This is a genomic window from Streptomyces sp. NPDC021080, assembly GCF_044333225.1.
GTDB lineage: Bacteria > Actinomycetota > Actinomycetes > Streptomycetales > Streptomycetaceae > Streptomyces.
Genome location: NZ_JBIRQM010000011.1, coordinates 274,841 through 332,511 on the forward strand (window position 1 = coordinate 274,841; position 57,671 = coordinate 332,511).

Sequence of the window (57,671 nt, forward strand, 5' to 3'; positions counted from 1 at the left end):
GTACAGGGCCGCCCGCGCGCTCTCGCCCGGGTGGAGGGTGAAGGGCTCGGGACCCGGGTCGGCGGGCGCCATGGGCACCTCACCCGTCCCGGCCATGCCGTGCACACCCGTGATCGGGGCACCGTCCCGGTCGAGCACGTGGAGGACGGCGGGGTAGCCGTTCACCTTGTACGGCCGCTCGCCGCAGTCGGTGAGGGTCAGCGTCATACCGCGCAGGCCCATCGCCGCGTCGACGGGACCGGTGTCCAGGCGCAGGCCGGACGGCGGGCAGTCACGGCCCCGCCGCGTCGGCGCGGTCCTCGACGGCACGGGCACCTCGATGACGAGTGAACCGTCGTCGGAGGTCCTGGACGGGTCCGGCAGGTGAGCGGCGTCGGTCCCGACGACACTCGGGACGGGGTCCGGGACGGAGGTCCGCCCGGGGTCGCGCTCACGGTCGATCTCCGCGGACAGCCCGCACCCGCCGGTGGCCGTCGCGACCAGGCACAGGATCAGGACCGGGCGCACCCACGCACCCCGGCGGACGGCGGCACGGGAAGGAGCCCCGCGCCCGGGTAAGGAGACGGTGGGGACTTCGCGCCGGGCCGAAGGTCCGGCGGGGGCCGCTGCGCCGGCCCGTCGCCGGTTCGTCGCGATCATGCGCCGATCATGGCACGGAAGCTCCGCGGAGGGCATCGCCCCGTCCGGCCTCCGCTCTCGCCGCGGGCGCCGACTCCCTTGCCTGCAGGGCCGGTTGGGGACGACCGGGGACGGTCCCGGCCGGCCGGGCGGCACCGTCGCGCGACCGGGGGCACACCGCCCGACACCCCACGATCCCGGTACGGATCGAGCGCGATGCGACGCGATCCGAAGAAAGCGGTGATCATCAGGGCGAACAAAGCCGACATCCTGCCGCACGTTCAGTCAATCGACGCCAAGGTGAGTCACTGTCATCACACGGGCATGCCGCCCGTCGGCCCTTCCGCGCCATCGCGTCTCATGTGACACTGGCGTCCCGTCCGCAGTGCGGACTTCCTCCGCACCATCCCCCACGAGAAGTGCGCTTTGGGTTCTCTTCCTCTGCCGCTCGCGCTCGCCGCGCGCCTTTTGCCGGTCGCTCTGCTCGCCTCCGCGGGCTGGGCCCTGGCGACGGGCCCGTCCGAAGCGACCCCCAACGCCGAGGATAAATCGACACAAAAACAGACATCCGACTCACCGTCGGCCCCCTCGGCCTCCGCTGCCGTGAAGACGTTCGCCGCGTCGCCCGCCCCGTGCGGCGGCATCCAGGTCGCGACGATCAAGTCCCTGGTGCCCGGCGCCAAGACGGCCGGCCAGGAGATCGCGTCGACCGACAAGGCGGTGCGCCGCACCTGCTCGTGGAACGCCCTGAAGGGCTTCGACTACCGCTGGCTCGACGTCTCGTACGAGATCAAGGACTCGAACGCCGCGGCGGAGAAGGCCTACAAGGAGCGTGTCGCCGACAAGAGCGGCGGCGGAGCCGTGCCGGGTGTCGGCGACGAGGCCTACTCCGTGGTCAATCTCAGCACGGAGGACAAGCAGGAGACCCGTGAGGGCGTGGTGATCGTCCGGGCGTCCAACGCGCTGGTGGTCGTCACCTACAACGGCAGCGACTTCGAGACCAAGAAGGCGCCCGGCACCGACGAGATCAACAAGGGCGCCATCAAGGCGGCCAAGGACGCGACGGCGGCGCTGAAGGGCGGCCAGAAGAGCTGACCGCCCTCCGCCCACCGCGGTCAGGCCGCGGCCGCGGCCTTCCCGCGTGACAGCATCAGGGCCACGTACAGCAGCATCGACGTGCCGAGGCCGACCGCCCACCCGTAGTCGGCGAGCGATTGCAGCGCCGGGATCGGCCGTCCGTCGACCAGGGGATGGAAGTCCGCGCCGCCGACGGCCAGGACGCCGCCGGTGGCGAAGGCGACCACGGCCCGCCAGTTCCAGCCGCCGTCGTACCAGTACCGGCCGCCCGTACGGTAGAGATCGGCGAGGTCGAGTCTGGTGCGGCGCAGGATCCAGTAGTCGGCGATGAGGATGCCGGCGACCGTCCCCAGCAGACCGCCGACCAGGCCCAGCCAGGTGAAGATGTAGCCCTGGGGGTCGGAGTACAGCTTCCACGGGAAGATCAGCACGCCGAGGACACAGGTGGCGAGCGCGCCGGTCCGGAAGTTGATCTTCCGTGGGGCGATGTTGGAGAAGTCGAAGGCCGGGGAGACCAGGTTGGCCGCGATGTTCACGGACAGCGTCGCGACCAGCACGGTGACCAGTGCGAAGACGATGCCGACGACGCTGTCGGTCTTCGCGGCCAGCTGGACCGGGTCCCAGATCGCCTTGCCGTAGACGGCCTGCGAACCCGAGGTGACCATGACGGACAGGAAGGCGAAGAGCGTCATGGTGGTGGGCAGCCCCAGGGCCTGCCCGACCGTCTGCGCCTTCTGGCTCCTGCCGTAGCGGGTGAAGTCCGGGATGTTCAGCGACAGGGTGGACCAGAAGCCGATCATGCCCATGAGCGAGGGCCAGAACAGCTTCCAGAAGTCTCCGCCCCAGCCGAGCTTCGACGGCTGGTCGAGCAGCGGTCCGAAGCCGCCGGCCTTGCTGCTCATCCACCACAGCATCACGCCGGCTCCCACGAGCACGAACGGGGCGGCCCAGTTCTCGAACCGGCGGATCGTCTCCATCCCCCGGTAGATGATGGCGACCTGGAGCACCCAGAAGACCGCGAACGACAGCCACATCGTCCACGCGTGGCCGCCGATCTCGGAGGCGTCGGCCCAGCCGTCGCCGAAGAGCTTGCCCGCGAGGAAGTAGATCGCCTCGCCGCCGATCCAGGTCTGGATGCCGAACCAGCCGCAGGCCACCAACGCCCGTACGACAGCGGGGAGATTGGCCCCGCGGACCCCGAAGGAGGCTCGGGCGAAGACCGGGAAGGGGATGCCGTACTTCGGGCCCGCGTGCCCGGTGAGCAGCATGGGGACCAGCACGATCAGGTTGGCCAGCGCGATGGTGAGGACGGCCTGCTTCCAGTCCATGCCGACGGCTATCAGACCCGAAGCCAGCGTCCAGGACGCCGTGTTGTGGGCCATGCCGACCCACAGGGCCGAGAAGTTGTACGTGGTCCAGGTGCGCTTCTCGACCGGGACCGGCAGCAGGTCGTCGTTGGCGTAGGGGCCGGTGGGCGCGGGGGCGTCGGGCGCGATCTCCACCCGGCCGTCGGGGAGGGTGACTTGTCCGGCAGGCGGGCCGCCTGGAGAGACGATTTCTGTCATGAGCAGGCCAATCAATGAGGAGTGACGGGAAAGGCCGTGCGGGGACGACTCGGGGGGTGCGCACAGTGCGCCCTGATCCCCTTCCCGGGACGGCGGGAAGGGGAGGCTGAGGGATCGGCCTTCGGTTACCGCCCGTTGACGCCGGGGATGACCTGCGCCCCGTACGCGTCGATGGTGGCCTCCTGGGCGTCGTGCATGTCGTAGACCGCGAACTGGTCGACGCCCAGCTCACGCAGCGCGTTCAGCTTCTCGATGTGCCGCTCGGCGGGGCCGATCAGACAGAACCGGTCGACGATCTCGTCGGGCACGAACGCGGTGTCGGGGTTGTCGGTGCGTCCGTGATGGGAGTAGTCGTACCCCTCACGGGCCTTGATGTAGTCGGTGAGTTCGTCGGGTACGGCGGCCGAGTGCTCGCCGTACTTGGACACGAGGTCGGCCACGTGGTTGCCCACCATGCCGCCGAACCAGCGGCACTGCTCGCGGGCGTGGGCGAGCGCCTCGGGCGAGTCGTCCTCGGTGATGTACGCGGGCGCCGCCACGCAGATCTTCACCGCGGCCGGGTCGCGCCCGGCCGCGGCCGCCGCGTCCTTGACCGCCTTGACCATGTATTCGGTGAGGTAGAGGTCGGCGAGCTGGAGGATGAAGCCGTCGGCCTCCTCGCCGGTCATCTTCAGCGCCTTCGGGCCGTACGCGGCCATCCAGACCGGCAGTTCGGCGCCCGGCCGGACCCACGGGAACTTGACGACCGTGCCGCCGAGGTCGGCCTCGTCGCCCCGGGCGAGGGCGCGGATGACCTTCATCGCGCCGCTGATCCGGGCCAGCGTGTTGGGCTTGCGCCCGGCGACGCGCATCGCCGAGTCGCCCCGCCCGATGCCGCACACCGTGCGGTTGCCGTACATGTCGTTGAGCGTCGCGAAGGTGGAGGCGGTGACCTCCCAGGTGCGGGTGCCCGGGTTGGTGACCATCGGGCCGACCGTCAACTTCTCGGTGTTGGCGAGGATCTGACTGTAGATCACGAAAGGTTCCTGCCACAGCACGGCCGAGTCGAAGGTCCAGCCGTACGTGAAGCCGTTGGCCTCGGCCCGCTTCATCAGGTCGATGACACGGGAGGCCGGGGGGTCTGTCTGCAGGACGAGTCCGAAGTCCATGGCGCCACTCCTGGTCGCTCAGAGAAGGTACTGACAGGTGGAACGGGGGGTGTAGACGCCGTGGCCCGCGCGTCCGGTGAACTCCCGGTCGGTGATGACCGTTTCGCCACGCGAGAGCACCGTCTCGACCCGTCCGGTGACGCGCCTGCCCTCGTACGCCGAGTAGTCGACGTTCATGTGGTGGGTCTCGGCCGACAGCACCTGCTCGGCGTGCGGGTCGTAGATGACGACGTCGGCGTCGGCGCCGGGGGCGATGGTTCCCTTCTTCGGGTACAGGCCGAACATCCGGGCCGGTGTGGCACAGGCGATCTCGATCCAGCGCCGGCGGGAGATGTGCCCGTCGACGACGGCCTGGTGGAGCAGGTCCATACGGTTCTCGACGCCGGGAAGGCCGTTGGGGATCTTCGAGAAGTCGCCCCGGCCCAGTTCCTTCTGGCCCACGAAGCAGAACGGGCAGTGGTCCGTCGAGACGACCTGGAGGTCGTTGGTGCGCAGGCCGCGCCACAGGGCCGCCTGGTGCTCCTTGGGACGGAGCGGCGTGCTGCACACGTACTTCGCCCCCTCGAAGTCCGGTTCCGCGAGGTTGTCGGTCGACAGGAACAGGTACTGGGGGCAGGTCTCGCCGAAGACGTTCAGGCCCTCGTCACGGGCGCGGGTGAGTTCGGCGACGGCCTCGGTCGCCGAGACGTGCACGACGTAGAGCGGGGCGCCCGCGACCTGGGCGAGCTTGATCGCGCGGTGAGTGGCCTCGGCCTCGAGGAGCGCCTTGCGCACCTCCCCGTGGAAACGCGGGTCGGTCTCGCCCCGGGCCAGCGCCTGTTCGACGAGGACGTCGATCGCGATGCCGTTCTCGGCGTGCATCATGATGAGCCCGCCGTTGTCGGCGGAGCGCTGCATGGCGCGCAGGATCTGGCCGTCGTCGCTGTAGAAGACGCCCGGGTAGGCCATGAACTGCTTGAAGGAGGTGACCCCTTCCTCGACCAGCAGGTCCATCTCCTTGAGCGTCTCCTGGTTCACATCGGAGACGATCATGTGGAAGCCGTAGTCGATGGCGCAGTTGCCGTCGGCCTTGGCGTTCCAGGCGTCGAGTCCCTCGCGCAGGGAGTGGCCGACGCTCTGGACGGCGAAGTCGATGATGGTGGTGGTGCCGCCCCAGGCGGCGGCCCGGGTGCCGGTCTCGAAGGTGTCGGAGGCGAAGGTGCCGCCGAAGGGCAGTTCCATGTGGGTGTGGGCGTCGACGCCGCCCGGGATCACGTACTTGCCGGTGGCGTCTATGGCGCGCTCGGCCGTCCACGACTGGGCCGCGGGTGTGCCCGTCGCGGCGAGGGCGGCGATCCGGCCGTCCTCGATCAGGACGTCGGCGTGGATCTCGTCGGACGCGGTGATGACGAGACCACCCCGGATGACGGTACGGCTCATGCTCCCTCTCCTTCCGGTCGTGCGTGCGCTGAGGGCGTTGTGGGGCTGTCGGGGGCCGGGGCCGGCACGGTGTCCCGGCGAGGAGGCCCGTGGGGCGGTTCGCGGGACGGCGCGTGCCGGGTGCCGTGCCGCGGGTCCGGTGCTCGGATCACCGGACCCGCGGCACGGACGGCCGGCGCGTGCCCCGCTCGGACGGTCAGGGCGCGGTCAGTGGCCCGTACGCGCCCGGGGCGCGGTCGCGGTAGAACTGCCAGCGGTCGCGGACCTCGCGGAGCCGTGCCATGTCCAGGTCGCGGACGACGAGTTCGCTCTCCTTGTCGCTCGCCACCTCGCCGACGAACTGCGCTTCGGGGTCCACGAAGTACGAGGTCCCGTAGAAGTCGTTGTCGCCGTACTCCTCCTGGCCGACCCGGTTGATCGCCCCCACGAAGTACTCGTTGGCGACGGCCGCGGCCGGCTGCTCCAGCTGCCAGAGGTAGCCGGACAGACCGCGTGAGGTGGCCGACGGGTTGAAGACGATCTCGGCACCCGCGAGACCGAGCGCCCGCCAGCCCTCCGGGAAGTGCCGGTCGTAGCAGATGTAGACGCCGATCCGGCCCACGGCCGTGTCGAAGACGGGCCAGCCGGAGTTGCCGGGGCGGAAGTAGAACTTCTCCCAGAATCCCGGAACCTGGGGAATGTGGGTCTTGCGGTACTTGCCCAGGTAGGAGCCGTCGGCGTCGATCACGGCCGCCGTGTTGTACAGGACGCCGGGCTGTTCCTCCTCGTACATCGGCAGTACGAGGACGAGGCCCAGTTCCTTCGCCAGCGCCTGGAAACGCCGGACGACGGGACCCTCGGGGATCTGCTCGGCGTACGCGTAGAACTCTTTGTCCTGGACCTGGCAGAAGTACGGTCCGTAGAACAGCTCCTGGAAGCACAGGACCTGGGCACCCTGCGCGGCCGCGTCGCGGGCCGCCTGCTCGTGGACCTGGATCATCGATTCCTTGTCGCCGGTCCATGCGGTCTGGAAGACGGCGGCGCGGATCACTCTGCTCATCGGGACCTCCGGTCGCTCGGTGTGCGAGGAGACTAGAAAGTCCTGGCAGGTTCTTTGAGTTGCACCGTGTCACGTCCGAAGTGCCGTGCCGTTCCACGGTGTCACCTCCGCGTTCTCCCGTGTTGCGCCTGAGTGGTTCTGTGTTTCACCGCTGTTGCGCGTCGTGCGCGAGCAGGGCGATGTGGACGGAGGCGGCCTGTTCGAAGTCGTCGAGGTCGACGCCGAGGCGCGCCTGTATGACCTCCAGACGGCGGTAGAGCGCGGGCCGGCTGACGTGATGGAGCTGGGCGGTGCGCGACTTGTTGCGGCCGGTGGCGAGATAGGTCCGCAGGACGGGCAGCAGCCGCGGGTCCGCCCGGGGCCCGCAGAGCAGCCCGTCGAGTTCGCGTTCCGCGAAGGACTGGACGTGCGGGTCGTCCCGGAGCAGCCGGACGAGGCCGCGCAGATGGACGTCCCGCAGCCGGACCAGCGCGGGCCGGTCCTCGTCCGCGGGGGTGTCGGCGGCGGCCTCGGCGACATGGAGGGCCTCACGCAGTCCGAAGGGCACGTCGTCCCAGGCGGTACGGGGTGCGGCGGCGGCCACGGTGGCGGGGACCCCGGTCTCGTGCCGCAGCCGCAGGGCGAAGTGTTCGGCCAGTGCCTCCGCGTCCTGGTCGCGCGGGACGCTGAGCAGCAGGGCGGTGGCCCCCTCGGACAGTTCGGCGACAAGCCCTGGCAGCCCCAGCAGCCGCAGCACCCGGTCGAGTCGGGCGGGGTCGCCGCCCCGTACGACGAGCGGCACGAACGTGCGGCGGTTCACCGGGAGTCCGGCGGCCCGCGCCCGGGGCAGGAGCTGGCGGGCCGGTACGACACCGCTCACCAGGTCGGTCAGCAGGCCCTGCGCGGACTCCTCCTCCCAGGAACGGCCGGGGCCGCCGAGCATGCGGTGCAGCACCAGGGCCTCGGCGGCACGGTCGGCGAGCAGCCGTCCGGTCGCCGCGTCGCCCCGGTGACCGCAGAGCACGATGCGGCCCCATCGCTCGCCCCGTCCGCCCAGTTCGGCGCGGATCCATCCGTCGCCCTCGCTGCCTCCCGCCTGCCGGGCGATGCGGTCCCAGTCGCGCAGGACGTCGTCGACGGCGGAGCGCTCTCCGGCGGTGGCGAGGACCCGGTGGGCGAGGTTGGTGACGACGACCGGGCAGGCGGCGTGCACGGCGATCTCGTCGAGCAGGCGCTGGAGCGGGGCGCCGGTGGTGATCAGCCCGGTGAGCGCGGTGCGCACGGCCTCCGAGAGGCTCACGGCCGCGAACTTGTGCCGCACCAGCCGGGACTGGACCTCCTCCGTCAACTCGGCGAAGGGGAAGGGTCGGTGGAGCACCACCATCGGCAGTCCGCAGCGTTCGGCGGCCCGGCGCATCACGTCCGGGGGCGCCGGGAAGGCCCGGCCCAGACCGAGGACGACGGCCGCGGCCTCGGCGCGGTGCAGCGAACGGATGTACTCGGCCTGGGCATCGGGGTCGCCCGCGAGCAACACCCCGGTGGTGAGAACCATTTCGCCGCCGCTGAGCATGACGCCCACGTCGGCGGCCTCGGCGACGTGCACCCAGCGGACGGACCGGTCGAGGTGGCCGGCGCCGGCCACCACCTCGGGCTCTCCGGCGAGCACCCGGTCCAGGGCGAGGACCTGGCGTACCGAGAGGGCGGGTTCCGAGGCGGTGGTCATGGCGGCGTTCCCCTTCGTCCGTGGCTCGGTTCGCCTCCGGAGCGCTGCGGGCGGTCCCGGGGACCCGGCGCGTACCCAGGTCTCCGGGTCTTCGCGCGCCGGCTCTTCGGCACCGCCGCCCCTTCGGCCCACCCGCCCTTGTTCATCTGTTACTGGGCCCGCCTCAGAGCGCGTTCCAGGATCGACGCGCCCTCCTCCGCCTCCGCGACGGTGAGCGAGAGCGGCGGGGCGATGCGCAGCACGCTGGTGTCGTGGCCGCCGCCCTTGCCGATCAGCAGGCCCTCCTCGCGGGCCGCTTCGAGTACCGCCGCGGCTCCTTCGGGGTTCGCCCGGTCGGTGCCGGGCCGGACCAGCTCGATACCGATCATCAGTCCGCGGCCGCGCACCTCGCGTACACCGTCGAACTGCGCGGCGACCGCGCGGAGCCGCTCGATGAGCAGGCCGCCGACGCGCCGGGCGTTGCCCTGGAGGTCGTGTTCGAGGAGATAGCCGAGGTTCGCGAGCCCGGCCGCCATCGTGACCGGTGAACCGCCGAAGGTCGAGATGGAGTTGGAGTCCAGGCAGTTCATGATCTCGGCGCGGGCCACGACCCCGCCGATGGACATGCCGTTGCCGATGCCCTTGGCGAAGGTGAGCATGTCGGGCGGACCGGAGGCGGCGTGGGCCTGCCAGCCCCAGAAGTGCTCGCCGGTGCGGCCCCAGCCGGTCTGCACCTCGTCGGAGATCCACAGGATGCCGTGCTCCGCGAGGACCTCGCGGAAGGCCGCGTACAGACCGTCCGGTGGTGCGGTGAAGCCGCCGACGCCCTGGACCGGTTCGGCGATCAGCGCGGCGGGCGGCCGGACGTGGCCGAGCAGATCCCTGAGGTCCTCGACACAGGCGTCGATGAACGCGGCGTCGTCGAGGCCGGCGTAGGGGCCCCGGGTGCGGACGCCGCCGTGCACGTACAGCGTCTGCAGCGGGGACAGGGAGGTGGGTGACCAGCCCTTGTTGCCGGTGATCCCGACCGCGCTGAACGACCGGCCGTGATAGCTGTTGCGCATGGCGAGGATCTGGTTGCTGCGCCGGTGGGCGGTGGCGAGCAGCAGGGCCGTGTCGTTGGCCTCGGTCCCGGAGGTGGTGAAGAAGACACGGGCGTCGGGGATGCCGGACAACTGGGCGACGCGTTCGGCGAGTTCGACCATCGGCCGGTTGAGGTAGAGCGTCGAGGAGTGGATGATCCGGCCCGCCTGCTCGCTGACGGCCTTCGTCACCTCGGGCAGGGCGTGCGCGGTCATCGTGGTGAGGATGCCGCCGAAGAAGTCGAGGTACTTGTTGCCCTTGGCGTCCCAGACATGGCGGCCCTCGCCATGGGTGATCTCGATCGGGTCCTCGTAGTAGAGGGCGAGCCAGTCCGGCAGGACGGCCTGGTGGCGGGTGTACAGGTCGGTCATGGCTGCACCAGCCCTTCGTAGGCGTCGGGGCGCCGGTCGCGGTAGAACGCCCACTGCTGCCGTACTTCCTCGATGAGGCCGAAGTCCAGGTCGCGGACGATGAGTTCCTCGGCCTTGTCGCTCGCCCGCTCGCCGACGAACCGGCCCCGCGGGTCGACGAAGTACGAGGTTCCGTAGAAGTCGTTGTCGCCGTACTCCTCCTGCCCGACCCGGTTGATCGCGGCGATGAAGTACTCGTTGGCGACGGCCGCCGCGGGCTGCTCCAGCTGCCAGAGGTAGGCGGACAGGCCGCGGGAGGTGGCGGAGGGGTTGTACACGAGCTGGGCGCCGTTCAGGCCGAGCTGGCGCCAGCCCTCGGGGAAGTGCCGGTCGTAGCAGATGTAGACGCCGATCCGGCCGACGGCCGTGTCGAAGACGGGCCAGCCGAGGTTGCCGGGCTTGAAGTAGTACTTCTCCCAGAAGCCCTTCACCTGCGGGATGTGGTGCTTGCGGTACTTGCCGAGGTAGGTGCCGTCGGCGTCGATCACGGCCGCGGTGTTGTAGTAGAAGCCGGACTGCTCGACCTCGAAGACGGGCACGACGATCACCATGCCGGTCTCGCGCGCGAGCTCACACATACGGGTGACGGTCGGCCCCTCGGGGACCGGCTCCGCCCAGGCGTAGTGCTCCGGCTCCTGGACCTGGCAGAAGTAGGGGGCGTTGAAGACTTCCTGGAACCCGATGACCTTGGCACCCTGCCGGGCCGCCTCACGGGCGTGTTCCTCGTGCTTGGCGACCATGGATGCGGTGTCGCCGGTCCAGGTGGCCTGGACCAGGGCGGCACGTACGACGTTGCCCATGAGCTGCTCCTTCGACGGGACGCCAGAGAGCCTCTACGCCCGTAGACAAAGCTGTAGAGGCTCGAAAGTAAGCCCCCCGGACAGCCTTGCCAAGACCATCGTCGTTAACCCGCTGAGTCGATCACGTTTCTGACCCTCCCGGGTGAGTGACGTGGCCGGTGGAGCGGGAGGTGCGGCCGATCGGGGGACCGCGCGGTCGCCGTACGGCGCGGTCTCCGGCGTCCGCGAGCGGGGACGGGTGCGGGGCCGGGGCCCCGGACGGGGTGGGTGCGCCCGGGCGTACGGCCCTTGCCGGGCGAGGTCACGCCGTGAACCCGCCCGGGCAGGAGCGGGCACGGCCGGGTCGTACGGCCCGTTGCCGGGCGAGGGGCGCACGGCCCCCTGCCCGGCGAGGTCACGCCGTGAACCCGGCGACGTGCAACGCGTGGACCAGGTCCCATTGGCAGGTGTCGGACACGCCCTGGGCCGCCCGCAGGAGGAGCGGCACGAGGCGCTCCGGGTCCGCCTCGGCACTGCGTGCGGCTTCCTCCGGGCTGCGGACACGGACGTACGCGTCGAGGAGAGCGGTGATCTCGCGCCCGCGGCCCTCCTCGGCGAGGTCGAGCACGACGGCCCCGATCTCCGGCGCGGGCCGGGTGACGCCCTGGCGCAGCATCCGCCGGGCGTCGGTGCTGCGGCCTGCGGCGGCGAGCACGTCGGCGACGGAGACCACCCGGTCGACGGGCAGCGAGGCCGCCTCCCAGAGCAGGGTGGCCCAGTCCGCGTCGAGGCCGGCCCGGTGCAGTTCGGCGGCGAGCAGGGGGAAGCGTGCCGGGGGCCAGTACGCGGCTTCGGCGAGCAGGACGTGCGCCTCGCCGCTGCGGCCCTCGCTCCGCAGCCGGGTGAGCGTCGCGACGGTGTCCGCCGTGAGCTGTCGCGCCTGCTCGTCCGGCGACTCCGGCTCCGCCGCCGCGTGCGGGAGCGCGGGTTCCTCGGCGGCACCCGCGAACCGTGCGCCGCGGGGCGTGCGCCGGCCCTGCGCCGACGGGGCGGGCAGCACGGGCCCCGTCTGCGGTACGGCCACGGGCACCACGTCCGGCTCCGCCATCCCGGCGAAACGGGCACCGCCCCTGCGGCGCCGCTTGGACCGTTTGGCCGGGTCCTGGCCGGCGCCGGGCGGGGTCCTGTCGTGTGTCGGGGCGGGTGCGGCGGCCCGGTCGTGGGCTCGCCCGCCGCCCGACGTGTGGTCCGTCGGCGGGGACGCGGGGCGGGCGTCCTGGGCCGGGGTGTGGACGGGGCGGGACCGGGGCTCCGCGTGCCGGTCCGGCGTACGGTTCGCCGGTGGGGACCCGGGGTCCCCACCGGTGCCCGGCGCGAGGCCCGTGGGCCGGGCCCCGGGCTCGGCGTGCCCGCCGGGAAAGGGGCCCGCCGCCGAAGCCCGGGACCCGGTCTGCCCGGCGGCCGCCGGACGAGAACCGGGACCTGGTCCGAAGCCGGGAGCCGGCCCACCGCCGGGAGCCGGTCCGAAGCCGGGGGCCGATCCGCCAGAAGCCGATCCGCCACCAGGAGCAGGCCCGAAGCCGGGAGCCGGTCCGCCGCCGGAAGCCGGTCCGAAGCCGGGAGCCGACCCGCCGCCGGAAGCCGGTCCGAAGCCGGGGGCCGGTCCGGTGTCGGGAGCCGGTCCGAAGCCGGGGCCGGCCGCCGGGGGCGGAAAGCCCGGGGCGCCCTGCGCGCGGATGCGCGGGGCGTGGCGGTCGACGTTGTCCATGCGGTGGCGCAGTTCGGCACAGCGGGCGGTGGCTCGTTCGTGATCGTCCTCGGCCCAGGCGAGGTCCAGGCGGATCGCCTCGGCCTCTTCCCGGGTGGCGGCCGAGGGGAGCAGTCCGCCCAGCTCGGCCCGGCGTTCGGCGGCATAGCGCTGTTCGCGGAGCATGACGTCCAGGCGGTCGCCGAGGGCGTCCCTGCCGCCCGGACGAACGTCGTACGCGGCCAGCGAGGCCCCGTGCAGCGCGCGGGCCCGTACCGTCTCCTGGGCGGCGGCGCGCTCCCCGTACTGCGCGAAGACGTCCTGGAGGAGCGCCTCCACGACGTCCCAGGGCGGCACCTCCCGGCCTTCGAGGCACGCGCGCATGCCGGCGGGGTCGCGCTGCCAGAAGATCTCGTACCAGCCGCCGCTCCGGTCGAGCCGCCCCACCAGCCCGTTCAGGTACCGCGCGAACTCCAGTACCTGTTCCGGGAGTTGTCCTACAGTCATCAACGAACTCCCTGCCCGACGTGAGCACTTCGACCCGACAGGTAACACCAGTCGTGTTACGTATCGACTACGGGGAGTTTTCGGTGCGGACGCGGAGGGCTCGCCGAGGGGCGCACCGGCGCAGCCCGCCCGGGCGCATGCTCGGACGTGCGCCCGGCGCGCACCCGGCCGGGCGACTCCGACCCATGAGGCCGCCAGGCCGTCCGACAGGCAGGCCGTCGGGCAGGCCGTCCGTCAGGCCATCGGCATCAGCGCGCACCGCAGGACGAGTTCGTCCATCGAGAGCCCGAGGACCCGCGCCAGCGCTGCGACCGTGAAGAAGGCCGGCGTGGGCGCGCGCCCGGTCTCGATCTTGCGCAGGGTCTCCGCGGAGATCCCCGCCACCCCCGCGACGTCCGCCATGCTGCGGCCGCCGCGGGCCTCGCGCAGCAGCCGACCGAGCCGCTCGCCGCGGTCGCGTTCTTCGGGGGTCAGAGGGGTTCGCACCATGACACCATTCTAATACCGGTATAGTAATTGGCATGGTGGAACTGAAAACCGACAGATCGATCGACGAGATGTACGCGGCCGGCCAGGTCGTGGGCAGGGCACTCACGGCCGCGCGGGAGGCCGCCGACGTGGGCGTCTCACTGCTGGAGCTGGACGAGGTGGCGCACCAGGTCCTGCGCGACGCGGGAGCGACGTCACCCTTCCTCGGCTATCACCCCTCCTTCGCGCCCACACCCTTCCCCGCGGTCATCTGCGCCTCCGTGAACGAGGCGATCGTGCACGGCATCCCGACCGGCTACCGGCTGCGCGACGGCGACCTGGTCTCCATCGACTTCGGCGCCGAACTCGGCGGCTGGGTGGGCGACTCGGCGATCAGCTTCGTCGTGGGCGAGCCGCGCCCCGCCGACGTGCGGCTCGTGGAGACCGCGGAGCGGGCGCTGGCCGCGGGCATCGAGGCGGCCGTCGTCGGCAACCGCATCGGGGACATCGCGCACGCCATCGGCTCGGTGTGCCGGGCGGCGGGGTACGGGATCCCGGACGGGTTCGGCGGCCACGGCATCGGGCGCCGGATGCACGAGGACCCGGGCGTCCCGAACGAGGGCCGCCCCGGGCGCGGGCTGCCGCTGCGGCACGGCATGGTCCTCGCCATCGAGCCGATGCTCATCGGCGGCGGGACGGACGGTTACCACGCGGCCCCCGACGGCTGGACCCTGCGCACGAACGACGGCTCCCGGGCGGCGCACGCGGAGCACACGGTGGCCATCACGGACTCGGGCCCGCGCATCCTGACCGCGCGCTGACCGCCCCGGCACCGACGTGGCGCGGGGGGGGGGGGGGCGCCCCCCCCCCGGCCCCGCGGGGGCGGGGGGGGGGGCCGCCCCCCCCCCCCCGCCCCACGTCGGTGCCGGGTGCGGCCGGCCGCTAGGGCCGCACGACCATGGCCGAGCCTCCGCCTCGGCGGACCTTCTCCGCCGCGGCCAGCCACCTGCCGTCCCCGAGGCGCTGGACGCCCGTGGCCGCCCCGATCTCCGGGTTGAGCTTGAAGGAGTGGCCGATGGCTTCGAGCCGGGCCCTCGACGGGCTGTCGTACAGGCCCGGTTCGAGCTCGGTCTGGGCGGCGTTGCGCTGGCTGGCGCGCGGCGCGGCGATCGCGTCCACCAGCGGGAGCCCGCGGTCGACGAACTCGGTCAGGGTCTGCAGCACGGTCGTGATGATGCTCGCGCCACCCGGCGAACCGAGCGCCACGACGGGCCTGCCGTGCCGGTCGAGGACGATGGTCGGCGAGATCGAGGAGCGCGGGCGTTTGCCGGGACCCGGCAGATTGGGGTCGTGCACGGCCGGGTTGGCCGGCGCGAAGGAGAAGTCGGTCAGTTCGTTGTTGAGGAGGAAGCCGCGCCCGGGGACGGTGATCCCGCTGCCGCCGGTCTGTTCGATGGTCAGTGTGTAGGCGACGACGTCGCCCCACTTGTCGGCGACCGTCAGGTGGGTCGTGTTCTCGCCCTCGTACGTCGTCGGGGCGGCCGTCCCGGTGGCGCCGCAGGCGGTGGGACTGTTCGGGTCACCCGGCGCGAGCGGGCTCGTCAGCACCGCGTCGTCCTTGACGAGGCAGGCCCGGCCGTCCGCGTACCGCTGCGAGAGCAGGCCCTTGGTCGGCACGTCCTCGAAGGCCGGGTCGCCCACCCAGCGGCCCCGGTCCGCGAAGGCGATCCGGCTCGCCTCGATGTAGTGGTGCAGGTACTGCGTCTCGCTCGCCTTCGAAAGGTCCGTCTTCTCCAGGATGTTGAGCGCCTCGCCGACGGTGGTGCCGCCGGAGGAGGAGGGCGCGATCGAGTAGACGTTCAGACCGCGGTACGAAGTCCTGGTGGGCGCCTGGCGCTTGGCCCGGTACGCCGCGAGGTCCCGCAGGGACAGCTTGCCGGGCCGGGCGTTGTAGCCGGACGCCGGGTCCACGGGCGGCTTGTCGGCGGTGGCGACGATCTCCCGGCCGAGATCACCGGTATAGAGGGCGCGTGTGCCCTTCCTGCCCAACTCCTCGTAGGTGCGCGCCAGATCGGGGTTCTTGAAGGTCGACCCGACGACCGGCAGCGAGCCGCCGGGCAGGAACAGCCCGGCGGTGTCGGGGAAGTTCGCGAAGCGGGCCTGGTTCAGCTCGGTCTGCGCGCGGAAGGTCGCGTCGACCGTGAACCCGGAACGGGCGATGCGCTCGGCCGGTTTCAGGACGGTGCCGAGGCCCCTGCTGCCCCACGAGTCCAGGGCCGTCTGCCAGGTGGCGGGTGTGCCCGGTGTGCCCACGCTCAGCCCGCTGGTGACGGCGTCCGCGAAGGCGAGCGGCTTGCCGTTCTCCAGGAACAGCCCGGAGTCGGCGGTCAGGGGCGCCGTCTCCCGTCCGTCGATCGTGTGCACCGTACGGGACTTGGCGTCGTAGTAGACGAAGTAGCCGCCCCCGCCGATGCCGGACGAGTAGGGCTCGGTGACGCCGAGGGCCGCCGCCGTGGCGACGGCCGCGTCGACGGCGTTGCCGCCCTTCCTCAGCACCTCGATGCCCGCGGCCGAGGCGTCCGCGTCGACGCTCGCCACGGCGCCTCCGTACCCGACCGCGACGGGCACCTTCGCCACGGGCGTTCTCGCGGCCGTGGCCGCCGCCGGTGCCCCGGGCGGCGCCGCCGCGCCCACTAATGCCGTCGCGGCCGAAACCGCCAGGACCGTCAGATTCCGCGCAAGAGGACGTCGCATCAATACCTCCAGTCAACAGCCGTCCGCGCAGCGTAACTTCACCGTCGTCACCCCGTCAGGCCCCCTCGAACACGATTTCGCGGGCCCGCTAGCATGCGCGCACATGAATGACGACGTGCGCAACATCGTCCTCGGCGTCCTGGCCGCCGGCCTCAGTGCCGCGCTCGGCTGGCTCGCCCGCACCTACCTGTGGAGACGCAAGCTCCGCCGCAAGCAGGCGTTCTTCGGGCTGCCCGACAACTCCGAGTCACTCCTCGTGGTGAACCGCGAGGCGGGCGGACCCGAGCTCACGGTGACGCGCCACGACGTGTTCGCGCTCCTCGAACTGTCCGCGCTGATCAAGGACTGCGGCGCGCACGCCCAGGTCATCGCGCACGACGCGACCCAGCAGGGCTTCGGCGAACGCACGGAGTTCTGCGTCGGCGGACCGGCGTCGAACCGGCGCATGGCCGCGCACCTGCAGTCCCTGCTGCCCGGTGTGCAGGTCAACACCGACTCCGGACGGGGGCCCGACCGGGGCGCCTTCCAGATAGGCGGCGAGCGCTACCGCCTCGAGTCGGGCCAGACCGAGTACGTGATCCTGGCCCGGCTCACCGCGGGCCAGAGCCGTGACGCGCGGCCGGTGTTCCTCTTCTGCGGCCAGCGCGCGATCACCAATCAGGCGGCGACCCGCTATCTCGCCCGCAACCACGCGCGCCTCGCCCGCAAGCACGGCGGCAACAGCTTCGTCCTGCTGCTGAAGGTCGTGAACTCCCAGGCGTACGGCCCCGATGTCGTCGAGCTCGTCGCGGACGTCACCCGCGCCGCCCACGCCCCGCTGCCGACACCGCCCGCGCTGGACCCGGCACCGGAGGCGGCGTCCGACCCCGGCCAGGACGGGGAGGCCGCGGCGAAGTCGGCCTCGCCCCGGGTGCGTCGGCGTACGTGACATCCGGCGAGCCCGGCGGGCCCGGCACCCAGCGCGCCCGGCACACCCTGCGCCCGACGGACCCGGCGTCCCGCTTCCGCGGCGCCCGTTCGCCGGGCACCGCCGCTTTCCGGCCGGTCGCGCGGCGCGTGTGGCGGGATCCCAGTGCATGGAAATGAACACTTCAACAATCGTTACTCGCACGTAACTTACCGACGGGTTACTTCGAGTAAGCAGCTGAGGTTACCGTCGGGTCACCTTGCACTGACCAAGTGAGGAGTGACCCGTTGGGAAACGGTCGCAACCCCCTGCGCACATCCGCCGTCGGCGCCCTCTCCGCCACCCTGATCGCCGCCGCGGGACTGGGCCTCGCGCCCGCCGCCCAGGCCGCCGACGGCTCCGGCGGTGTCCGCTTCGTCGACATCTCCGGCGACGGCGGCACGATCCTCAAGGCCAATGTCACCACCCCCGCGGGAGCGGACGGCACCCGCTCCTACCCGCTCATCGTGCTGCCCACGAGCTGGGGCCTGCCCCAGGTCGAATACCTCGCGCAGGCACAGAAACTCGCGAACTCCGGCTATGTGGTGGTCGGTTACAACGTCCGCGGGTTCTGGCAGTCGGGCGGCGAGATCGACGTGGCCGGCCCCCAGGACACCGCCGACGTGTCGAAGGTGATCGACTGGGCGCTCGCCAACACCCCCGCCGACGCGCGGAAGGTGGGCGTGGCGGGCGTCTCGTACGGCGCCGGGATCAGCCTGCTGGCCGCCGCGCACGACAAGCGCATCAAGGCGGTCGCCGCGCTGAGCGGCTGGGCCGACCTGACCACGTCGATCTACTCCGGCCGGACCGAGCACGTCCAGGCGGCCGCCCTGCTGGACGGCGTCGGGCACATCACGGGCCGGCCCAGCGCCGAGACCCAGCAGGTGTTCAAGGACTTCTTCTCCTCGAACCTGTCGCAGGAACAGAATCTGGTGGACTGGGGGAAGAAACGTTCACCCGAGACCTACCTCGACCAGCTCGACAAGAACGGCCCCGCCGTCTTCATGGCCAACACCTGGGGCGACACGATCTTCTCGCCCAACCAGTACGCCAGGTTCTACGACGAGCTGACCGGGCCCAAGCGGCTGGAGTTCCGCCCCGGCGACCACGCCACCGCCGAGATCCCCGGACTGTTCGGGCTCCCCAACGACGTCTGGACCGACACCGGCCGCTGGTTCGACCACTATCTGCAGGGCAAGGACAACGGCATCGACCGTGAACAGCCGGTGCAGCTCAAGTCCCGCTCCACGGGCGGCTACGAGGGCTACCCGGACTGGAAGTCGGTCGGCTCGGCCACGAGGAAGATCGCCCTCGAGGGCACCACCCGGATCCACACGAACGTCGACTCGGGCGCGGACGGCGGGATCATCTTCCTGTCCAGCATCCTCGACCAGCTCACACGGATCCCGCCGATGGCCTCGATCCCGCTCCTGCCGCGCTACTGGACCGCGGTGTGGCAGTCGGAGAGGTCCACGAGCGTCCAGCGCGTACGAGGCACCGTCAAGCTGCACACCACGGTCACCGGCACCAAGGAGAGCGGCACGTTCATCGCCTATCTCTACGACGTGGGCCCGCTCGGCATCGGCAAGCTGGTCAGCAACGCGCCGTACACCTTCCACGGGCAGACGCCCGGTGAGCCGTTCGGCGTGGACCTGGACCTGTTCTCCACGGCCTACGACGTCCCGGCCGGGCACCGTCTCGCCGTGGTCGTCGACACGGTCGACCCGCTCTACATCGAGCACAACCCGTCCGGCGCGCAGCTGACCTTCTCCTCGCCGGAGCACGACCCGTCCTACGTGTCGGTACCCCTGCGCGAGCAGTGATCTCCGGCTGGCGCCGGCCGGGCCTGGCCCTGTGAGCCGCTGCCCCCCATACAGCGTCGGGGCTGTGTGGGGTTCCCCACCCGGCAGCAGCGTCCCTGGTTCGGCCGGAGCCAGTCCACGGCCTCGGTCTCGGGACTGTGCCGCCCCGCCCGTACGCCCGTGGGGGCGGACCGGGAGAGCGGCACGCACATCCCGGTGCGGATCGGCGAGGTCGCCGTCACCGCGGGGATGAACGGCAAATCGTAGTCGAGGATCGCCGCGATCGGCTTCCCGGGCCCGGGGAAGTCCGCCTCACCGGGCCGTCGAGGGTCCGGACACCCGTGCGGGACTCCTGCCCGGTTCCGGTGACCGGTCAGGCCTCCGTGGCCTCGGCGTACATCTGGGACAGTTCGGGAACGCCCTGCACGGCCCAGTCGAGGCCGGCCTCGACGACCGGGATCTCGCGGCCCGAGGGGAGCCGGACCGCCGGACTGCCGCCGGGCCACACGTGCCAGGAGGCACCGGGCACCGTGCGCACCACGACCGTGCCGAGATAGAGGCCCGCGTCGTTGCCGAGCCAGGGCAGCGCCTCGGGGTCGTCGCGCCACAGCGGCAGGAGCTGGTCCAGCGCCACCAACGAGGCCGGGGTGTCGTCCAGTTCGAGGCCGACGGACGCGGCCTGGGAGCGGAGCAGTTCGCACTCCGAGAGCAGCTCGGCAACCCCCACCGGATCGTCCTCGAAGGCCTTGGCGAGGGGCCGGCCGCGCCGCACCGGATGCCGCCCCAGCAGCTTGTCCAAGAAGGGGATGTTCATGACGGGCCTCTCCGTGGGGTGCGATCGCCGGCGCCTCCACGTTCCCGGCGGTTCCACGGACGTATCCTGCCGCAATTAGTCATGAATACGGGCGAATCACGACACGTCCGCGAACCTTCTCTTTCCCTCTTCCTCCCCTTCGGCCGGCCGCCGCACACCCTTGCCAAAGGTATTCATCCTTCGTAGAGTTCATCAACGCATGAGTTCAACGGATGTTGACTTGTGTGCTCCGGCACACCGTCGTCAGGAGAGGCAGGGCCCGTGCAGAAGATTCCCTTCCAGGTGAACGAGGGCGGGATCGTCGCCCTGCTGCCGAACGGGCACGTGGAATTCCTCGCCGCCTCCGCACGGGAGTTGATCGAGCGCCACAACTCCGGGACCGGCGTCCCGGCGGCCGAGCTGATGGCCCACGCGATCACCGATCCGCTGGTGACGCCGGACCGGTTCCACCTGCCCGCCCCGGCCATCGCCTTCGTGGAGACGACGAACCTCTGCAACCTCCGGTGCCGCCACTGCTACGCGGACTCCGCCTTCAAGCGCCCCGACGAGATGTCCACCCCGCTCATCATGGAACTGCTCGACGACTTCGCCCGGGCGGGTGTCCTGCAGGTGTTCCTGACGGGAGGCGAGATCTTCTCGCACCGCGACGCGGTCGAGATCATCCGGCACGCCCGCAGCAAGCCCTTCAGCACCCAGATCTTCACCAACGGCCTGCTCGTCACCGAGGAGAAGCTCGCCCGGATACCGCCCGGCCAGTCGTTCTTCATCAGCTTCGACACCGCCGACCCCGAGCGCACGGTCCGCGGCAGGATGGACTTCCCCAAGCTGCAGCACGCGTTCGAGATGATGCGCAGACACGGACACGTGTTCCGCACGGCGATCTCCGTCCACCGGAACAACATCCAGGACGCCGAGGAGATCTTCGAGTGGTGCGCCGACCGGGGCTACCCCCGGCCGCAGTGGCTGGAGACGCACCCGGTCGGCCGGGCCCTGCTGCACCCCGGCATGCTGCTGCGCCCCGAGGACATCGACGAGGTGTTCGCCGTCTACCAGCGGTGCATGGACCGGTACTCCACGGAGCCCGACGAGACACCCGTCGAAACGCCCAACGGACCCGCCCGGCGCGCCGCCGACGAGATCCGCGGGGTCGACACCATCCAGTTCTGCCAGCGCCTGGAGCGCGCCGTGGGCCAGGAGAAGTGCGGCCGGTCGGTCGTCTACGTCAACAGCCGCGGCGATGTCTACCCGTGCAGCAACTGCATGTCGGGCCAGCTGTACAAGGCCGGCAACGTCACCGAGAAGCCGTTCGCGGAGATCTGGGAACACGGCTTCGACGACTTCCGTGACATCCGCTTCAGCGACCACTCGGTGTGCGGTTCCTGCCCGGTGGCCGCCGAGGACATCTGGTGCCAGTTCCGCTGCCCTCCGCTGGCCCGGAACATCACCGGCGACCCGCTGGGCTGCGGCGCCACCGAGTACATCCAGGAGTTCACGCTGCGCTCCGGCCGCTACTGGCGGGCCCGCAGGCAGCGCAACGTCCGCCTGACCCTGGCGCCCCGGAAGCCGTCGGCGGCCGGACCGGCCTGACCCGCGGAAGCGACCGGGCCGAACAGACTCCCGCTCCCGACGACGTGAGCGGGTCCCCGTCCTACAGCGGCGCCACCGGTGCCGCCTCCACCGAAGGGAAGCCATCCATGCCCGAAGAGAAGAAGGTCATCCGCATCCACCTGGAGCCCGGTGAGGAAGGAGTGACCCTGAGCGCCGTCGGCGCCGCCTCGGCCACCGCACCGGCCGAGACGCTGGTGGAGGCCACCAGCATCACGGAGGCCACGGTCATCGAGGTCGAGATCTGACCCGGCGGGCCCCCGCGGGCAGGTGACGAAGCGGCGTGCCCCTTCCCGGCCCGTCGAGGGGCGGGCCGGGAAGGCCCGCCGACGGCACAGGCCCGCCCGGACCATCCGTTCTTCCTGTCTTTCCCGTCGAGGAGACGAGGTCGCGATGAGCAAGACGGCTGTTTCGGCCGGCCCCACAGCACTGCATCCCCGTACAGGCACCGCACCACGCCCCGGGACCGGCCTCGCGCGGCTGCTCAGGGAGAACCCCGCGCTGCGGATCGGCCAGGACGACTACAACATCAACGTGACGGCCAACTACGGCGAGGAACTGTCCGCCCCGCAGGTCGCCGACGCCCTGCGGGAGCATCCCGGCGCCGGACGGCCCGCGCATCTCTACTTCCATGTGCCGCTGTGCGCCTACATCTGCCACTTCTGCAACTACGTCAAGCGCAAGGTCCCGGACGGCCCCGAGGGCGAGGCGGCCCCGCGGGTCTGGACGGATCTGCTGCTCGACGAGTCCGGACGCCGGCTCGCCCACTCCCCCTGGCTCCGGGACGCCCGGATCGAGTCGGTCTACCTCGGCGGTGGCACCGCGTCGCTGCTCGGTACGGAGCAGCTGTCCCGCCTGCTCCAGCACGTACGCACCCGCTACACCCTCGCCGACGACTGCGAGGTGTCCCTCGAGGGCAACCCCGACAACTTCCAGCACGACGAACTCGCCGAAGCCCGTGCCCTCGGCTTCAACCGCTTCAGCGTCGGCGTCCAGTCCCTGCAGAGCGAGGTCAACGCGTTCGCGGGCCGGGGGCACGACGCCTCCATGTCACTGCGCGCCATCGACAAGCTCCACTCCACCGGGGCGCCGTTCAACGTCGACATGATGTTCGGGCTGCCGCACCAGACGGCCGCCACCGTCGCCGACGACATCCGCGCCCTGATCGACCTCGGCGTCCCCACCGTCACCATCTACCGGCTGCGCAACGCCGACCGCGCCAAGATGGGCATCGGCAACCGGGCGCTGTGGAACGTGGACAGCGTCAAGAACCGGCTGCGCGAACAGCACCTCTTCCCCACCCTGGGCGAGACCTACGCCATGCGCGAGGCCGTCGTGGAACAGCTCCTCGACGGCGGTTACCACCCGAGCCCGTGTGGCTGGTGGAACCGTCCCGGCGTCTACTCCGACGGCAACATCCCCCGCGTCTCGCGCAACAAGTGGCAGCGGCACGATTCCATGATCGCCTACGGACCCGGCGCGTACGGCTGGCTGACCGGTGACGGGGACACCGTGACGCAGACCCACAACATCGCCGACATCTCCGGATACGCGCGTCGGCTCCGGCAGGGACCGGGCCTCCCCCTCGCCTCCGGACGGCGGCTCACCGGCCATCAGGCGGCCGGGATGGTGCTGGGCTTCGCCTTCAAGGCGAACCAGCCCATCGACGCGGGCCGGTTCCGCGAGCGGTTCGGGGTCGAGCTCTTCCACGACGAGCCGTTCGCGGGCGTCTTCGCCGACCTCATGGCACGCGGCCTCGTCGAGGCGGTGCCCGGAGCCGCGGAGAGCGTCGTCCCCACCCTGGACGGCGAGGCACTCCACGAGGAGATCATCAGCGTCTACTTCCACCGGCGCGTCGGCGACTTCGCCGAGGCCGTCTGCCACCGGTGAGCCGATGAGCGTCCACCAGCGCACCCACTGGCGGCGGGCCCCGGACGGGACGCGCTACCGCGTCCGGCGCACCTTCCCCGCCGGTCCGGCCGGCGCCACCGTGCTGCTCGCCGGCCCCGGCAGCGTCTCCGTCATGGACGGACAGGAGCGCGACGACCTGCTGCTGGAGGAACTGACCGGGCGGCTGGCCGCCTCGGGAGCCCAGGTGCTCCGCTGCGACCTGCCCGTGCGGGACCGCGGCGAGCCCGCCGGCGAGGCCGACCTCCTCGCCCGCGCCACGCGCCTCGCCGGTGTGCTCGAAGCGCACGCGCACCTAGTGGTCCGGCCGCTGGTCCTGGTGGGTTTCTCGCTGGGCGGGCTCGCGCTGCTGCACCTGCTGGGCACGGGGGTCCCGCGCGCCGCGGACGGCGTGGTGCTGGTGGGCACGGTGATCGAGGAGGACACGTTCCTCACCTCTCGCGTCACCGCGCTCGACCTCGTCTACGGCGCCTTCGACCTGGTCGGCTACCTGGTCGACGAGGCGCGTTCCCCGGCCGTGTTCACACCCGACATGTACGGCCCCTGGTCGGCCGGCCGGCTGATGGGCCCCCGCGCCCCCGATGTGCGGGTGCATCTGCTCGAAGGACTCGGACACACCCTCCAGCCGTGCGGCTCGGGTCCCGCCCGCGACGCGGTGGCGGAACTGGCCTCGCTGGTGGACCGGGAGAAGTGAGCCGAGCGGTTGAGGAAGTCCGTGGAAGAAGAAGCGCGAACAGAGGAAGAGGCGGCGCAGGACATGCTCTCCAGCCAGCGATTCGACAAGATCGCCGAGAACTTCGCGACCAGCGAGGTGCACCGGTCCAGCCCCACGATGGACGCCCTGCACGAGACGCTCGGGCCGCAGACGGGCAGCGCGATCTGCGACGTCGCCTGCGGCGCGGGCCACTTGGCGCTGTCGTTCGCGGACGAGGGGCCGGACCGGCTCGTCGCCGTGGACCCCGCGCCCAACATGCTGGCCTCCGTACGACGGCTGGCCGCCGAGCGGGGCGTCGCCGTCGAGACGGCCGAGGCGTTCGCGGAGGAACTCCCCTTCCCCGACGCCTCGTTCGACCTCGTCGTGTCGCGGCTGGCCCCGCACCACTTCCGTGACATGCCGGCCGCGGTGGGCGAGATGGCGCGGCTGCTGCGCCCCGGCGGCCGTCTCGCCGTCATCGACCTGGAAGGCCACGAGGACCCCGTCGTCGACGCCCTCAACCACGAGCTGGAGATGCTGCACGACCCGACGCACCGGCGCAGCTACACACTCACCGAGTGGATCGGCTTCCTCCGGGGTGCCGGCCTCAACGTCCCCGTCGCGCGCGGCGGGCAGTCCGAGAGCCGTACCGGAGTCCCCGTCCGCCGGTGGTGCGAGATCGCGTCCTCCGGCGCCGAGGCGGAGCGGGCGATCCGGGCGCGCCTCGTCGAGGCCCCCGCCGCGCACCGCGAGGCCCTCGGCATCCGGCAGGACGGCGACGAGTTCCTCATCCCCGTCCGCACCTGTATGGCGATCGGCGTCAAACCGCTCGGCGGGGTGCGCTGACATGCCGGTGATCAGACTGTTCTCCCCCGCGCCCAGCCCGGGGCGGGCCGTGCTCGGGGAGCTGGCCGACGCGGTGACCACCCTGCTCGCGCTGGAGCGCGGGCACTGCTGGGTGTGGTGGCAGCAGCTGGAACCCGACGCCTTCCACCGGCCCGAGTGGCACACGGACGCCGCGGTCCCGGCTCCGGCCGGCCTCGTCGTGTGCAAGGAGAGCTACGGCAAGACACAGGTCCGTGAGCTGCTGCGGCTGGTCCAGGACCGGCTCGCCGACCTCCTCGGCGTGGCGCGCGAAGAGGTCTATCTGACGGTACAGCGCGCCGTGGACGGGGAGTTGCTCGTACGGGACGCCGTGTGGTCCCGCGACGGCAAGGCCCCGGGGACCGCCTCGGCCGGCGACGACGAAAGGACGGGCATGACAGCGGACGCGATCACGGACCTGGTGCCGATCGGCCAGGTGCACAACGAACGGCGTGAACTCGTCGACGACGACTGGGGAGACGTTCCGTCGGTCATCCGGCTGGACGGCGACCGGTTCACCACCGACGCGGTGCTCGGTCTCGACTCCTTCTCCCATCTCGAAGTGGTCTTCCGCTTCCACCGCGTTCCGCCGGACAAGGTGCAGGAGGGCGCGCGTCATCCGCGCAACAATCCCGCCTGGCCGTCGGCCGGCATCTTCGCGCAGCGCGGCAAGAACCGGCCCAACCGCATCGGGGTGTCCCGCTGCCGGCTGGTCAAGACGGACGGACTCGATGTGCACGTGGTGGGGCTGGACGCGGTCGACGGCACACCGGTGCTCGACATCAAGCCGTATCTGCGGCAGTTCGGGCCGCGCGGAGCGGTCGTCCAGCCGGACTGGGTGGACGACCTGATGCGCAACTACTACTGAACTCCGGCCGGGTGAGGACGAGATGGCACAGGAAAAGGGGCGGGAACGACGGGTCCGGCTGCCGGCGGCGGCCGGTCTGCTCGCCTCGGTGTTCGTCGACGCCCTCGGCAGCGGGCTGTACATGTCCGTGTCCGTGGTCTTCTTCACGCGGTACCTGCGCCTCGGCGTCGGCGAGGTCGGTGTCGGGCTGTCCGTCGCCGGCGGGCTGTCGTTCCTGTCGCTGGTGCCGATCGGCGTGCTCGCCGACCGGGTCGGCCCGCGGCGCATGCTGATCGGGGCCCATCTGACCCGGGCGCTGCTCCTGGCCTGCTACCCGTTCGTGACCCGGTTCGCCGTCTTCCTGCTGGTGATCGCGTCGCTCGGAGTCGCCGACCGGGCCGCCTCCCCGCTGGTGCAGGGCCTGTTCGGGGCGGCGGTCGGCAAGGAGCGGCGCGTCCGTGCCATGGGAAGGGCCCGAGCGCTGCAGAACCTCGGGCTGGCCCTCGGCGGACTCGCGGCCGGTGCCGTGCTGTTCGCGGACAGCGGCCCGGTGTACGTCGGCGTCGTGTACGCCGACGCGCTCTCGTTCGTGATCGCGGCGGTCCTGGTGGCGCGGCTGCGGGCGCCCGCGCCCCACGCGCCGTCCGGTGGGCGACCCCTGCCGCTGCGGCGGCGGCTGAGTGTCTTCCGGGACCGGCGCTTCGCTCTGCTCACCGGCCTGAACTCGGTCGCGAGCCTGCACGTCACGGTCCTCACCGCCGGTGTGCCGCTGTGGGTGCTCGCCCACGACCGGATGCCACGGGCGGTGATCGCCTGGACCCTCGTGCTCAACACGGTGATCGTGGTGCTGTTCCAGGTCCGGGTCACCCGGGGCATCGAGGACGCCGCGGACGGCGGGCGCGCGTTGCGGCGCGGTGGCGTACTGCTCGCGGCGGGCTGCTGCGCCCTCGCCGTCACCGGGTCCCTCCCGGCCGCGGCCGCGGTGGCGCTGGTGCTCGGCGCCGTCGCGTTCCAGGCGTTCGCCGAGATGTACCAGCAGGCCGGGGCCTGGGCGATCTCCTACGACCTGGCGCCCGAGGACCGCCGCCAGGTGTACCTGGCCTTCTTCAGCCTGGGCAACGCCGCGCGCAACACGTACGGGCCGCTGGTGGTCACCTTCCTCGTGGTGCGCCGGGGAGCGGCGGGCTGGCTGTCGCTCGGCCTGCTCGTGCTGGCCGCCGGCCTCTGGGCGGCCCGGTCCGGCCGCAGCGCCGTCGCCTCCGTTCCCTCGTCCTCGCCCGTGCCGGCCGTGTCCATCGTGCAAGGAGACAAGCGTGGCCATCACTCCTGAACAGTCCGTCATCGTCGTCGGGGCCGGTCCCACCGGTCTCGCACTGGCCTGTGAGCTGGCCGCCGCGGGGGTGTCCTGCACGGTCCTCGAACGCAGGCTCGCGCCCTCCGCGCAGTCCCGTGCGATGGGCCTGTACAGCAGGACCATGGAGGTGCTCGACCTGCGCGGCCACGCCGACGCGCTGGCCGCCCTCGGCCGGCCGGTCGGCCGGATCGTGCCCGCGCGGGGCGCCCGCGTCGACTTCACCGAACTCGACACCCGGTTCCCGTCCCTCAACGTCATTCCGCAGGGCCGCACCGAGGAGGTGCTCGAACGGCGCGCTCTGGAGCTCGGGGTGACCGTCGAGCGGGGCACGGAGGTGTTCGGCCTGGCGCAGGACGGCTCGGGTGTCACCCTCCAGGTGCGGTCGCGCGACACCGAGTGGGAGGAGAGCGCCGACTTCGCCGTCGGCTGCGACGGCGCCCACAGCGTCGTACGCGAACTCGCCGGGATCGCCTTCCGCGGCCGTACGTACGGGGTCGCGCCGGTGCTCGCCGACGTGCGGCTGCACCGGCCGCCGCCCGACGACGTGCTCGTCCTGTCGGGCGGGGGCGGGGTCATGGTGTCGGTGCCGTACGGCGACGGCCTGTACCGCATCGCGGTGGTGCGCCGGGACCGGCCCTGGACGCGGGACGCGGTGACGCTGGACGAGCTGCGCGAGGTGCTGACCGACGCGCTCGGGTTCGACCCCGGTCCGCACGAGCCCGAGTGGATGGCCCGGTTCAAGATCCATCAGCGGATCGCGGACCACTACCGGACCGGCCGGGTGCTGCTGGCCGGGGACGCGGCGCATCTGCACTCCCCGTTGGGCGGGCAGGGGCTCAACCTGGGGATCCAGGATGCCGTGAACCTCGGCTGGAAGCTCGCCGCCCAGGTGCAGGGCTGGGCGCCCGCGGGTCTGCTGGACACCTACGAGGCGGAGCGGCGCCCCCAGGCCGAACGGATCCTGCGGGCCACGGACCGGGCCACGCGGCTCGCGACGTCGCCGTCCGCGGGGGTGACCGCGGTGCGGCGGGCCGTGATGGCGAGGGCGTTGTCGTACCGGCGGATCCGGCGGGCGGCCGCGGAGGCGGTCTCCGGGCTGCGGAACGGGTACGCGCGGCAGGGCCCGGCCCCCGCGGACGGTGCGAGGGGGCTCGCCGTGCGGGCCGGGCAGCGGGTGCCGGACCTGATGCTCCCGCGGGCCGAAGGAGCGTCCGTGCGGCTGTACTCCTTGATGCGTGACGGGCGGTTCGTTCTGCTCGATCTCGGCGCGGACGGGGAGTGCGCCGCGGCCGCGGAGGCATGGGGGTCGCGGGTGAGCCCGGTGCGGGTGGAAGGCGAGGTGCCCGGGCTTCGCGGTGTGGGAGTCGTTCTGGTGCGGCCCGACGGCTATGCGGCGTGGGTGGACGGAACGGGCGGTCCGGGGGACCGGGAGGCCCGGATGCGCGGAGCGCTGCGGTGGTGGTGCGGTGAGGACGGGCCGGTTCCCCGGGAGGCCGTCGTCGTCGCCGTGCCGGTGGCCGAGGCCGAGCCGTCGCAGGAGCCGGCCGTCGATCCGGCCTGAGGTCCGGGTACGCACCGGCCGGGCGCGGTCCTGCCCTCGGGTGGCTGCGCGGGAGGACCGAGGAGACGTCCCGAGGAGGACCGGCCGGCCCCTCGGGAGGACAGGGGAAAGCCCGTTGCCCAGAGGGCAACGGGCTTTTCGTGTCGGTCAGTTGCGCCAGCTCGCCGGGGAGCGGTAGGGCGTGGGGCGGTCCCAGAGCGGGACGACGGGGCCGGTTCCGGGGTCGTCGGGGGCGGCCGCCGCCCGGGTGAGCAGGACGGCGGTCAGGGCCGCCAGTTCCTCGGGGAGGATGTCACCGCCCCTGATCACACGGACGAGGGGCTGGTCTGTCTCGGCGGCGGTGGTCATGGGGCTCCTTGTCACTGGGGCGGGTTGCCGTGTTTGCGGGATGTCAGATCGGCGTGCTTGGTCCGCAGCATGCGGAGCGCGTCGATGAGGACGCGGCGGGTGTCGGCGGGATCGATGACGTCGTCGAGGAGGCCGCGTTCGGCGGCGTGGTACGGGTGCATCAGCTCGGCCTTGTACTCCTTGACGAGCTGACGGCGGGTGGCCTCGGGGTCGTCGGCCGCCTGGATCCGGCGCCGGAAGACGACGTTGGCGGCACCCTCCGCGCCCATGACCGCGATCTCGTTGGACGGCCAGGCGTAGGACAGGTCGGCGCCCACGGAACGGGAGTCCATGACGATGTAGGCGCCGCCGTAGGCCTTGCGGAGGATGAGCGAGATCCGGGGGACGGTCGCGTTGCAGTAGGCGTAGAGGAGTTTGGCGCCGCGGCGGATGATCCCGTTGTGCTCCTGGTCGACGCCGGGCAGGAAGCCGGGCACGTCGACCAGGGTGACCAGCGGGATGTTGAAGGCGTCGCACATCTGGACGAAGCGGGCGGCTTTTTCACTGGCGTCGATGTCGAGGACTCCGGCCAGGACCAGCGGCTGGTTGGCGACGATGCCCACGACCTGGCCGCCGAGGCGGGCGAGGGCGACGATCACGTTGGCCGCCCAGCGTTCGTGGACCTCCAGGTACTCCCCGTCGTCGACCAGTTCCTCGACGACCCGGCGCATGTCGTACGGGCGGTGGCCGCCGGCGGGGACCAGGTCGAGCAGGGTGTCGCAGGAGCGGTCGGGCGGGTCCCCGGGAAGAGCGGCGAGAGGGGTCTCCCGGTTGTTCTGCGGAAGGAGGGAGAGGAGGTAGCGGACCTCTTCCAGACATGTCCGCTCGTCGTCGTACGCGAAGTGCGCGACGCCCGACGTCTCGGCATGGACGTCCGCGCCGCCGAGGGCGCCCAGGCTGACCTTCTCACCGGTGACGGTCTCGACGACGTCGGGGCCCGTGATGAACATCTGGGAGGTCTCGCGGACCATGAAGACGAAGTCGGTGAGGGCCGGTGAGTACGCGGCCCCGCCCGCGCAGGGGCCGAGCATCACGCTGATCTGCGGGATCACCCCGGAGGCGCGGGCGTTGCGGCGGAAGATGCCGCCGTATCCCGAGAGCGCGGTGACGCCCTCCTGGATGCGGGCGCCCGCGCCGTCGTTGAGCGAGACGAGCGGGGCGCCGGCGGCGACGGCACGGTCCATGATGCGGTGGATCTTCTCCGCGTGGGCCTCGCCGAGGGCGCCGCCGAAGATGCGGAAGTCGTGGGCGTAGACGAAGACCGTGCGGCCGTGGACCGTGCCCCAGCCGGTGATGACGCCGTCGGTGCGGGGTCTGCGGTCCTCCATGCCGAATCCGGTGGCCCGGTGCCGGCGCAGGGGTTCGACCTCGCTGAACGTGCCGTCGTCCAGGAGCAGTTCGATGCGTTCGCGGGCCGTGAGCTTGCCCTTGGCGTGCTGTGCGGCGGTCGCCTTCTCGTCGGGCCCCCGGAGCACCTGTGCGCGCAGCGCGCGGAGCTGGGCGACCCGTCCCCTGATGTCCGGGGCCGCCTCCTCGGCGCTCACGGCGCCACCGGCGCGACACGGTCGTCGGCCGCGAGGAGTCGGGGGACCGTGGGCCGGGCCCCGGCCGCGGGAGGGTCCATCGACCAGTTCAGCAGGGCGATGCCGAGGCTCATGCCGCCGCCGAACGCGGCCAGCAGGACCAGGTCGCCCGGTTCCGCCGCTCCCCGCCGGTGCATCTCGGCGAGGGTCACCGGCACGGACGCGGCGCCGGTGTTCGCGTAGCGCTCCAGGGTGAGGTGCAGGGCGGCACGGTGGAGACCGAGGCCCGGCCACAGTTCGGCGAGCATGATGCCGTTGGCCTGGTGCGGGACGAAGTGCCGGACGGCGTCGGCGGGGACCCCGGCGCGGCGCAGCAGCCTCCGCGTCTCGTCCGGGAGGGCGCGGGTGACGAAGTCGCGTACGCCCCGGCCGTCCATGCGGAAGTAGTGGTCGCCGTCGGTCAGGGTCCGCGGCGAGGGCGGGCGGCGGCTGCCGCCGGCCGTGACCTCGATGAGGTGGTGGGCGTCGCCGCGGGAGACCAGGGAGATGTCCCGCAGGCCGAGTCCGGGGGCGACCGGGCCGAGGACCGTCGCCCCGGCGCCGTCGCCGAAGAGGGCTGCCGTGCGGCGGTCGGTGTAGTCGAGGATGCGGGAGTAGACGTCGGCGCCGATGACCAGTCCGTACCGGGGCTCCGCGGCCTCGGCCCCGGCGAGGAGCTTCTGCACGGCCTTCAGGGCGTAGACGAAGCCGCTGCACACCGCGTTGACGTCGAAGGCGGCGGCCCGCTTCGCCCCGATGCGGTGCTGGACCAGGGCGGCGGTGGCCGGCTGCGGATGGTCGGGGGTGGAGGTGGCGACGACGACGTAGGCGAGCTGGTCGGCCGTCAGGCCCGCGCTCCGAAGGGCGCGGACGGCCGCCTGGACGGCCAGGTCCGAGGTGGCCTCGTGCGGGGCGGCGCGACGGCGCTCGTGGATGCCCGTCTTGCGGACGATCCACTCGTCGGACACGCCGGCGCCGTGCCCGATCTCCGCGTTGCTGATGATGGCTTCGGGCAGGTACGAGCCCACTCCGATGATGCCGATGGACTGCACGATTCCTCCTCGGGCAGCGGCGAGCCACGACTTAACTCACCAGGCGTTGAAATCATCGCAGAGCGGGTTGACAAATTCAACACTGGAAGAGTTCACTGAAGTATGAATTAATGGTTGGAATGCGCGCGGGCGACCGTGACGGACAGCGGATCCGCGCAGAACACGACCGACACCAAGGGGAGTTGCCGTCATGACCGTCAGCACCGCAGAGACCGCGGACGAGACCAGGGCGGAGGCTACCGAGGCCTTGGTCTCGGCGGGCCGCTCCCTGTTCACCGAACTCGGCTACCGGCAGACCGACTTCGCCCTCCTGGCCGACACGGCCGGCCTCACCGAGGCCTACGCCCGCGAGCTGCTGCCCGACAAGGCGGCGGTCTTCGGCGCCCTGGTCGAACGGACCGTCCGGGTCGCCGGCATCCTGCGCCCCGCGGTCGCCGAGGGGGTCGACGAGGACCTGTCCGCCCGGCTCGCCCGCACCTACCTGGCCCTGTGGGAGCCCAACGAGGAGGACTCGCCGCTGATCGAGCTCTACCGGGTCGCCCTCTCCGACCGCGAGGCCTCCCAGGTCCTGCGCGAGCGCGTCTCCCGGACCCTCAACGGCCAGGTCGACCACGCGCTGACCGGCCCGGACGCCGAACTGCGGACGGCGCTCCTCGGGGCCCAGCTCGGCGGAGTAGCCTTCGTACGACACCTCGTGGGGGTGGACGCCGTCGCCGCGGCCGATCTGGAAACGGTGATCCGGATCATCGCACCGGGACTGCGGCAGACCCTCCTCGGCGGCGACGGCGGCCGGTGACCCGTCACCGGACCGCACGGGCGGACGGCGGCGGATCCCGGGTCGGCACTCCCGCCAACCGGCCGATCCCGTGGAGCGATTGACCAAGGGCGCCACCGGCCGAACCTTCCCGGGTGCCGCCTGCTAAGGTGTTTTCACTACGCAGTGAATTAACCGCTCACGGACCCCCCGAAGTGCAGTGATCCCATGACACCCAGTCGCACAGACGGTTCACCCGCCCCCGAACGCAAGTCCTCTCCCCTGCGGGCTTCCGGCCCCGCCACGAAGAAACCCCGCCCGGTGCGCGCGCGCAGCGGTCGCCGGCCCGGTGACAGCGGCACGCGTGAGCAGATCCTGGAGTCCGCCCTCCATCTCTTCGCCGACCGCGGATACGCCCGCACCACCATCCGCGCGATCGCGGAGGACGCCCAGGTGGACCCGGCGCTGGTCCACCACTTCTTCGACAACAAGGAGGGGGTGTTCGACGCCGCGGTCAACTCGCCGTTGAGCGTCGCGTCCATCTTCGACGAGATGCCGCCGCCCGTGGAGGGCGACAGCACCGCGGAGGCCTCCTGGCTGGCCCGTACGTACCTCTCCTTCTGGGAGAGCGACGAGACCCGGTACGGCATGACCGCCATCTACCGGGCCGGCCTCGCCGACAGCGCCACCTCGGCCACGCTGCGCGCCCGCGTCGAGGAGAGCACCGCCAAGTGGGCGGCGACCTCCGGGTACAAGGACCGTCCCGACGCCGAGACGCGCGCCGCCCTCGCCTCCGGCCACCTGGTCGGCCTCGCCCTCATGCGCTACGTCCTGGAGATCCAGCCCCTGGCCGACATGGAGTTCGAGGAGTTCCTCGCCTGGGTCGTACCGGCCCTGGAACTCCGCCTCTCCTCCGAGCTGGAACCGCGCAGGACCAGGACGCAGTCCTGACACCCGCCTGCACGGGCCCGAGGCCCGTGCAGGCACCTTGAGCGCCCGCCGGCCGGAAGGCCGTCGCCCGGGGCGATCGCGTCCGGCCCGCGGAACGGGACCTGGGCCGGAGAAGTCGACGCGTCCCTCCCGGACGCCGACGCATTCGGTGCGGTCCTCCGGGAGACAGACGCGGAACCGGCGGGGCGGATCGGTGACCAGCGCCATGCGCACCCGTACGTCTCCGGCGTCATCCAGTTCGTCCACGGCCCGCGCCGGGCACTCCACGAGCCCGGGACGACGGGGTCCTGTCTCCACGAGCATGTCCGGGCGTGCGTCCCGGACGGCGCGGAGAGTGCGGGCGGAGGCGGTGTGCGGGTGGATCTCCCGCCGCGCGCCCGACATCAGAGCCTCGAGCGCCGCGGGCGCCGATGCCGTCGCCCCGGGCAAGGGCGGAGCACAGGCCTCGAAGGTCATGAACCGGATTCTTCCGCACGGCCGGGAGCGCGGCATCGGCGCTCCGAGCTCTCGAACAGAGGCTTGAAGCAACTGCGTCGGCCCGGACGGGCACCCGTGCGGGCCGCGCCCCGGACGGGAGTTCGCGCGAGGGCGGCCGCGGCGCGGGCGGCGCCGCACCTCCCACCGGCTCGCGACCGAGGCGGGGCCGTCGCGCCGCATCGCCCGGCGGCGAGCGGCCGGTGCGCCGGCCGCTCGGTGCGAGTGTCGCGTCCGGATCACTCCCAGGCGTGCCAGACCGCCCGTACGCCGAGCAGGGTCACGCCGGGGCCGGCCGCGAACAGCAGGCCGTGATCGCCGTCGGCCGGCGACTTGGTGAAGGTGCGGTCGAGTACGTCGAGCACCGAGACCGAGCCCAGATTGCCCAGCTCCCGGAGCGAGTCGCGGGCCAGGTCGGCCATCTCGGGCGGGCAGCCGAGGCCGCCCACGACGGCGTCGAGGATCCTCGGCCCGCCCGTGTGCGTGACGAGGAAGCGCGGCGCGGGATCGGCACCGGCCGGCGCGGTGCGCGCCAGCCACTCCTGCAGGGGTGCCATCGCCCCCTCGATGACCTCACGCAGTTGCGGCGAGTTGTGGGCGTGCAGCCCGTCGCCGTCCACCCGGCTGCCGACGAGGTGGTGGCTTCCCGGCTCCAGGTACTCCCAGGAACCGGTGAGTTCCATGTGGGGCCCCTCGGCCTCGGCACGCACCACACAGGCACCCGCCGCGTCGCCGATCAGCCCCTTGAGGATCATGCCGTCCAGGCCGGAGTCGCCCCGGTGCAGATAGTGGCTGAAGGCGTCCGAGCAGACCACCAGAATCACCGCGCCGGGGTGGGCGGCGACCAGCTCCATGGCCCGGACGAGGCCGAACACCCCGCCCGCACATCCCACTTGCGCTATCGGCAGGCGGCGGGCCGAGGAGGACAGGCCGAGTCTTTCCACAAGGAACGCGTCGAGCCCCGGCATGGTGTGACCGGTGGAGCCGAGGACGACCAGGCCGTCGATGTCGGCCGGGGTCAGCCCCGTCTCCAGGAGCGCTCCGCGAGCCGCCCGCTCGGCGAGGTCGAGGCTGTCGAGCAGATGCAGCCGGGTGCGCTCCGCGACCGGGAGGCCGGGGTCGAACTGCTGCTCCAGCGGCCGGGAGTACCAGCGGCTGCGCACGGTGGTGGCGCGGATGACCCGCCGGGCCACCGCGAGGCGTGGGTGATCCGGATACAACTCGGTTATGCGGTCGAGGAGTTCGTCCGTGGTCACCTGATGGCGCGGCAGGGACACGACGGGACGGCTGACGACGGACATGGGACCTCCAGAAGCTCATGGACGGTTGCCGAACCTGGAACGAGCCCGCCCCCGGAAGGCGAAGTGCCGCCCCACCGCCCACGCCGACGACGGCCGCCGGCACGTTCGACAGCTCTCGCCAAGGAATTCCGGGCACGCGAATCACCCCCGGCATCCGCCCCGCACGCCCCCACCGGGGGCCGTACAGCGCAGACGCAGAACGTCGAGCTCGATGGCGCGTGACGCTCCGAAGCATGGTGCGGGCGGGCTGCGAACGGTGGGGGTGTCCCGAGTCGGCCCAGGACACGTCCGTCGGCGCTTCCCGGGGACCGAGGAACCGGCCCCGCGGGTGAAGCCAACGCGACGGTACGCCAGCCGAGTTGATGCCAGCAAGGGCCAATTTCATCAAGCGTGGAATCCACAGGAAAGCCGTCCCACCTTCAACTTTTCACCCCGTCCACCAGTTCACTCCGGATCGCGAGGTAGATGTCAACACTCATTGAAATCAACGAGTGTTGAGTTTATTCTCGGGGGGTGCGACCCCGTTCACACCTCACCGAGGAAGGGCCCACCGTCATGCACGCACCGGCGCACCATCGCACGGACACCGATCCCTGGGTGGAGCGCGCGGCCTGCCGTGATGCCGACCCCGAGACCTTCTTCCCGCCCGCCGGCGGCACGGACGACGAACGGGAGGCCGCGGCGAAGAAGGTGTGCGCCGGCTGCCCCGTCGCCCGGCAGTGCCTGCACGAGGCGCTCCTGCACGGCGAGAGCACCGGCATCTGGGGCGGCCTCACCGTCCGTGAACGCCGGGAGCTGCTCCGGGTCGCGGGCACCCTCGGCACGATGAGCCCTGAACTCGCCGCCTTTCTCGCGCACGGCGGCCGACGGCTGCGGACCGAGGCACGGGAGCGTCCGGCGTACGTGTGGTTCCTGCGGCACCGGGGATGGAGTCCCCGGTGCATATCGCGGGTGCTCGGCCTGACGCACGGACAGGTCCAACAGGCCTGGCGGACGGCCGAGTCGGCGTCGCCCTACGCCCGCGTCCGCGATCCGCACGCCGCCGCGCCCCGTACCCGGGAAGCCCGTACGGGCACACCCTTGCTCGCCTCCGACCGTGGCCCGGCCTCATGACCGCGTCCGTGGCCCTCGCCTCCCCCACCGCCCCGGCCCCCGTCCCGGCCGGACCGCTCCGTCCGCCACGCACGGTGACCACGGACGACGGTGCCGAGATCGCCGTCTACGAGCACGGTGATCCCGACGCGGCGGTGACCGTCCTGCTCTGCCACGGCTGGACGATGTCCGCGCAGAGCTGGAGGCCGCACATCGACGCGCTGACCCGCCCCCGGCAGGGCTTCCCCGCGGTCCGCACGATCACCTACGACCAGCGGGGTCACGGGAGTTCGACCCGCGGCGGCGAAGTGCTCGACATGGCGCTGCTCGGCGACGACCTCGCCCGCGTGGTCACCGCCACGACCCGCAGGAGCGCACCGCTGGTGGTCGTCGGCCACTCCATGGGGGGCATGGCCATCCAGCAGCTGGCGGCCGGCCGGCCCGCCCTGTTCGGCGACCGGGTGGGCGCCGTCGGACTGATCTCGACCTGCCTGAACGAGGTGACCGAGGGACTGACCGTGCCGGCCGGTCTGCCCGGCGGCGCGCGCCGGCTGTCCCGGGCCCGGCAGCGCGTCGCCGACGGGCTGCTGCGCTCGCCGCGCTCGGCCAGGACCGTGCACCGGCTGCTCACCGGACCGTTGTCGCACCCCACCACCGCGCCGTTGTGGCGCGCGGTGTTCGGAGCCGGACCCCACACCGAGTCGGTCCGCGAGGGCGCCCGTGCCTTCCGCGAGATCCCCGTGCTCGCCATCGCCGAGTTCTACGCCGCCCTCACCACCCACGACTGCGCGGGCCGCCTCGGCGCGCTCGGCCGTGTGCCCACCCGGATCCTGGTGGGCGCCCTGGACTGCGTCACCCCTCCCGCACAGGCCCGCCGGCTCGCCGACGACATCCCCGGCGCCGTTCTGCAGACCGTCCCCGGCCAAGGGCACGACCTGCCGTACGAGCGGCCCGTGCTCGTCGTGGAGACGGTGCACACGCTGCTGCGCGAGATGACCGGACCGCGGTCCGGCGAACTCGCCCTCACCGCACCGGCCGTCCGGTGAGCCGGCCGGTGTCCGGTGCTCCGGCGTCCGGCGCTCCGTCCTCGCGGGCCGACGTCCTGGCGGCCCGTCGCGTGGTCGTGAAGGTGGGCTCCTCGTCCCTGACCTCCGCCGCGGGCGGTCTCGACTCGGACCGGGTGGACGCCCTCGTGGACGTCATCGCACGGGCCCGGTCGGCCGGCACCGAGGTCGTCCTCGTCTCCTCGGGCGCCATCGCCGCCGGGCTGGCCCCGCTCGGTCTCGGCGAGCGTCCGCGCGACCTGGCCCGGCAGCAGGCGGCCGCCTGTGTCGGCCAGGGGCTGCTGGTCGCCCGCTACACCGCCTCCTTCGCCCGGCACGGGCTGCGGGTCGGCCAGATCCTGCTCACCGCGGACGACATCGGCCGCCACACCCAGTACCGCAACGCCTACCGTGCCCTCGCCCAGGTTCTCGCCATGGGCGCGGTGCCCGTCGTGAACGAGAACGACACCGTGGCCACGGCCGAGATCAGGTTCGGTGACAACGACCGGCTCGCCGCGCTCGTCGCCCATCTCGTCCGGGCCGAGCTGCTGGTCCTGCTCTCGGACGTCGACGGCCTCTACGACGGCGCCCCGGGCACGCCCGGATCGCGGCGGATACCCGAGGTGCGCGGACGCGGGGACCTGGCCGGCGTGGAGATCGGCAGCACCGGGACGTCGGGGGTCGGCACCGGGGGAATGGTGACCAAGGTGGAGGCGGCCCGTATCGCCACCGACGCCGGGATCCCCGTCGTCATCACCGCGGCACGGCATGCCGCCGACGCGCTGGGCGGCCGCGAGACCGGGACCCTCTTCCACCGCACCGGGGAGCGGGCCGCCGACCATCTGCTCTGGCTGGAGCACGCCAGCAGCCCGCGCGGCACCCTGCGGCTCACCCCGCACGCGGCGCTGACCCTCGCCCGGCGCGAGGGGCCGCTGCTCGCCACCGGCGTCACGCGGGTCGACGGGGACTTCGTCAGCGGCGACCCGGTCGAACTGCGGGACGCGACGGGCCGGGTGGTCGCGCGTGGCCTGGCCGGACTCGGTGCCCGCGAACTCCTGCGGCTGCAGGGCCGGTCGGCCCGGGAGGTGGTCCACCAGGACGACCTGGTACCGCTGGCCCATCCCGCCCCTCCGGACGCTCCCGGCCCGTCGGCCACGGCTCGCGTCAGGATCCGGATCCGTACGGCGGAGGAGTACGCGCGAGCGGGGGCGGGCGGCGACCGGCCGGGACGATGAGCCCGCTCGCGGGCATGAGTATGCCCGCCGCCCCGAAGGGCGGCGGGCATCGAGGCCGGTGTGCGCACGGGCGGACGACGGTGACGCCCAGCGGGCGGACGACAGTACTGAGCGGACGGTGGTGACGACCGAGGGCGGACGGCCGTGACGGCCGGAGGCGGACGCGGACAGCAGCCACGGCCGGAAGCGGACGACACGCCTGCCCGAAGACGGACGACGGTGACAACCGGAAGCGGACGACACGCCTCGGTGGAGGCGGATGACGCGCCTGGGCGGACGGCGCGCCGTGCTCGGGGCACGGGACGCCACGGCGGAGCACGCCGTGACGGGGCAGGCCATGACGGGGCGCCGAGGCCCGTGGCCCGCCCCGAACCGATCCGTCCGGGCGACACTCCCGAAGGCCGCTCCGCGGTCCCCAACGGGACGTGCGCCTGCAGCCGGTCCCCGGGAACGCCGGGACGGCGCTCAGTCGATACCGCGGACGATGTGGGACTCGGCGGGGTCGTCGTCGACCCCGGCGAGTGCGGGCCAGGGGCGTGCCGAGGCCGCCGCGAGCAGCTCGCGGTGCGGCTCCTCCGCGTACAGCAGCCGGCCGCCCGGCTCCGTCGCCGTGATGATGCGTACGTACATGACCGGACCTCCTGATCAGGACGACGGGGCGGCGGCTCCGCCCCGGATGTGTCCGTCGCCCACGAGGACGTACTTGGTGGTGGTCAGCGCGCCGAGGCCCATCGGGCCGCGCGCGTGCAGTTTCTGGGTGGAGATGCCGAGCTCGGTCCCGAGGCCGATCTCACCGCCGTCGGCGAACCGGGTGGAGGCGTTCACGGCGACGACCGCGGTGTCCAGCGCCGCGACGAAGCGACGGGCGGCACTCTGCGAGTCGGTGACGATCGCCTCGGTGTGCCCCGTGCCGTAGGCGCGTATGTGGGCGACGGCCGCGTCCAGCGACCCGACGACGGCGACCGCGAGGTCGAGGGAGAGGTACTCGCAGCCCCAGTCGTCGTCGGTGGCCCGCACGACGTCGGGATGGAAGGAGCGCACCGCCTCGTCGCCGTGCACGGTCACTCCGTGGGCGGTCAGCGCGGCGATCGCGCGGGGCAGGAAGGCGGGCGCGACGGCCTCGTGCACGAGCAGCGACTCGGCGGCGTTGCAGACGGAGGGGCGCTGCGCCTTGGCGTCGAGCACGATCGCCAGCGCCTTGTCCAGGTCGGCGTGGCGGTCCACGTAGACATGGCAGTTTCCGACGCCGGTCTCGATGACCGGGACCGCGGAGTCGCGCACGGTGGCCTGGATGAGGTCGTGTCCGCCGCGCGGCACGAGGACGTCCACCAGGCCGCGCAGGGACATGAGTTCACGGACGGCGGCATGGGTCGTGCCGGGGACGAGCTGGACGGCGTCGGCGGGGACCGCGGTGTCCACGAGGGCCTCACGGATGACCTGGACCAGTGCGGCGTTGGTGTGCCGGGCGGTCGAGGAGCCGCGCAGCAGTGCCGCGTTGCCGCTGCGGAGGCAGAGGGCGGCGGCGTCGACGGTCACGTTCGGGCGCCCTTCGTAGATCATGCCGACGACTCCGAGGGGCACGCGGACGCGCCGCACCTCGAGGCCGTTGGGCATGACGGAGCCGCTCGCGACCTCGCCGACGGGGTCGGCCTCGTCGGCCAGGGCACGCACCGTCCGGGCGAGCGCGTCGAGTTGCTCCTGCGTGAGGGTGAGGCGGTCGAGGACGGTGGTGGACCGGCCGGCCGTCCTGGCCGCGTGGACGTCCTGGCCGTTCGCCGCGAGGATCCGCCGTGAACTCGCCGTCAGACGCCGGGAGACGGCCCGCAGCGCCGCGCCGCGCTCGGCCCCGGAGGCGGCCGCCAGCCGGACGGCCGCGGCACGGGCCGCCAACGCCGCCTGCCGGACGGTGGGCGCGGTGGGCACGTCCGTACCGGAGTCGCTGTCGACGGCGGTGCCCGCGGCGGTCGTCGCGGGGGCCGTTTCGGTGACCGCCACGGGTCCCGGGGCGGTCACCGGTGCGCCCCGTGCGGCGCGTCCGGTCCGTGCAGGACATCCGGTCCGTACGGCGCGTTCTGTCCGTCCGGTCCGTGCGACGTGTGGGCTCCGTGCGGCCCTTGGGGCCGCCGGGGATGAACCGGGCCGTCGGTGACGGGCCCGCTGGGCCGGAACAGGTCGGCGCAGCCGGTGAGTTCCGCGAGCATGGCCCGGCCGAGGGCGTCGGCGGCCGCGGCACGGTCGGTGGTGATCATCTGTTTCCTCCTGGAGTTCGAACCGTCGGCCTTACGTCGCCGGGGCGCGGGCGGGTCAGCCGTAGACCCGGAACCCCGCACCGGACTTGCGTCCCGCCCGGCCGGCCTCCACGAGGTGCCCGAGCAGGGGCGCGGGGACCGTACGGGGGTGGCGGTCGGCTTCGTGCAGGACGCGCTGGATGCTGAGCGATATGTCGAGGCCGATGATGTCGAGCAGTTCGAAGGGGCCGAGCGGATAGCCGCAGCCCCGCTTCATCACGTCGTCTATGTCGTCGGCGCAGGCGTAGTGGCTCTCCGCCAGCCGGACCGCTCCGTTGAGGTACGGGAAGAGCAGGGCGTTGACGATGAAGCCGGGCCGGTCCTTGCACCGGACCGGGTGCTTGCCCAGTGCCCGGCACAGGTCCTGTGCCGTGCCGACGTGCCGGGGCGCGGTCTCCAGGGAGGGGATCACCTCGACGAGCCGCATGAGCGGGGCCGGGTTGAAGAAGTGCAGGCCGATCACGTCCTCGGGGCGCCCCGAGGCGAGACCGCACTCGATCACCGGGAGGCTGGAGGTCGTGGTGGCGAGCAGGACGCCCGGCCGGCAGAGCGCGCCCAGTTCACGGAAGAGCCGCCGTTTGACGTCCAGGTCCTCGGCGACGGCCTCGATCACCAGGTCGCGGTCGGCGAGCCGGGCCGGGTCCGCGGTCGCGGTCAGCCGCTCCAGGGCGGCCTCGCGACCGGCCTCGGTCAGTCTGCCGCGGCGCACCGCGCGTTCCGTCGACGCGGCGACCGCCTCCCGGGCGGACTCGGCGCGTCCGGCCGTCCGGCCGACGAGGACGGTGGCGATGCCGCTCCTGGCGAAGACCTCCGCGATACCGGTGGCCATGGTGCCGGTCCCGAGGATGCCGACGGACCGGACGGAGCGGCCCCCGGGTGCGGCGGGCGGGGCGGGTTCCGGGTCGGGCGTGGGTCCGGCGGGGTCCCGGTAGTCGTAGAAGCCCCGTCCCGTCTTGCGTCCGAGAAGGCCGGCGAGCGCCATGTGGCGCAGTCTGCGCGCGGGCCGCAGGGCCGGATCGGCCGAGCGCGCGGCGAGGACGTCGAGGACGTCGCAGGCCGTGTCGGTGCCGATCAGGTCGAGGAGTTCGAGCGGTCCGAGCGGAAGTCCGCAGCCGTGGCGCATCGCGGCGTCGATGTCGTCGCGGCCGGCGAGCTGCTGGTCGTACATCGTGACGGCCTGGTTCAGGAAGCCGAAGAGCAGTGCGGTGGAGATCAGTCCGGCCCGGTCGCCGACGGTGACGTGGGCGAGGCCGATGTCCTCGGCGAGCGCGCGGACCCGGCCGAGGGCGAGGTCGTCGGTCATCACGGTGCGGCCGATCTCCGCGAGACCGGCGGTCGGCAGGGCCAGGTGGAGGCCGACGAGACGTCCGGGGCGTCCGGACGCGGCGGCGAGGCCGGTGAGCGAGAGGGCGGACGCGCTGCTGGTCAGAACGGTTTCGGCGGGACAGGCGGCGTCGAGTGAGCGCAGCACCCCGACCTTGGTGTCGTGCCGCTCCGGCACGGCCTCCAGGACGGTCGCGGCGGTGGCGAACTCGTTCCAGCCGGAGACCAGACGGACCCTCCCGCGTGCGTTCGGGACGGTGTCGAGGAGTCGCAGGAACCGTTCCCGCGCCGGCCCGTCGGGATCGAGGGCGAGGACCGGGTGCCCGGCCTCCGCGGCCCTGAGGGCGAACGCGCCGCCGATGCTCCCGAGGCCGACGACGCCGACGGTGTCGCGCCCGGCACTCATGCGGCGACCTCGCTCAGAACGACGGAACCGGTCTCGGGCCCCGGACCGCGGAAGCGGTTGATGGCGCTCTCGTGGCGGGCGCGGAACTCCGGGGCCGTGACACCGAGTCCTTCGGCCGGGGCGAGGCACAGGACGCCCACCTTGCCGTGGTGTTCGTTGCGGTGGATCGACTCGACGGCCCGGGCCACGTCGTCGAGCGCGTACGTCCGCGACAGTGTCGGGTGGATCCGGCCCTTGGCGATCAGGCGGTTGGCCTCCCACGCCTCGCGGTAGTTGGCGCAGTGGGAGCCCACGATCCGCTTGAGGCTCATCCAGAGGTAACGGTTGTCGTACTCGTGGGTGTAGCCGGCCGTGGACGCGCAGGTGACGATCGTGCCGCCCTTGCGGGTGACGTAGACGGAGGCGCCGAAGGTCTCGCGGCCGGGGTGCTCGAAGACGATGTCGACGTCCTCACCACCGGTCAGCTCCCGGATGCGGGAGCCGAAGCGCCGCCACTCGCGGGGGTCCTGGGTGCGCTCGTCCTTCCAGAACCTGTAGCCCTCGGCCTCGCGGTCGATGACCAGTTCGGCGCCCAACCGGCGTGCCAGGGCGGCCTTTGCGGGCGAGGAGACGACACAGACGGGACTGGCGCCGCCGGCCAGGGCCAGCTGGGTGGCATACGAGCCGAGCCCTCCGGCGGCGCCCCAGATCAGGACGTTGTCCCCCTGTTTCATGCCCGCGCCGTTGGGGGTGACGAGCTGACGGTACGCGGTGGAGTTGACCAGTCCGGGAGAGGCGGCCTCCTCCCAGGTGAGGTGCTCGGCCTTGGGCAGGAGCTGGGTCGCCTTGACCAGGGCGATCTGGGCGAGCCCGCCGTAGTTGGTCTCGTAGCCCCAGATGCGCTGTTCGGGGTCGAGCATCGGATCGCCGTGGCCTTCCGCGCTCTCGAGCTCGACGGACACGCAGTGCGCGACGACCCGGTCGCCGGTGCCCCAGCGCCGCACACCGGGGCCGCACTCGAGCACGACACCGGCCAGGTCGGAGCCGATGACGTGGTACGGCTGGTCGTGCCGGGCGGCGAGGCCGCCGAGGCGCGCGTAGCGGCTCAGCGCGGCGAAGGTGGGTACCGGCGAGAACAGGGCGCTCCAGACGGTGTTGTAGTTCACGGCGCTGGCCATCACCGCCACCAGCACCTCGCCCGGGCCCGGCCGGGGCGTCGGCACGTCCTGGAGGTGGAGCGAGTCGGCGGGGCGCCGGTCGCGCAGGGCGACGCCCTCGAACATCCCGACTTCCTCCTTGTGGAGAACCGCCGCCCGGTAGGACTCGGGCACTCCCAGGGCCGCCAGATCGGCCGGCACCGAGTCCGGGGACTCGATCGCCTCCACCAGTTCACGCATGGTCAGGCACCGCCTTCCGCGGTTCACGCTCGAAAAGAACTCAACACTTAGTGAACTCAACAGGTAGAGAGTTTTACACGAAGCAAGGGGCCGGACAAGCCCCGACATCACCCCAGGGCCGCCTTCCCGACAGGGAGCCGACCGGATCAACCCGGGGCCGACGGGGGGCCGACCGGAAGGCGACCCGGCACGCACGCCGCCACCCCGACGCGCCGGAACCCCCCCGCCGGGAGAAACCCGGGGGCGCGCCGACACTCCGGCCGGGCACCGGCCCGCCGGGACACCGGGGCGCCGACCCGCCAGGACCCAGGGACACACCGACACGCCGCGGCCGACGCCCCTTGTGCGGCGCGGCGCCCGCATGCAAAACTCACCATCGGTTGAGTTCAACGGTCAGTGAATTATGTTCGTGTCTTCACGTCCCGCTGCTTTCCGATGCCGGAGGAGATGCCATGACGCATCCGCATGCCGCCGAAGCACTGCAGGCCACCGCCATCGCCGGCATCGCCGGCATCCTGATCGCGGGTTCGGTCCTCGCCCATCTCGCCCGGCGTGTCCGGCAGCCCGCCGTCATCGGCGAGATCACGGCGGGAATCCTGCTGGGGCCCAGTCTGCTGGGACTGCTCCCGGGCAACCCGACCCAGCGCCTGTTTCCGGACGACGTACGGCCCTTACTCTCGATGGTCGCCCAACTGGGGCTGCTGCTCTTCATGTTCACCGTGGGGTGGGAGCTCGACTGGACGACCATGCGGCGCCGCAAGAGTTCCGTCGCCGGGGTGACGGCCGGCAGCATCCTGGCCCCGATGCTCCTCGGCGTCGGCGTGGCCGCCCTCCTCTATCACGCGCATTCGCACGTCAACGGCGAGAAGGTGCCGTTCAGTTCGTTCGGCCTCTATCTCGGTGTGAGCATGTCGATCACCGCGTTCCCGGTGCTGGCCCGCATCCTCAAGGACAACAACCTCAGCCGTACGAAGATCGGGGCGCTCGCGCTCACCAGCGCGGCGTTCGGTGACGTACTGGCCTGGTGTCTGCTCGCCGGAGTCGTGGCCGTCGTCACGGCGTCCGGCCCCTCGGGGTTCACCGACACCCTCTGGATGTCCGCCGGTTACGGCGCCGCCATGATCGTGGTGGTCCGGCCGCTGGTCGCCCGGGGCGTCGCCCGGCTGTCCGCGCGCGGCTCGGGCGTCCATCTGGCGACGCTGGTGGCGGCGGGCCTGCTGCTCTCCGCGTACACGACGTCGAGGATCGGCATCCACCCCATCTTCGGCGCCTTCGCCTTCGGCCTGGTCATGCCCCGCAAACCGCAGGCCATGCTGGAGGAGAGGATGGTGCGCCCGTTGCAGCACGCCGGTGAACTGATGCTGCCGGTCTACTTCATCGTCACCGGGCTCTCCGTCGACGTGGCGTCCCTGTCGCCGGGCGCCTGGGGCGAGCTGGGTCTGATCCTCGCCGCGGCCGTCCTCGGCAAGCTGCTCGGGGCGGGACTGCCGGCCAGGTCCTTCGGCCTCGGCTGGAAGGAGTCGACGGGCGTCGGCGTGCTGATGAACACCCGGGGCCTGACCGAACTGATCATCCTCGGCGTCGGCCTCGACCTGGGCGTGCTCGACCGGACGCTGTTCACCGAGATGGTGCTGATGGCGCTGATCACCACGGCCATGACCGGTCCGCTCCTCCCCCATCTCTTCCCCCGCGCCCGGATGGACCTCGTCACCGGTCCGGCGAAGGCCTCCGGCCGGGTCCGCGCGCCCGGGCCGGCGGGCGAGCAGGCCTCGGACCTCGCCGTATAGCCGGGACCGGGCACACGCGCGGCCTGTCCCACCGCCCCGCGGCACCCACCCCCCTCGTCGCCCGGCACCCGCAGGACGGGCGGCACTCAGAGAAGGAGACGGCCCAGGTGCACCCCGTCATCAGCACTCTTTCCCGCGTCTTCGACATGCCGTCGGAGTTCATCGGCGACGAGATGCGGTTACGCGCCGTGGCGAGCTGGGACGACCTCACCGCCGTGGAGCTCCAGGTGCATCTGGAGCACGAGCTGGGCACCACCCTCGACGATCGCCTGATCGAACACATCGAGTCCGTGGGCCAGTTGCGTGCCTTCTACGACGAACGGCACGCCGAGATCAGCCGGTTCCAGGCCCCCGAGGACGCCTCCGCCATCACGCCCGTGCCGACGGGGCCGGCCCCGTCGGCGGCCGGGCAGCAGCCGACCGACATCTCGGACGTGGTCGTCGGCGACACGGGGATCTCCGAGGTCGACCCGGTCCGCGGCCGGCTCGCCTACCGGGGCTACCCGATCGAGGAGTTGATCGGCCGGGTGACCTTCGAGGAGGTCGTCCATCTGCTGATCCGGGGCTGGCTGCCCGACCCCGAGGAACTCGGTGCCTTCAAGGCCCGGCTCGCCGCGGCCCGTGAACTGCCGCCCATGGTCGCGACGAACCTCGTCCTCAACGCCAACTCCAGCACGTCGTCCGTCCTGCGCACCGCCGTTCCCGCGCTCGGAGTCGCCGCGGAGGCGAACGCCGACCCGGCCGCCCACATCGATCTGCGCGAACGCCTGGTCGCCCGGATTCCCACGATCTTCGCGACCCAGCAGTCGGCCCGCGCCGGACGGCGCATGCCGGGCCCCGCCCCGGAGCTGTCGCACGCGGAGAACATCCTGTACATGCTGGGACTGCCCCGTGATCCCGAGCGGGTGCGGCTCGTCGACCTGTGCCTGATCCTGCAGGCCGAACACGGCTGCAACGCCTCGGCGTTCGCGGCCCGCGTCGCGGCGGGCACCGGCGCCGACACCTTCGCCTCCATCACCGTCGCGCTCGCCACCTTCACCGGACCGCTGCACGGCGGCGCCGCCCACCAGGTCATCGACCTGGCCCGGCAGGACGGCAGCCCCGACACCACGGCCGCCTATCTGCGCGGCCGCGCCGACCAGGCGTCCGCCGCACGGACGCGTCCCGTCTCGCACGCCGAGGAGGACCCCCGCGTGCGGCCGCTGCGCGAGGCCGCCCGCCGCTTCAACGCGGGTCCCGGCGGCGACCGCATCCTCCAGGTCCTGGACGCCGTGAGGGCCGCGGCCCATCCGTCGAAGGGCCCGCGCCCCTATCTGACCGTGGACTGCTACGCGGCCGCGATCTACCACCTGCTCGGCATGCCGTCGGACCTGTTCGTGCCCATGTTCGCGGCGGCCCGGGTGCCCGGCTGGCTCGCCCACGTCGAGGAGCAGCGGGCCCGGCAGGGCCGCATCCATCCCCGGCTGCGCTACGTCGGGCCGCGCAACCTGCGCCACTCCCCCGAGCAGAACTGACCAGCGATCCGTTGTGGGAGGGCGCACCCCTTCCCCGTACCCCAGGAGCAGATGTGGAGTTCGGCTGGAAAGAGGACCAACAGGCCCGCTACGACCAGGTGTTCGACGCGACGCGGGCGGCCTTTCCCGCGCCTCCGGGCGCGAACCACGGTTTCTACACCCGGGGGGACTGGCTGCGGCTCGGTGAGATCGGCATGCTCGGATCCTGTCTGCCCGAGGAGTTCGGCGGGCAGGGCCTGGGCGCGCTCGACACCGCGCGGATCGTGGAGGCCGTGGGCCGGGGCTGCGCCGACACGGGCCTGGTGTTCGGCGCGGCGGCGCACACCTTCGCCTGCGCGGTGCCCCTGGACCGTTTCGGCACCGGGTCCGTACGCCGCCGGCTGCTGCCCGGTCTCGCCTCGGGACGGCTGATCGCGGGCAACGCGATGACCGAGCCGGAGGCCGGCTCGGACTCCTCGCGGCTCGGTACGACCGCGACCCCCACCGCCGGCGGGTACCTCCTGAACGGCACCAAGAGCTTCGTCACGAACGGGCCCGCGGCCGACGTCTTCGTGACGTACGCGACCGTGAACCCCAAGGCCGGGTTCCTCGGTGTCACCGGCCTGGTCGTCGACCGGGACACACCGGGGGTCGTCGTCGGCAAGCCCTACGAGAAGATGGGCATGCACTCCTGCCCGGCCGGCTCGGTCACGTTCGAGGACTGCTTCGTTCCCGAGGAGCAGGTGCTCGGCGGTGCGGGAGCGGGAGCGGCGATCTTCCAGCACTCCATGGGCTGGGAGCGCGCCTGTCTCTTCGCCCTCTACATCGGTCTCCTCGACCGGCTCGTGGAGCAGTGCGTCACGCACGCGCGCGAGCGGCGCCAGTTCGGCCGCAGGATCGGCGAGTTCCAGTCCGTGTCCAACCGGATCGCCGACATGAAGCTCCGGCTGGAGAGCGCCCGGCTGCTGCTGTACCGGGCCTGCTGGTCGATGGACGCGGGCGATCCCTCCGTCCTTGCGATCGCCCTGTCGAAACTCGCCGTGTCCGAGGGCGTGCTGGCGTCCGCGAGCGACGCGGTCCGTGTCTTCGCGGGGCGCGGCTATCTGCGCGAGGACGGTGTCGAGGCCGCGTTCCGCGACGCCGTGCCCAGCACGATCTTCTCGGGAACCTCGGACATCCAGCGTCAGCTCATAGTGAAGGAGATGGGCCTGTGAGGCTCCACCAGCTCGTCATCGACTCCGCCCGGCGCGCCCCGGACGCCCCGGCCGTGCGCTCGTCCCAGGGAGTGGCCTGCTACCGGGAGCTGGACGACCTCGCCGACCGGTACGCGGCCGCCCTGCACCTGCGCGGGGTCCGCCCCGGCGACCGGGTCGTGCTGTGGACGCACAAGACCCTGGACGCCATCGCCCTCATGCAGGGCACGCTGCGCGTCGGCGCGATCTATGTGCCGGTCAGCGCCAACAACCCGGCCGCCCGGATCCGGCGGATCGCCGCGAGCTGCACGCCCGCTCTGGTGGTGGCGGACCCCGACGGGATCCGGCGCGCCGGGGACGCGGGCTGGGACGAGGACGTGCCGCTCGCCTCGTTCGCCGTGCTGCGCGAGGAGGCCCCGGCGGCCGACGCCCCGGCGCCGTACGAGAACGAACCGGACGACGCGGCGTACATCCTCTACACCTCCGGTTCGACCGGAGAGCCGAAGGGTGTCTGCATCAGCCACCGCAACGCGCTGTCGTTCGTGCGCTGGGCCACCGCCGAGGTGGGTGTCACGGCCGCGGACCGGCTGTCCAACCACGCGCCGTTCAACTTCGACCTCTCCGTCTTCGACCTGTACGCGACCTTCCTGGCCGGCGCGTCGGTGGTGCTGGTCCCGGAGGGCCTGGCCTACGACCCGGCGCAGCTCGGCGCGTTGCTGCGGCGCGAGCGGATCACCGTCTGGTACTCGGTGCCCTCGGCACTGGTGCTCATGATGCAGCGCGGCGAACTGCTGGCCGGGGAACCTCCGGCCGATCTGCGGGTGTGCGTGTTCGCCGGGGAGCCGTTCCCCGTCCAGCAGGTGCACGAGCTGCGCAAGGCGTGGCCGGACGTGCGGATGTTCAACTGGTACGGGCCGACCGAGACGAACGTGTGCACCAGTTACGAGGTCACGGACCGCGATCTGGGCAGCACCCGTCCGCTGCCGATCGGCACCGCGGTCAGCGGTGACCGGATCCGGATCCACCCGCCGCGCGCGGCGGAGGGCGAGATCGTGGTCAGCGGACCGACCGTGATGCTCGGCTACTGGGGCAAGGAGCCGCAGCAGGGGCCCTACTTCACCGGTGACATCGGGCGGATGGGACCGGACGGCATGCTGGAGTACGTGGGCCGGCGTGACCACATGGTCAAGGTGCGCGGGCACCGGATCGAGCTCGGGGACATCGAGGCCGTGGTCGCGGCCAACCCCAAGGTCGCGGCGGCGGCGTGCGTGGTGGTCGGGGGCGGCCTCGACGCGCGGATCCACGCCGTCGTGGTCCCGGACGGTCCGCGGGGCCCGGGACTGCTCGAACTCAAGCGGGAGTGCGCCGACCGGCTCCCGCTCTACATGGTGGTCGACGCCGTCCATGTGGTTCCCGAACTCCCGCTGACAGGAAACGGCAAGACGGACCGTCAGGCGCTGGTGCGGCAGATCACCGCCGTCGACGCCTCCTGACCGTGGACGGCCCGCGCCCGACGACGGCCGTCCGGTGACATCCGATGAACTCCGCGGCCCTGACCCGCCTCGGCATCAGAGACGAGGATCTGACCATGTCTGATCGATTCACCACCTCCGAAAGCCTGTTGGACCAGGTGGACCCGCACACGTTCCGGTCGGTGATGGGTTCGCTGCCGACGGGGGTGAGCGTCGTCACGAGCATCACCGGTGACGGCGAGCCACGCGGTCTCACCTGCAGCGCGGTGTGCAGCGTGTCCGCCTCGCCACCCCTGCTGCTGGTCTGCGTCAAGCAGCCGAGCGCCACCCTCGCGGCCATTCACGAGAGTTCGGTCTTCGGGGTGAACTTCCTGTCGGCCGGGATGGCCGACACCGCCCGTACGTTCGCCTCACCGGTGCCCGAGCGGTTCGCCGGCGTCTCCTGGACGGCGGGCGAGCGCACCGGCGCACCCCTGCTCGACTCGACCGTGGCCCACGCGGAGTGCATCCTGACCAGCAGCCATCTGGCGGGCGACCACCAGGTGCTCATCGGCCGCCTGGTGCACGGCGAGGTCTCGACCGCCCGCACACCGCTGGCCTACTGGCGCGCCCAGTTCTCCGAGGTACACGCCCACCCCGCGGCCTGAGACGCGCGACCGCCGCCGGCCCTCCACCTGGTGACCAGGCGGGAGGGCCGGCGGCGTTCCGGGGGTGTTCCGGGCGGGCCGGGGGATCAGATCCGTGCCGCCGGTCCGGGGAGGGAGCGCAGGACGCCCGCGACGTAGGCGTGGAAGGCGGGGTCGTCCAGGAGGAAGTGACCGCCGGGCAGCCATTCGACGGCGACGTCGGTGGCACCGTGGTTCTCCCAGTCGCGCAGGCCGGCGTCGTCCACCATCGGGTCGTCCACACCCGCGCACACCCACAGCGGGCAGTCCAGCGGCGGGCCGGGAAGCGGGGTGTAGGTCTCCGAGAGGGTGAAGTCGGCGCGCAGCAGCGGGGTGAACAGCTTGACCAGCTCGGGGTGTTCGAAGAGCTGCGGCGGGGTGCCGCCGAGCCGCCGGACGGCCTCCAGGAACGCCGTGGGCGGCAGGGTGTGCAGATCGGGCAGGACGCGGCGGGCGGTGGGGCCGTTGCGTCCGACGAGGACCACACCGGCCGGAGGCCGTCCGAGGGCGCTCCAGCGGCGGCCCGCCTCGAAGGCGAAGGCGGCGCCCATGCTGTGGCCGAGGAGCACGTAGCGGCCGGTGGTGTGCGGGGCGGAGCGGCGGATCAGGTCCTCCAGGACGGAGCCGAAGTCGTCGCGCAGCGGCTCGGCCATCCGTGTGCCGTGTCCGGGCAGTTCCAGCAGCGCGGTGCGCACGGTGTCCTGCAGTGCCGCCTCCAGACCGGCGAAGGCGCGTGCCGCGCCGCCCGCGTACGGCAGGCACAGCAAGGTGGGACGGTCCTGGCCGGCCGCCGGGGACGGGTCGGCTCCGTTCGTGGCGGCCGGTCCGGGATTGCTCAACCGCTGCATGGGGGGACCTCCTTGAGATGACGGGCGGGAAGACGTCCGGACGAGGACATGACGGGAACCTGCACAGCGGCGGGAACCGGCACGGGAGCGGCAGCCGGGCTCACGGCCCGCGACGGGGGAGCCGGTCCCGGGGATCCGGGGAGCCGGCGGAGAGACATGGAGGGGGCGTGCCGGTCCGGATCCGGAGCACCCGGCGCCGTCGCCGCGCCCCCAGGTTCCACTCCCGCGCCCTCAGGTTCCGCCCCCGCCCCCCTGGGGTCGGCTCTCGAAAACCGGGAGTCGGCTCCCACGGGCCGGGAGTCGGCTCTCACAAGCCGGGAGCCAGCTCCTGCGGGCCGTGGCAGCCGACGCAGGGACACGGGGCCGGTCCGCGCCGCCGGCGCCCGGGCGTCCGGCGCCGCCACGGCGGCCCGTTCCCGCACCGGGCTCCCGGGCGGCAGCATGCGCACCAGGGGCCGCTCCGGGCCCGGCAGCCGGGGCCGGGTGCCGGGTGCCAGGCCGAAGACACGCACGAGCGCTCCTCCCCCGGCGACGGCGACGGCCGCCCTGAACCCGGTCCCCAGGTCGACGAGGTGCAGGTTCCAGACCCGCGAGGGCGAGCCGGGCGCCGCCAGCACCCGCACCGGGCCCTCGCGCCGCGCCCCCGGCGCGACGTGCACCGCGGTGAGGTCGCCGGCGAGTCCGCTGCCGAGCGCCTTGAGGACGGCTTCCTTGCAGGCCCAGTGGGTGAACAGGCCGCTGTTCAGGGGACCTTCGTGGTCGGCGGGCCATGCGGCCGCCTCGAGGTCGCAGAGCACCTGACGGCGCAGGCCCGCCGGATCCCGGAGCGGCCTGACGCGTTCGACGTCGACGCCGGTCGGACCGTCACGGCTCACGGCGATCAGGGACATTCCCTCGGTGTGCGCCAGGCTGACCCGCAGACCGGGGAACCCTGAGACGTAGGGCTTGCCGAACGCGCCCTTCAGGAAGGCCACCCGGGAGGCCGGCAGCCCGGTGTAGGCGGCGGTCAACGACCGGAGCGCCGCGTGGGCCGAGGCGTACAGCGCGCGCTGCGAGGGCACCATCCGCCGCTGGCGCCGCAGTTCGTCCGGCGAGAGCAGGGCGAGACAGTCCCACAGCGCCGCCTCCTGCCCGGGCCCCGGCTCCGGCACGGTCCACACATGGACCTCTCCGGGCGGCGGCTCCGGCCGGACGGGACTCACGACGGCACCTTCACGTGGTTCATCGATTCTCCAACCAGTCCACGAGCACTGTCCGTTGGCCTCTTGACGCTGAACTCAACACTAGTAGAGTTCACCAGGAAATGACATCATCAAGTGATGAAATCAACGGGCGTTGAACTCCAAGGGACCCCGTTGCACACCATGGCGGGACACCCGCCCCTCGACGCTTCTTTGGGAGGCACGGCGTGGCCAGTGACCGCGACGAACTGATCACCCAGCTCACCGAGTTCATCCAGGAACGGCTGCTCGCGGAGCCGGACGCCCAGGGCATCGGCCCGGACACCCCGCTGCTGGAGTGGGGCATCCTCACCTCGATCAACACCGCCCAGCTCCTGACGTTCATCCGCGACGAGCTGGGGACGAACATCCCGCCGACCGAACTGACCGGCACCAACTTCCAGAACCTGGACAGCATCACCGACCTGCTGCTGTCCCTGCGCGCACCCGCTCACTGACCCGAGGACCGCCCGCCGGACGGGCCGAGCGGCCACGGCACCGCGTCATCCACCCGCATTCGCGACAGGAGATCACGTTGTCCGAGACATCGGCGAACTACGACTACGACATCGGCATCATCGGCGGCGGGCCGGCGGGCTCCACCGCCGCCTCCTACCTCGCCAAGGAGGGGCTGTCCGTGGTGGTCTTCGAATCGGAGACCTTTCCGCGCGAGCACGTCGGGGAGTCCCTGGTCCCTGCCACGACGCCCGTGCTCATCGAGACCGGCGCGATGGAGAAGGTCGAGGCGGCCGGCTTCCCCAAGAAGTACGGGGCCGCGTGGACCTCCGCGGAGGACCGCGACATCGACCACATGGGCTTCCAGGGCCTGGACCACGACTTCCGCGCCGCCGAGGTCCTGTTCAGCGAGCGCGACCAGGCCGGAGTCGACCGCGACCACACCTTCCACGTCGACCGCGGAAAGTTCGACCAGATCCTGCTGCAGCACGCGGAGAGCCTGGGCGCGAAGGTCTACCACGGAGTCCGCGTGAACCGCGTCGACTTCACGGACAGGGACCGCCCGGTCATCCAGGCCAAGGTCGGCAACCAGTCGGTCGGCGTGCCCGTCCGCATGGTCATCGACGCGAGCGGCCGCCGCACCATGATGGGCAGCCAGCTCAAGGTCAAGGAGCCGGACCCGGTCTTCAACCAGTACGCGGTGCACACCTGGTTCGACGACTTCGACCGCAAGGCACTCGCGGTCAACAAGGACCAGGCGGACTACATCTTCATCCACTTCCTCCCGCTGGAGGACACCTGGGTGTGGCAGATCCCGATCACCGACACCATCACCTCCATCGGTGTCGTGACGCAGAAGGCCCGGTTCAAGGAGGCCAAGAACGACCTGGAGACCTTCTTCTGGGACACCATCGGCAGCCGTCCGGCCCTGCAGGACGCGCTGAAGAACGCCAAGCGGGTCAAGGAGTTCAAGGCCGAGGGCGACTACAGCTACGCCCTGACCAAGATCGCCGACGACTCGCTGGTCATGATCGGCGACGCGGCGCGGTTCGTGGACCCGATCTTCTCCAGCGGCGTCAGCGTCGCGCTCAACAGCGCCCGCCTGGCGGCCGCCGACATCATCGCGGCCCACAAGGCCGGCGACTTCCGCAAGGAGCGGTTCGACGGCTACGTCAACACCCTCCGCGGGGCGGTCAACAACTGGTACGAGTTCATCTCGATCTACTACCGCCTCAACATCCTCTTCACGGCGTTCGTCCAGGACCCGCGTTACCGGCTGGACGTCCTCAAGATGCTCCAGGGCGACGTCTACGACGGCGAGCCCAAGGCCCTCTCGGCGATGCGGGAGATCGTCGAGGCCGTCGAGGCCGACCCGAACCACCTCTGGCACAAGTACCTGGGAACGCTCAAGGCGCCCTCCGCGGCGGCGAAGTTCTAGAACCGCGGCAGGCGGTGTCCGCCCGTCGACGGGCACCGCCCGCCGACGGCACCGGGCGCGGCGGCGGTCCGCCGCCGGGAACGGCCATCGGGTGGCGTGGACTCCCCTCCCGCCACCCGGACCGGCACCACCGCGCCCCGTCCCGCCGCTCCCGCCGCTCCCGCACCACCCGGATCCGAAGGCGCGTCCCACCCGGATCCGCTCCGCCCGGATCCGCTCCGCCCGGCCTGCCCGGACCGGACCGGCCCGCGCGCAGTCCTGCTCCGTCCGGACCCCGGTCCGACCCCGGACGTCCGTCCGCACCGTCCATCCGCCGCACTCCTGGAGGGGGATCCATGCCTGCCCGCAACGGAATCACCACCGATCCGGCCATAGCCCTCGTCGGCATCGGGTGCCGTTATCCGGGCGGGGTGGTCGACCCCGAGTCCTTCTGGCACGTCCTGCGGGACGGCGTCGACGTGATCGGGGAGATCCCGCCGCAGCGGTGGGGCCCCGAGTACATCAGCGAGGACGGGGCCGCACCGGGCACCGGCTACTGCCGCTACGCGGGAGTGCTGCCGGGGCTCGACCGGTTCGACGCCGACTTCTTCGGCATCTCCTTCCGCGAGGCACGCGAGATGGACCCGCAGCAGCGGCTCCTGCTCGAGGTCTCCTGGGAAGCCCTGGAGCACGCCGGACTCACCAAGCCCGGGCTCGCCGGGTCCCGGACCGGCGTCTTCTTCGGCATGCTCGGCATGGACTACACGCTGCTGCACTCCAAGACACGCGGCGTGCGCGGGATCGACCCGTACTACGCGAGCGGCAAGGAGTTCAGCTTCGCGCCCGGCCGGGTGGCGTACACCCTGGGACTGCACGGTCCGGCGCTCGCCGTGAACACCGCGTGCTCCTCCTCCCTGGTCGCCGTGCACCTGGCCTGCCGGGCCCTGGCGAGCGGCGAGGCGGACACCGCGCTCGCCGGGGGCGTCAACGTCCTCGCCGCCCCCGAACTGTCCATCTTCATGAGCAAGGTGCAGGCGCTGTCGCCGACCGGCCGGTGCAAGCCGTTCGCGGCCGACGCGGACGGCATCGTACGGGGCGAGGGCTGCGGCGTCGTCGTACTGAAGCGGCTCGACGACGCGCTCGCCGACGGCGACCGGGTCCTCGCGGTCGTCCGAGGCGGCGCCTTCAACCACGACGGCCGCAGTGCCGGCCTCACCGTGCCCAACGCCTCGGCGCAGGCGGCCCTGCTGCGCGAGGCGCTGCACCGCGCGGACGCCCACCCGGACGAGGTGGCGTACGTCGAGACCCACGGCACGGGCACCCCGCTCGGCGACCCCATCGAGGCCTTCGCGCTGTCCGAGGTCTTCGGCCCCGGGCGCGCGCCCTCGCGGCCGCTCCACATCGGCTCGCACAAGGCCAACTTCGGGCACACCGACGCGGCGGCCGGTGTCGCCGCGCTCATCAAGACCGTACTGACCGCCCGGCACCGCCTCGTTCCGCCCCAGCTCCACCTCGGCACCCCGAACCCGGCCATCCCCTGGGCCGACGGGCCACTCACCATCGCGGCCGAGGCCAGGCCGCTGGACGCGACCGAGGACACCCTCTTCGGCGTGAGCGCCTTCGGGCTCAGCGGAACCAACGCGCATCTGCTGCTGAGCGCGCCCGCCCTGCCCGCCCCGGCGAGCGGCGCGGCCGACGCGGGCGTCACCCCCCGGGTGCTGCTGCTGTCCGGCTCCACGGAGACCGCCCTGCGGGAACGCGCTCGCGATCTGGCCGAGGTCCTCGACGGTGACGAGCCGCTGGCCGACGTGCTGCACACGGCCGCGGTACGCCGCAGCCACCACGAGGCCCGCGCCACCGTGACCGGCGCCGACGCCGCCGAGCTGCGCGCCTCGCTGCTCGAACTGGCCGCGGGCGGCGCCGACAGGCGCACCGTCACCGGCACCGCCGAGCCCCGCAGGCGCCACCGCACCGTCTTCGTCTTCTCCGGACAGGGCTCGCAGTGGCGCGGCATGGGCCTGGACCTGTGGGACCGCGAACCGGTCGCCGCCGCACATCTGGAACGCAGTGACGAGGTGCTGCGCGCGGCGGGGCTGCCCGGGCTGCGGGAACTGTTCGCCACCGGCGATCCGGCCGCCACCGAACTGGCCCAACCCGCCGTCGTGGCACTGCAGTTGGCCCTGGCCGAGCTGTGGCGCTCACGGGGTGCGGAGCCGTCCCGGGTGATCGGGCACAGTCTCGGCGAGATCTCCGCCGCCTGTTTCACCGGCGCGCTCGACCTGCCCACGGCGCTCGGCCTGGCCGTGCGGCGCGGGCGCATCATGGCCGCCGCCGCGGGTACCGGGCGGATGCTCGCGGCGGCACTCCCCGAGGAGGAGGCCGTCGAGGCGGCCGCGGGCACCGGGCGGGCCGTGACGGTCGCCGCCGTCAACGGCCCGAAGGCCACGGTGCTGGCCGGCTCGCAGGGCGATCTGACCGCGATCGCGTCGCTGTTGCGCGAGCGGTCGGTGACCACCCGTTTCGTGCCCGGGGAATACGCCTTCCACAGCCCGGCGATGGCGCCGTTCGCCGAGGAACTCCGCCTGGAACTAAGCGACTCGGCGGCAGTGGACCGGCCCGAGGCGTTCGTCTCCACCGTTTGGCCCGACGAGCAGCCGGCCGTGCTCGACGCGGCCTACTGGGCGGCCAACGTGCTGCGCCCGGTGCGCTTCTGGCCCGCCGTGCGGAACCTTCTCCAGGACCGGGGCGCCGACTTCATCGAGATCGGCCCGCATCCCACCCTCGTCCGGCCGCTGACCGAAGCCCTCACGTCGCTGCGCCGGCAGGGAGTCGCGGTGGGCTCGCTGCGCCGCGACAGCGACGGTCCCGCCACCCTGCTCGCCGCGCTCGCCACGCTGCACTGCGCGGGCGCCGACGTCCGCTGGGACGACCTGGTGCCGGGCCGGCTCACGACACTGCCCCGGCACCCCTGGCAGCACGAGTCGTTCTGGCTGCCCGACGTGACGCCCGGCACCCAGTACGCGGCCGACACGGTGCCCGGCACGCAGGCCGCGCCGACCCGGCTCGCCGTCCAGCTGCTCGACCACGCGGGCAACCCGGTCGGACCCGCGCGGCAGGTCGACCTGACCGGGACGGCCGCCGGCACCACCCTCACGACTCCGCCGGAGCCCGCCGGCTCCGGCGGTA

The 57,671-nt window shown here is 72.4% G+C and carries 48 protein-coding genes and 1 pseudogene (2 of these 49 running past the window's edge); 26 read left to right on the plus strand and 23 right to left on the minus strand.

Annotation, left to right across the window (positions count from 1 at the left end):
- Window positions 1-507 carry the 5' portion of a DUF4232 domain-containing protein gene (locus ACH4S8_RS27320; protein WP_398398502.1) on the minus strand. It extends 156 nt beyond the left edge of the window, so 507 of the gene's 663 nt are visible here — the first part of the coding sequence; its start codon is at window positions 505-507; its stop codon lies beyond the left edge, outside the window.
- A 537-nt stretch (window positions 508-1,044) separates the two neighbouring features.
- Here ACH4S8_RS27320 and ACH4S8_RS27325 point away from each other — a divergent pair.
- Window positions 1,045-1,713, plus strand: a complete 669-nt coding sequence (locus tag ACH4S8_RS27325) for a hypothetical protein (protein WP_398398504.1) — start codon at window positions 1,045-1,047, stop codon at window positions 1,711-1,713.
- Window positions 1,714-1,733: 20 nt separating this feature from the next.
- Here ACH4S8_RS27325 and ACH4S8_RS27330 read toward each other — a convergent pair whose 3' ends face one another.
- From ACH4S8_RS27330 to ACH4S8_RS27370, 9 genes are all read right to left on the minus strand, one after another.
- Window positions 1,734-3,260, minus strand: a complete 1,527-nt coding sequence (locus ACH4S8_RS27330) for an NCS1 family nucleobase:cation symporter-1 (RefSeq protein WP_398398506.1) — start codon at window positions 3,258-3,260, stop codon at window positions 1,734-1,736.
- Window positions 3,261-3,385: 125 nt separating this feature from the next.
- Window positions 3,386-4,408 carry a TIGR03842 family LLM class F420-dependent oxidoreductase gene (locus ACH4S8_RS27335; protein ID WP_398398508.1) on the minus strand — a complete coding sequence of 341 codons (1,023 nt, stop codon included), beginning with the start codon at window positions 4,406-4,408 and terminating at the stop codon, window positions 3,386-3,388.
- An 18-nt stretch (window positions 4,409-4,426) separates the two neighbouring features.
- Window positions 4,427-5,827, minus strand: coding sequence for a dihydropyrimidinase (hydA, locus tag ACH4S8_RS27340; RefSeq protein ID WP_398398510.1), 1,401 nt, complete (start codon window positions 5,825-5,827; stop codon window positions 4,427-4,429).
- A 196-nt stretch (window positions 5,828-6,023) separates the two neighbouring features.
- A complete protein-coding gene (locus ACH4S8_RS27345; protein WP_398398512.1) occupies window positions 6,024-6,866 on the minus strand; it encodes a nitrilase-related carbon-nitrogen hydrolase in 843 nt (280 codons plus the stop codon).
- Window positions 6,867-7,011: 145 nt separating this feature from the next.
- Window positions 7,012-8,568, minus strand: coding sequence for a PucR family transcriptional regulator (locus ACH4S8_RS27350; RefSeq protein ID WP_398398514.1), 1,557 nt, complete (start codon window positions 8,566-8,568; stop codon window positions 7,012-7,014).
- Between the two features lie 149 nt (window positions 8,569-8,717).
- A complete protein-coding gene (locus tag ACH4S8_RS27355) occupies window positions 8,718-10,001 on the minus strand; it encodes an aspartate aminotransferase family protein (RefSeq protein ID WP_398398516.1) in 1,284 nt (427 codons plus the stop codon).
- Entirely contained in the window at window positions 9,998-10,840 is an 843-nt protein-coding gene (locus ACH4S8_RS27360) for a nitrilase-related carbon-nitrogen hydrolase (protein WP_398398518.1), read from the minus strand. The genes ACH4S8_RS27355 and ACH4S8_RS27360 overlap by 4 nt, the downstream gene beginning before the upstream one ends.
- A 394-nt stretch (window positions 10,841-11,234) precedes the next feature.
- Window positions 11,235-13,073 (minus strand): hypothetical protein, encoded by a 1,839-nt coding sequence (locus tag ACH4S8_RS27365; protein ID WP_398398520.1) that lies wholly within the window; start codon window positions 13,071-13,073, stop codon window positions 11,235-11,237.
- A gap of 234 nt (window positions 13,074-13,307) precedes the next feature.
- A complete protein-coding gene (locus ACH4S8_RS27370; RefSeq protein ID WP_398398522.1) occupies window positions 13,308-13,562 on the minus strand; it encodes a helix-turn-helix domain-containing protein in 255 nt (84 codons plus the stop codon).
- 32 nt (window positions 13,563-13,594) lie between these two features.
- On the opposite strand from ACH4S8_RS27370, the gene map reads away from it, so the two are divergent.
- Window positions 13,595-14,362 carry a type I methionyl aminopeptidase gene (map, locus tag ACH4S8_RS27375; RefSeq protein WP_398398524.1) on the plus strand — a complete coding sequence of 256 codons (768 nt, stop codon included), beginning with the start codon at window positions 13,595-13,597 and terminating at the stop codon, window positions 14,360-14,362.
- Between the two features lie 121 nt (window positions 14,363-14,483).
- On the opposite strand, the gene ggt is transcribed toward map, so the two are convergent.
- Window positions 14,484-16,295 carry a gamma-glutamyltransferase gene (ggt, locus tag ACH4S8_RS27380; RefSeq protein ID WP_398398526.1) on the minus strand — a complete coding sequence of 604 codons (1,812 nt, stop codon included), beginning with the start codon at window positions 16,293-16,295 and terminating at the stop codon, window positions 14,484-14,486.
- A 103-nt stretch (window positions 16,296-16,398) separates the two neighbouring features.
- On the opposite strand from ggt, the gene ACH4S8_RS27385 reads away from it, so the two are divergent.
- The 3 genes from ACH4S8_RS27385 (at window position 16,399) to ACH4S8_RS27395 (ending at window position 19,310) form a co-directional block, all read left to right on the plus strand.
- Window positions 16,399-17,223, plus strand: a complete 825-nt coding sequence (locus ACH4S8_RS27385) for a hypothetical protein (RefSeq protein WP_398398528.1) — start codon at window positions 16,399-16,401, stop codon at window positions 17,221-17,223.
- A 266-nt stretch (window positions 17,224-17,489) separates the two neighbouring features.
- Complete coding sequence (locus ACH4S8_RS27390) at window positions 17,490-19,064, plus strand: alpha/beta fold hydrolase (protein ID WP_398398530.1); 1,575 nt, start codon at window positions 17,490-17,492, stop codon at window positions 19,062-19,064.
- A 66-nt stretch (window positions 19,065-19,130) separates the two neighbouring features.
- A complete protein-coding gene (locus ACH4S8_RS27395) occupies window positions 19,131-19,310 on the plus strand; it encodes a hypothetical protein (RefSeq protein ID WP_398398532.1) in 180 nt (59 codons plus the stop codon).
- A gap of 106 nt (window positions 19,311-19,416) precedes the next feature.
- Here the strand turns inward: ACH4S8_RS27395 and ACH4S8_RS27400 are convergent, their stop codons facing one another.
- Window positions 19,417-19,857 carry a DUF6278 family protein gene (locus ACH4S8_RS27400; RefSeq protein ID WP_398398534.1) on the minus strand — a complete coding sequence of 147 codons (441 nt, stop codon included), beginning with the start codon at window positions 19,855-19,857 and terminating at the stop codon, window positions 19,417-19,419.
- Between the two features lie 261 nt (window positions 19,858-20,118).
- Here ACH4S8_RS27400 and ACH4S8_RS27405 point away from each other — a divergent pair, with 261 nt between their 5' ends.
- From ACH4S8_RS27405 to ACH4S8_RS27440, 8 genes are all read left to right on the plus strand, one after another.
- The gene (locus ACH4S8_RS27405) at window positions 20,119-21,444 is read left to right on the plus strand and encodes a radical SAM/SPASM domain-containing protein (protein WP_398398537.1); all 1,326 of its coding nucleotides are present in this window, start codon (window positions 20,119-20,121) and stop codon (window positions 21,442-21,444) included.
- Between the two features lie 107 nt (window positions 21,445-21,551).
- On the plus strand, window positions 21,552-21,710 hold the full coding sequence (locus tag ACH4S8_RS27410) for a hypothetical protein (protein WP_398398540.1): 159 nt from the start codon (window positions 21,552-21,554) through the stop codon (window positions 21,708-21,710).
- Window positions 21,711-21,855: 145 nt separating this feature from the next.
- Window positions 21,856-23,352: a coproporphyrinogen-III oxidase family protein gene (locus ACH4S8_RS27415; RefSeq protein WP_398398542.1), complete on the plus strand. Its 1,497-nt coding sequence runs from the start codon at window positions 21,856-21,858 to the stop codon at window positions 23,350-23,352.
- A 4-nt stretch (window positions 23,353-23,356) separates the two neighbouring features.
- Window positions 23,357-24,064, plus strand: coding sequence for a hypothetical protein (locus ACH4S8_RS27420; protein WP_398398544.1), 708 nt, complete (start codon window positions 23,357-23,359; stop codon window positions 24,062-24,064).
- Window positions 24,065-24,085: 21 nt separating this feature from the next.
- The gene (locus tag ACH4S8_RS27425; protein ID WP_398398546.1) at window positions 24,086-24,910 is read left to right on the plus strand and encodes a methyltransferase domain-containing protein; all 825 of its coding nucleotides are present in this window, start codon (window positions 24,086-24,088) and stop codon (window positions 24,908-24,910) included.
- A 1-nt stretch (window position 24,911) separates the two neighbouring features.
- Complete coding sequence (locus tag ACH4S8_RS27430; protein WP_398398548.1) at window positions 24,912-25,796, plus strand: SAM-dependent methyltransferase; 885 nt, start codon at window positions 24,912-24,914, stop codon at window positions 25,794-25,796.
- Window positions 25,797-25,818: 22 nt separating this feature from the next.
- Entirely contained in the window at window positions 25,819-27,105 is a 1,287-nt protein-coding gene (locus tag ACH4S8_RS27435; protein WP_398398550.1) for an MFS transporter, read from the plus strand.
- Window positions 27,089-28,690 carry an FAD-dependent oxidoreductase gene (locus tag ACH4S8_RS27440; protein WP_398398552.1) on the plus strand — a complete coding sequence of 534 codons (1,602 nt, stop codon included), beginning with the start codon at window positions 27,089-27,091 and terminating at the stop codon, window positions 28,688-28,690. The genes ACH4S8_RS27435 and ACH4S8_RS27440 overlap by 17 nt, the downstream gene beginning before the upstream one ends.
- A 147-nt stretch (window positions 28,691-28,837) precedes the next feature.
- On the opposite strand, the gene ACH4S8_RS27445 is transcribed toward ACH4S8_RS27440, so the two are convergent.
- From ACH4S8_RS27445 to ACH4S8_RS27455, 3 genes are read right to left on the minus strand one after another with little or no spacing between them, the layout of a single operon-like run.
- On the minus strand, window positions 28,838-29,038 hold the full coding sequence (locus ACH4S8_RS27445) for an acyl-CoA carboxylase subunit epsilon (protein ID WP_398398554.1): 201 nt from the start codon (window positions 29,036-29,038) through the stop codon (window positions 28,838-28,840).
- A gap of 11 nt (window positions 29,039-29,049) precedes the next feature.
- Entirely contained in the window at window positions 29,050-30,621 is a 1,572-nt protein-coding gene (locus ACH4S8_RS27450; RefSeq protein WP_398398556.1) for an acyl-CoA carboxylase subunit beta, read from the minus strand.
- Window positions 30,618-31,691, minus strand: a complete 1,074-nt coding sequence (locus ACH4S8_RS27455; RefSeq protein WP_398398558.1) for a 3-oxoacyl-ACP synthase III family protein — start codon at window positions 31,689-31,691, stop codon at window positions 30,618-30,620. The genes ACH4S8_RS27450 and ACH4S8_RS27455 overlap by 4 nt, the downstream gene beginning before the upstream one ends.
- 190 nt (window positions 31,692-31,881) lie before the next feature.
- Here ACH4S8_RS27455 and ACH4S8_RS27460 point away from each other — a divergent pair, with 190 nt between their 5' ends.
- Complete coding sequence (locus tag ACH4S8_RS27460) at window positions 31,882-32,487, plus strand: hypothetical protein (protein WP_398398560.1); 606 nt, start codon at window positions 31,882-31,884, stop codon at window positions 32,485-32,487.
- A 279-nt stretch (window positions 32,488-32,766) separates the two neighbouring features.
- Window positions 32,767-33,396: a TetR family transcriptional regulator gene (locus ACH4S8_RS27465; RefSeq protein ID WP_398398562.1), complete on the plus strand. Its 630-nt coding sequence runs from the start codon at window positions 32,767-32,769 to the stop codon at window positions 33,394-33,396.
- Window positions 33,397-34,109: 713 nt separating this feature from the next.
- On the opposite strand, the gene ACH4S8_RS27470 is transcribed toward ACH4S8_RS27465, so the two are convergent.
- Window positions 34,110-35,171 carry a type III polyketide synthase gene (locus ACH4S8_RS27470; protein WP_398398564.1) on the minus strand — a complete coding sequence of 354 codons (1,062 nt, stop codon included), beginning with the start codon at window positions 35,169-35,171 and terminating at the stop codon, window positions 34,110-34,112.
- A gap of 555 nt (window positions 35,172-35,726) precedes the next feature.
- On the opposite strand from ACH4S8_RS27470, the pseudogene ACH4S8_RS27475 reads away from it, so the two are divergent.
- From ACH4S8_RS27475 to proB, 3 genes and pseudogenes are all read left to right on the plus strand, one after another.
- Window positions 35,727-35,981: pseudogene (locus ACH4S8_RS27475) on the plus strand (WhiB family transcriptional regulator); the annotation flags it as partial.
- A gap of 299 nt (window positions 35,982-36,280) precedes the next feature.
- Window positions 36,281-37,309: an alpha/beta fold hydrolase gene (locus ACH4S8_RS27480; RefSeq protein WP_398398566.1), complete on the plus strand. Its 1,029-nt coding sequence runs from the start codon at window positions 36,281-36,283 to the stop codon at window positions 37,307-37,309.
- A gap of 8 nt (window positions 37,310-37,317) precedes the next feature.
- Entirely contained in the window at window positions 37,318-38,541 is a 1,224-nt protein-coding gene (proB, locus tag ACH4S8_RS27485) for a glutamate 5-kinase (protein ID WP_398398568.1), read from the plus strand.
- 465 nt (window positions 38,542-39,006) lie between these two features.
- Here the strand turns inward: proB and ACH4S8_RS27490 are convergent, their stop codons facing one another.
- The 5 genes from ACH4S8_RS27490 to ccrA form a co-directional block, all read right to left on the minus strand.
- Window positions 39,007-39,171, minus strand: coding sequence for a hypothetical protein (locus tag ACH4S8_RS27490; RefSeq protein ID WP_398398570.1), 165 nt, complete (start codon window positions 39,169-39,171; stop codon window positions 39,007-39,009).
- 15 nt (window positions 39,172-39,186) lie between these two features.
- Entirely contained in the window at window positions 39,187-40,464 is a 1,278-nt protein-coding gene (locus tag ACH4S8_RS27495) for a glutamate-5-semialdehyde dehydrogenase (protein WP_398398646.1), read from the minus strand.
- A gap of 86 nt (window positions 40,465-40,550) precedes the next feature.
- A complete protein-coding gene (locus ACH4S8_RS27500; RefSeq protein ID WP_398398572.1) occupies window positions 40,551-40,790 on the minus strand; it encodes a hypothetical protein in 240 nt (79 codons plus the stop codon).
- A 55-nt stretch (window positions 40,791-40,845) separates the two neighbouring features.
- A complete protein-coding gene (locus ACH4S8_RS27505; protein ID WP_398398574.1) occupies window positions 40,846-42,558 on the minus strand; it encodes a 3-hydroxyacyl-CoA dehydrogenase family protein in 1,713 nt (570 codons plus the stop codon).
- Window positions 42,555-43,934: a crotonyl-CoA carboxylase/reductase gene (ccrA, locus tag ACH4S8_RS27510; RefSeq protein WP_398398576.1), complete on the minus strand. Its 1,380-nt coding sequence runs from the start codon at window positions 43,932-43,934 to the stop codon at window positions 42,555-42,557. Before ccrA ends, ACH4S8_RS27505 begins: the two co-directional genes overlap by 4 nt.
- Window positions 43,935-44,386: 452 nt before the next feature.
- On the opposite strand from ccrA, the gene ACH4S8_RS27515 reads away from it, so the two are divergent.
- The 5 genes from ACH4S8_RS27515 to ACH4S8_RS27535 all read left to right on the plus strand — a co-directional run bounded on the left by ACH4S8_RS27515 (window position 44,387) and on the right by ACH4S8_RS27535 (window position 50,526).
- Entirely contained in the window at window positions 44,387-45,721 is a 1,335-nt protein-coding gene (locus tag ACH4S8_RS27515; protein ID WP_398398578.1) for a cation:proton antiporter, read from the plus strand.
- A 107-nt stretch (window positions 45,722-45,828) separates the two neighbouring features.
- On the plus strand, window positions 45,829-47,235 hold the full coding sequence (locus ACH4S8_RS27520) for a citrate/2-methylcitrate synthase (protein ID WP_398398580.1): 1,407 nt from the start codon (window positions 45,829-45,831) through the stop codon (window positions 47,233-47,235).
- Between the two features lie 53 nt (window positions 47,236-47,288).
- The gene (locus ACH4S8_RS27525; protein ID WP_398398582.1) at window positions 47,289-48,428 is read left to right on the plus strand and encodes an acyl-CoA dehydrogenase family protein; all 1,140 of its coding nucleotides are present in this window, start codon (window positions 47,289-47,291) and stop codon (window positions 48,426-48,428) included.
- Window positions 48,425-49,900 carry an amino acid adenylation domain-containing protein gene (locus ACH4S8_RS27530; RefSeq protein ID WP_398398584.1) on the plus strand — a complete coding sequence of 492 codons (1,476 nt, stop codon included), beginning with the start codon at window positions 48,425-48,427 and terminating at the stop codon, window positions 49,898-49,900. Before ACH4S8_RS27525 ends, ACH4S8_RS27530 begins: the two co-directional genes overlap by 4 nt.
- A gap of 95 nt (window positions 49,901-49,995) precedes the next feature.
- On the plus strand, window positions 49,996-50,526 hold the full coding sequence (locus tag ACH4S8_RS27535) for a flavin reductase family protein (protein WP_398398586.1): 531 nt from the start codon (window positions 49,996-49,998) through the stop codon (window positions 50,524-50,526).
- Between the two features lie 86 nt (window positions 50,527-50,612).
- On the opposite strand, the gene ACH4S8_RS27540 is transcribed toward ACH4S8_RS27535, so the two are convergent.
- A complete protein-coding gene (locus ACH4S8_RS27540; RefSeq protein ID WP_398398588.1) occupies window positions 50,613-51,392 on the minus strand; it encodes a thioesterase II family protein in 780 nt (259 codons plus the stop codon).
- The gene (locus tag ACH4S8_RS27545; protein WP_398398590.1) at window positions 51,380-52,594 is read right to left on the minus strand and encodes a 4'-phosphopantetheinyl transferase family protein; all 1,215 of its coding nucleotides are present in this window, start codon (window positions 52,592-52,594) and stop codon (window positions 51,380-51,382) included. Before ACH4S8_RS27545 ends, ACH4S8_RS27540 begins: the two co-directional genes overlap by 13 nt.
- A 206-nt stretch (window positions 52,595-52,800) precedes the next feature.
- On the opposite strand from ACH4S8_RS27545, the gene ACH4S8_RS27550 reads away from it, so the two are divergent.
- From ACH4S8_RS27550 to ACH4S8_RS27560, 3 genes are all read left to right on the plus strand, one after another.
- Window positions 52,801-53,070 (plus strand): acyl carrier protein, encoded by a 270-nt coding sequence (locus ACH4S8_RS27550; RefSeq protein WP_398398592.1) that lies wholly within the window; start codon window positions 52,801-52,803, stop codon window positions 53,068-53,070.
- Between the two features lie 77 nt (window positions 53,071-53,147).
- A complete protein-coding gene (locus ACH4S8_RS27555) occupies window positions 53,148-54,506 on the plus strand; it encodes an NAD(P)/FAD-dependent oxidoreductase (protein WP_398398594.1) in 1,359 nt (452 codons plus the stop codon).
- 335 nt (window positions 54,507-54,841) lie between these two features.
- Window positions 54,842-57,671, plus strand: partial view of a beta-ketoacyl synthase N-terminal-like domain-containing protein gene (locus ACH4S8_RS27560; RefSeq protein WP_398398596.1) — the beginning only. Its footprint extends 5,849 nt past the window's final position; the window shows 2,830 of its 8,679 coding nt (coding positions 1-2,830); its start codon is at window positions 54,842-54,844; its stop codon lies off the right edge, out of view.

Excerpts from the sequence above, each read along its gene's own strand:
- hydA (WP_398398510.1), bottom strand. The coding sequence starts at position 5,827 with ATGAGCCGTACCGTCATCCGGGGTGGTCTCGTCATCACCGCGTCCGAC.
- ccrA (WP_398398576.1), bottom strand. The coding sequence starts at position 43,934 with ATGCGTGAACTGGTGGAGGCGATCGAGTCCCCGGACTCGGTGCCGGCC.
- ACH4S8_RS27490 (WP_398398570.1), bottom strand. The coding sequence starts at position 39,171 with ATGTACGTACGCATCATCACGGCGACGGAGCCGGGCGGCCGGCTGCTG.
- ACH4S8_RS27360 (WP_398398518.1), bottom strand. The coding sequence starts at position 10,840 with ATGGGCAACGTCGTACGTGCCGCCCTGGTCCAGGCCACCTGGACCGGC.
- ACH4S8_RS27460 (WP_398398560.1), top strand. The coding sequence starts at position 31,882 with ATGACCGTCAGCACCGCAGAGACCGCGGACGAGACCAGGGCGGAGGCT.
- ACH4S8_RS27540 (WP_398398588.1), bottom strand. The coding sequence starts at position 51,392 with ATGCAGCGGTTGAGCAATCCCGGACCGGCCGCCACGAACGGAGCCGAC.
- ACH4S8_RS27410 (WP_398398540.1), top strand. The coding sequence starts at position 21,552 with ATGCCCGAAGAGAAGAAGGTCATCCGCATCCACCTGGAGCCCGGTGAG.
- ACH4S8_RS27370 (WP_398398522.1), bottom strand. The coding sequence starts at position 13,562 with ATGGTGCGAACCCCTCTGACCCCCGAAGAACGCGACCGCGGCGAGCGG.
- ACH4S8_RS27500 (WP_398398572.1), bottom strand. The coding sequence starts at position 40,790 with ATGATCACCACCGACCGTGCCGCGGCCGCCGACGCCCTCGGCCGGGCC.
- ACH4S8_RS27505 (WP_398398574.1), bottom strand. The coding sequence starts at position 42,558 with ATGAGTGCCGGGCGCGACACCGTCGGCGTCGTCGGCCTCGGGAGCATC.
- map (WP_398398524.1), top strand. The coding sequence starts at position 13,595 with ATGGTGGAACTGAAAACCGACAGATCGATCGACGAGATGTACGCGGCC.
- ACH4S8_RS27335 (WP_398398508.1), bottom strand. The coding sequence starts at position 4,408 with ATGGACTTCGGACTCGTCCTGCAGACAGACCCCCCGGCCTCCCGTGTC.
- ACH4S8_RS27400 (WP_398398534.1), bottom strand. The coding sequence starts at position 19,857 with ATGAACATCCCCTTCTTGGACAAGCTGCTGGGGCGGCATCCGGTGCGG.
- ACH4S8_RS27420 (WP_398398544.1), top strand. The coding sequence starts at position 23,357 with ATGAGCGTCCACCAGCGCACCCACTGGCGGCGGGCCCCGGACGGGACG.
- ggt (WP_398398526.1), bottom strand. The coding sequence starts at position 16,295 with ATGCGACGTCCTCTTGCGCGGAATCTGACGGTCCTGGCGGTTTCGGCC.
- ACH4S8_RS27330 (WP_398398506.1), bottom strand. The coding sequence starts at position 3,260 with ATGACAGAAATCGTCTCTCCAGGCGGCCCGCCTGCCGGACAAGTCACC.
- ACH4S8_RS27350 (WP_398398514.1), bottom strand. The coding sequence starts at position 8,568 with ATGACCACCGCCTCGGAACCCGCCCTCTCGGTACGCCAGGTCCTCGCC.
- ACH4S8_RS27435 (WP_398398550.1), top strand. The coding sequence starts at position 25,819 with ATGGCACAGGAAAAGGGGCGGGAACGACGGGTCCGGCTGCCGGCGGCG.
- ACH4S8_RS27385 (WP_398398528.1), top strand. The coding sequence starts at position 16,399 with ATGAATGACGACGTGCGCAACATCGTCCTCGGCGTCCTGGCCGCCGGC.
- ACH4S8_RS27365 (WP_398398520.1), bottom strand. The coding sequence starts at position 13,073 with ATGACTGTAGGACAACTCCCGGAACAGGTACTGGAGTTCGCGCGGTAC.
- ACH4S8_RS27515 (WP_398398578.1), top strand. The coding sequence starts at position 44,387 with ATGACGCATCCGCATGCCGCCGAAGCACTGCAGGCCACCGCCATCGCC.
- ACH4S8_RS27535 (WP_398398586.1), top strand. The coding sequence starts at position 49,996 with ATGTCTGATCGATTCACCACCTCCGAAAGCCTGTTGGACCAGGTGGAC.
- ACH4S8_RS27480 (WP_398398566.1), top strand. The coding sequence starts at position 36,281 with ATGACCGCGTCCGTGGCCCTCGCCTCCCCCACCGCCCCGGCCCCCGTC.
- ACH4S8_RS27345 (WP_398398512.1), bottom strand. The coding sequence starts at position 6,866 with ATGAGCAGAGTGATCCGCGCCGCCGTCTTCCAGACCGCATGGACCGGC.
- ACH4S8_RS27355 (WP_398398516.1), bottom strand. The coding sequence starts at position 10,001 with ATGACCGACCTGTACACCCGCCACCAGGCCGTCCTGCCGGACTGGCTC.
- ACH4S8_RS27470 (WP_398398564.1), bottom strand. The coding sequence starts at position 35,171 with ATGTCCGTCGTCAGCCGTCCCGTCGTGTCCCTGCCGCGCCATCAGGTG.
- ACH4S8_RS27415 (WP_398398542.1), top strand. The coding sequence starts at position 21,856 with ATGAGCAAGACGGCTGTTTCGGCCGGCCCCACAGCACTGCATCCCCGT.
- ACH4S8_RS27445 (WP_398398554.1), bottom strand. The coding sequence starts at position 29,038 with ATGACCACCGCCGCCGAGACAGACCAGCCCCTCGTCCGTGTGATCAGG.
- ACH4S8_RS27430 (WP_398398548.1), top strand. The coding sequence starts at position 24,912 with ATGCCGGTGATCAGACTGTTCTCCCCCGCGCCCAGCCCGGGGCGGGCC.